This is a genomic window from Streptomyces sp. NPDC048383, from assembly GCF_040651775.1.
Lineage (GTDB): Bacteria > Actinomycetota > Actinomycetes > Streptomycetales > Streptomycetaceae > Streptomyces.
The window spans coordinates 56,962-112,320 of record NZ_JBEZKS010000024.1 but is presented as its reverse complement, the minus strand read 5'-3'; the positions used below and the strand labels follow the sequence as shown (position 1 = coordinate 112,320).

Here is a 55,359-nt window from a genome sequence, read left to right as displayed (position 1 = left end):
TCGTGGACGCGCTTGCCGTACGAGCCGGTGAGGCGGACCAGTTCCAGCAGGCGTTCGGCCTCCGGCCTGCGGTCGGCCTTGGGGACGCCGCGCAGTCGGGTCAGCATCCGACGGGCCGCCGCCCGCTTCCCCGGATCGGCCGCCGCCCGCCGGGCCGAGGCGATGGTCCGCTGCCCCTGCGGGCTACGACTGAACTCCTTGATCTTCGCGAACAGTCCGGGCATGGCTCCTCCAGAGCGTCATCGTGCGCAACGTCCCTGGGCGGATACCCCGTCGACGCGCCTTGAACCGGCGCCACCAGGCAGGATCTCCGAGCCAATTGGGCGTTCGACTGCTACTCGCCACCGCTCCGCCGGCCGACGTTTGAAACAAATTGTTGACGCGGCCCTTCCGGGACGGACCCGGGCGGGCGCACCATCCGGATACGAACCCGTGTGATTCCGCACGTGCCTGACGATCCGTGAGTCCACAGGAGCGCCCCGCGCCATTCCGTCGGGAGGTAGCACGACATGGACCCGCTCAGCGAATGTCCCGGCACCACCGCACAGGTACCGGAGACCGCACAGGCTCCCCCCGCCCCGACTCCACTCCCGGCCCCCGGGCGCCGCAGGGTGCTGGCCGGCCTGGGCATGGCGGCGACGAGTCCGTTCGTGCTCGGCGCGGGACGGACCCGCCCGCGCGAGGCGCCGGTCGCCGCAGGCGGTCCCACCGGCCGGGCCACCCTCCTGCGCAACGCCGCGCTGGTGCTCACCATGGATCCCGCCCTGGGCGACGGACCGCTGGGCACGGTGGAGGGGGCAGACGTCCTGATGCGGGACGGGGCCGTAACCGCCGTCGGTCGGCGGCTGGGCGTACCGGCCGGGACCAGGGTGATCGACGTGTCCGACCGCTTGCTGATGCCGGGATTCGTCGACGTCCACACCCACCTCTGGCAGTCCTCGATGCGCGGCGGTTGCTCGGGCCGTGACCTCTTCGGCTGGCTGGCCGCATGCAACAGGCCGACGTTCTCCCGCATCTCGCCGACCGACATGTACCGGTTCGTTCGTCTCGCGGCCCTCGACTCCGTGCAGTCCGGGGTGACCACGCTGGTGGACTGGGTGGACGCCCTCCCCTACGACACCACCACGCAGTACGTGCGGGCCCTCGCCGACACCGGGGTGCGCTTCTCGTACGCCATGTTCCAGGCGGAGTCTCAGGCCGATCTCCTGTCCCGGGTGAAGAAGGAGCTCATCGACCCGCTGCCACTGGCCTCGGCGCAGATCGCCACGCACGCGGCGCGCGCCATCGAGGGGCTCAACCGGATCCACTGGGAGATCGCCCAGGACCTCGGTCTGATGCTCAACAGCCACGTGCTGGAACGCGTCGAGCAGCGCGCGGACGATCCGCTCGCTGTGCTCACCGGCATCGGAGCCTTCGGCCCCCGCCTGCTGATGAACCACGCGATCCACCTGACGGACGACGAGATCTCGGCGATCGCCGCGCACGACGTCCGCGCCGCGCACTGCCCGCTGAGCAACATGCGGCTCGCTTCGGGCGTCATGCGGCTTCCCGACCTCGGCCGCCGGGGCGTCAAGGTCGGGCTGGGGCAGGACGGCGGCACCAACGACTCCTCCGACTTCTTCGCCCTGATGAAGAGCGCCATCGGCCTGCAAAGGGCGCACTCGCTGGACGCGTCGGTGTTCCCGCAGGTCCAGGACGTACTGCGGGCCGCGACGATGGGCGGCGCGGAGGCGATCGGGATGGCCGACCGGGTGGGCTCGCTGACTCCGGGCAAACGCGCCGACGTCCTCGTGCTCGACCCGGGCACGTTGAACTTCGCCCCTCGTTTCGACCGGATCGCTCAGATCGTGTTCAATGGCCGGCCGGAGAACGTCGAGGCGGTCTTCGTGGACGGCCGCCCGCTCAAACTCGGCGGCCGTCTCGTCGATGTCGACACCGCACGCGTCGTCCGCGAGGCGGAAGCCGCCGCGACCCGCCTGCGGGCCACCGCCCCCGCCCCCGCCGACCGGCGGGCGTAGGGCGCGGCACGCCTCCCGTCGGCAGGATGATCCGGTGATCCGGTGATCCGGTGATCCGATGGCCGGTCGCCGGATATCCTGCCTGCTCCCGCACCGGCCCCGGAGGTCCCCCCGCATGAGCAGCAGCACGCCGTCCTTCCCCGACCGGATCGAGCTGACCGGGGAGGGTCTGATCCTGCGCGACTGGACCGAAGCGGACCTGGCGGGGATGCCCGAGCTGTTCGACCACCCCGACATCGCGTACTGGACCCCGATCGTCTCCCCCTTCGACGACGGGGCCGCCCGCACCCGCCTGGACCGGGCCCGGCAGCTGCGTACGGACGGTACGGCGCTGCTGCTCGCCATCACCGTCGACGGCGGCGCCGCACTCGGCGAGGTGATGCTCAAGCGCGCACCCGAGGGCACCGAGCTCGGGTACGCCGTCGGTCCGGCACACCGGGGGCAGGGGCTGGCGGCCCGGGCGGTGCGGGTGATGGCCGCGTACGCCTTCGAGGAGTTGGGCGCGGAGCAGGTGATCCTGGAGCTGGAGGCCGAGAACGCCTCCAGCGTCGGCGTGGCAGTGCGGGCCGGTTTCCGGCTCCTCGACGTGCCGTTGATCAAGGGCGAGGAGAAGGGCCGGCCGTACGCGCTCCAGACCTGGGGGCTCGACCGCCCCTGACCCCCGACCACCCCTCCCCCCCCACCGGATCGGACCCCGTTCGGCCGGTTGCTCGACGGGCAGACCCGCGTCAGAGCCCGGCGCCGGCCACGTAGAAGACGCCCAGGCCGACGATCACGCACATGCCCTGGACGATCCAGAACCGGACCACGACGAGGACCTCCGACCAGCCCTTCAACTCGAAGTGGTGCTGGAGCGGAGCCATGCGGAAGACACGCCTGCCGGTCAGCTTGAACGAGCCGACCTGGATGACGACCGACATCGTGATGAGGACGAAGAGGCCGCCCAGCAGGACGAGCAGCAGTTGGGTCCGCGAGCAGATGGCGAGGCCCGCCAACGCGCCGCCCAGGGCGAGGGAACCGGTGTCGCCCATGAAGATCTTGGCGGGCGAGGTGTTCCACCAGAGGAAACCGAAGCAGGCGCCCATCAGGGCGGAGGCGACGACGGCCAGGTCGAGGGGGTCGCGGACCTCGAAGCAGCCCGCGGGGTCGACCAACCCCACGGCGTCGGCGCAGGACTTCTGGAACTGCCAGATGCCGATGAAGGTGTACCCGCCGAAGACCATCACCGCGGCGCCGGTGGCCAATCCGTCGAGCCCGTCGGTGAGGTTCACCCCGTTGGACATGGCCAGGATCATGAACAGGGCCCAGACCACGAAGAGTACGGGCCCGATCGTCCAGCCGAAGTCCGTGACGAACGAGATCCGCATCGAGGCGGGAGTCCGACCGCGCGCGTCGGCGAACTGGAGGGCCATGACGGCGAAGGCGGTGCCGACGACCAGCTGTCCGGACATCTTCGCCTTGGCGCGCAAACCCAGCGACCGCCGCTTGACGATCTTGATGTAGTCGTCGAGGAACCCGACCACCCCCATGCCCGCCATCAGGAACAGCACCAGCGCGCCGGGGTGGGTGGCGGGCTCCCCCGTGATCACCTTCGTGAGGCCGTACGCCACGAGCGTCGCCGTGATGAACGCGATGCCGCCCATCGTCGGGGTGCCGCGTTTGCCGTGGTGTCCGCGCGGTCCGTCGTCCCGGATGAACTGGCCGTAGCCCTTCCGAGCCAGGACCTTGATGAGTAACGGGGTGCCGGCCAGGGTGAGGACGAGGCCCAAGACCCCTGCGTAAAGTATCTGGTTCACCGCCCCATCATCCCCACCCCGGGGGCGGGCCCGGCGTCGCCCGGGGGTCGGCCGTCCGGGATGCCAAGGCTTGCTTTGCAGTCGTCCGATATGCGGGCTATGTTCGATTGATGGACGTGGTGGACGTGGTGGACCCGAGCGACCCGGTGGACCCGACCGACCCGCTGGACCCCGCAGGGACCCCGGATCCCGCGGACGCGGACGACACGGCCCGGCGGCTCCGGGACACTGCCGAGGAGCTCCAGTTGGTGGTCGGCCTGATGGTGCGGCACCTGCGCACGGCCTCCGCCGGAAGCGGCCTGACCCTGGGGCAGGTGTCGGTCCTGAAGCGCCTCGATCGGGAGGGGCCCCGTACGATCACCGAGCTGGCCCGGGCCGAGAGGATCCGCCCGCAGTCCCTCAACTCCACGGTCGCCGCCCTCCGGGCCGGCGGCCACGTCGAGCGCGCCGCGCACCCCACCGACGGGCGCCGCAAGGTGATCGCCCTGACGGACCGCGGCCGCCGGGTCGCCGCGGAACGCCAGGAGGCCGGCCGCGGCCGGCTGGCCGATCTGATGGCCCGCCGCCTCTCCCCGGCCGAACAGCAAACCGTGGCCGAGGCCGTCCCGCTCCTGCGCCGGCTGGCCGAGGCCTGAACCGGAAGCGGAACGCCACGGCACACCCCGGCCCACCGACGGAAGGACACCCCCACCCATGAGCGACGCCCTGAACCTTGAGGACGACACCGCCCTGGTCCTCATCGACCTGCAGAGCGGCATCCTGGCCCTGCCCACCACGAGGCCCGCGCACGAGGTCCTGCGCCGGGGCGTCCGCCTCGCCGAGGCCTTCCGGGCCCGCAAGCTCCCGGTGGTCCTGGTCAAGGTCGCGTGGTCGCCCGACGGAGGCGACCTGCCCACCCTCGAAGTGGACCGTCCCGGCCCCGCGGCCGCGCCGCCCGCCGCCTTCTCCGAGATCCCCGCCGAGCTGGCCGCCCTGGCCGACGTCGTCGTGACCAAACGGCACTGGGGCGCCTTCACCGGGACCGAGCTGGACCTCCAGCTGCGCCGCCGCGGCATCCACCGCATCGTCCTGGGCGGCATCTCGACCAGTATCGGCGTCGAATCCACCGCCCGCACGGCCTGGGAACACAGCTACCGGCTCGTCTTCGCCGAGGACGCCACCGCCGACACCGACCCCGAGGCACACGCCCACAGCTTCGGCCGGATCTTCCCCCGCATCGGCAAGGTCAGCACCACGGACGAGATCGTCGCGGCCCTGCGGAACTGAGGCCCGGACGCGTGGCGAACCGGCACCGGACCAGCGCCCGACGGACCACCGACCCGGGCCCGACCGGGCGCCGGCGCACCGAGCGGACGCCCCGCCCGGTGCGGCGTACGCTGAGTGGAACGCCGCACACCACACGCCTGCGGGACCCGCCCACCACGAGCACCGGGTGCCCCGTGCGGTGCGCGCACGCCGCGCACGATCCAGGGAGGCGGCGCGTGACCGATCCGTTCGGCTTCCTCAGGATTCCCCGCGAGCCCGTACCGGCCCGTCCCGTCGAAGAACGGCTGCACGACTGGCGCGAGGTCCACGCGGGACAGGCGCTGCTCCCGCTCGTCGCCCGCCAGGCCGACCGCTGCATGGACTGCGGAATCCCGTTCTGCCACGTCGGCTGCCCGCTCGGGAACCTCATACCGGAGTGGAACGCCTTCGCCGCCCGCGGTGACTGGGCCGCCGCGTACGAGCGGCTGCACGCCACGAACAACTTCCCGGAGTTCACCGGCCGGCTCTGCCCGGCGCCCTGCGAGGACGCGTGCGTCCTGACCATCAACTCGGATGCGGTGACCATCAAGAACGTCGAGCAGGAGATAGCCGACGAAGGCCGGCGCCGCGGCTGGATGGCGCCCCGCCCGCCGGAACGCCGCAGTGGCAGGGAGGTGGCCGTCATCGGTTCCGGTCCGGCCGGGCTGGCCGCCGCGCAGCAGCTGACGCGGGCCGGTCACACCGTCGTCGTTCACGAGCGGGCCGACCGGATCGGCGGGCTGCTGCGCTACGGCATCCCCGAGTTCAAGATGGAGAAACGGCACCTGGACCGGCGGATCGAGCAGATGCGGGACGAGGGCACGGTCTTCGTCACGGGGTCGGACGTCGGCGGGGCGGTGTGCGCGGCGGACCTGCGGGGGCGGTACGGGGCGCTGGTCGTCGCGGTGGGGGCCGGCGAGCGCAAGGAGCTGCCGGTGCCGGGGCGCGAGCTGGACGGGATCCATCAGGCGATGGAGTACCTGACCCTCGCCAACCGGGTCCTGGAGGGCGATCGGGCGGCGCCGCGGGTCACGGCGGAGGGCCGGCACGTGGTGGTCGTCGGCGGTGGGGACACCGCCTCGGACTGCCTGGGCACCGCGCTGCGGCAGGGAGCCCTCTCCGTGATCCAGTTGGACATCAACGCGGAACCCGGGCCGGACCGCGCGGACGGCGAGCCCTGGCCGACGTACCCGAGGGTGTACCGGATCTCCCACGCGCACGCCGAGGCGCGTGGGCTCGCCGGGTACGACCCCCGACTCTTCGCCAGCGCCACGCTGTGCTTCGAGGGTGACACCGCGGGGCGGGTACGGGCCCTGCACCTGAGTTCCGTCGAGCCGGCCGCCCGCACGCCCCTGACCGGCACCGAGCGCGTGCTGCCCGCCGGACTGGTCCTGCTGGCGCTGGGTTTCGCCGGTCCGGAGCGGACGGGGCGGCTGCGCGAGCAGTTGGGGCTGGAGTGCGACGGGAGCGGGAACTTCGCCCGCGACGCCGGTTTCGCGGCCGCCGGCGGGCGGGCACCCGGGGTGTTCGTCGCGGGCGACGCGGGCCGGGGGCAGTCCCTGGTGGTGTGGGCCATCGCGGAGGGCCGGGCGGCGGCCGCGGCGGTCGACCGGTACCTGATGGGCTCCACCTGCCTCCCGGCGCCCGTCGCGGCCCACGACCGACCGATGACCGCCCTGGGGCGCATGCGCTACGGGGCCGCATAGCGGGCGCCGGGCCGGGAACCCACGTCGTGGACGACGGCCCGGCAGGAGCTTCAGGTCCGCGGGATCCGCAGACGCGGCGGGATCCGCAGGCGCGCCGGGATCCGCAGGCGCGCCGGGAACTTCAGGCGCCGCGGGAGTGTCGGTCCGCCGGGAGCCTGAGGTCAGGCGCGGCGGGAACCGAGGGCCTCGACGGCGCCGACCATGCGGTCCCAGAACCGTTCGGTGTCCAGGGACACCGCGACCCGGGCGTTGACGGGGCGGCCCAGGTAGTGGTGCAAGTCCACGACGGTGGCTCCGCGGGTGTGGCTGCCGTGCAGTTCGATCGAGACGGTCGCGTCGACGCACTCCACGAGCGTGGGATCGATGACGCGGGCCACCGCGACCGGGTCGTGCAGCGGCGGGTGCGGCATGCCCCACAGCCGGTGGTAGGCCGAGCCGAAGTAGGCGAGCAGTTCGGCGCAGGTGCGGCCCAACTCGGTGCCGAGCGCTTCGAACCGGGCCAGTACCTCGGGGGTGGCGAGCGCCTGGTGAGTGACGTTGAGGCCGCACATCGTGACGGGTACCCCGCTGTCGAGGACGATGGCCGCGGCCTCCGGGTCCGTGTGGATGTTGAACTCGGCCGCCGGGGTGCGGTTGCCGCGCTCGGTGGAGCCGCCCATCAGCACGATCTCCCGGATCCGGGAGGCACTGTCGGGGTAGCGGGTCAGCAGCAGGGCGATGTTCGTCAGCGGGGCGGTCGGTACGAGCGTGACGGGCTCGGGGTGTTCCCGCAGGATCCGGTGGATGAGGTCCACGGCGTGCTCGGGGACCACGTCGACCGTGGGCGGCGGGAACCGCGGTCCGTCCAGCCCCGAGGCGCCGTGCACGTCGGCGGCGACGGCCAGCGGCTGGACGAGGGGCCGGTCGCAGCCGGCGGCGACGGGGACGTCGGTGATCCCGGCGAGGGTGCACACGCGACGGGCGTTGAGGGTCGTCCTGTCCAGGGTCTGGTTGCCCGCCACGGTCGTGATGGCGAGCAGGTCGACCGCGGGATCGGCGGCCGCCAGCATGAGGGCTAGGGCGTCGTCGTGGCCGGGGTCGCAGTCGATGATGATCGGTACGGGCACGGGCGGGTCCTCCGCGTCGGGAGCAGCTGACGGGCCCAGTCTGCCCCGCCCCGGACGCCGCGAGCCGTCCGCCGCCCGGGACCTGGCCGAATGTGACCGGAGCCGGAGGGGCGCGGTCGGGTCGGCGGAACCGGGCCGGCGCCGCCCGACCGGCGATGCCCCGACCCCGCCCCCGCCCCCGCCCCCGGGGACCGTTCGCGTGCGCCTTCCTTAGCGGAACGTTAGATCTGCGCGGCGGACCTTGTCCGCCGGCGAGGGCGACCGCATGCTCTGGTCACTCCCCCACCGCCGGGGCGTTCCCCCTCGCCCTTCTGGGTCTTCTCTTCCCTCCGGAGCCGCCATGTCCGCGCCCGCCGTCGTGCCCGTACCGCCCTCGTCCGCGGAGGAGCGCAAGAAGCGCCGTCTCGCCCTGATCGGCGGGTCCCTGGGCAACCTGGTCGAGTGGTACGACTGGTTCGTCTACGCCAGTTTCGCGATCTACTTCGCCGACTCCTTCTTCCCCAACGACAATCCGACCACGCAGTTGATGAACACGGCGGGGATCTTCGCCGTCGGGTTCCTGATGCGTCCCGTCGGCGGGTGGATCCTGGGCCGCGCCGCCGACCGGCACGGCCGCAAGAGCGCGCTCACGCTCACGGTCACGATGATGTCGGTGGCCGCCCTGCTGATCGCCGTGGCCCCCACCTACGGTCAGGCCGGCTACTTCGGCGCCCTGGTGCTGCTGCTCGCGCGGCTCCTGCAGGGGATGAGCATCGGCGGCGAGTACGCGGCCAGTGCCACCTACCTGACCGAGGCGTCGGCCCGCAACCGGCGCGGACTGGGTTCGTCGTTCCAGTACGTGTCGATGACGTGCGGCCAGCTCCTCGGCCTGGGCATCCTGATCATGATGCAACACACCCTCACCACGGCCCAGTTGGAGAGTTGGGGCTGGCGGATCCCGTTCCTCCTCGGAGCGCTGTTCGCCGTGGTCGTCTTCTGGCTGCGGCGCCGGCTCCAGGAGACCGACGCGTTCAAGGAGCAGTCGTCGGGTGACGAGGGCCACGACGACAGCACGCGCGGCACGCTGAAGGTCCTGTGGGAGCACCGGCGGCAGGCCGGCCTGGTCATGGCCCTCACCCTCGGCGGGACCGTGGCCTACTACACGTACACCACGTACCTCACCAAGTACCTCGTCGGCAGTGCGGGCATGCCGAAGACGACCGCGACCCTGGTCAGCTTCACCGCACTCGCCCTCTTCGCGGTGTTGCAGCCCTTCGCCGGCATGCTGTCGGACCGGATCGGCCGCCGGCCGCTGCTGATCACCTTCGCGGTGGGCTGCACCGTCGGTACGTACCCGATCATGACCGCGCTCGGGTCGGCGTCCTCGTACTGGTCCGCGCTGGGGTTGTCGCTGCTGGCGCTGGTCATCGTCACCGGCTACACCTCCATCAACGCGGCCGTCAAGGCGGAGCTGTTCCCCACCCGGGTGCGCGCCCTGGGCGTGGCCCTGCCGTACGCCATCGCCAACGCCCTGTTCGGCGGCACCGCGGAGTACGTGGCCCTGTGGTTCAAGAGCAACGGCCGCGAGAGCATGTTCTTCTGGTACGTCTCCGGCTGCGCGCTGGTCTCCCTCGTCACCTACGTGCTGATGCCGGACACCCGTGACACCGCGCTCAGCCGCGCCGAGGCGGAGGCCGACGCGGCGGTCGAAGGCAGGGCCCTACCGGTGACGTCCCCCGCGACGGCGCCGGAACGCTCCGCGCGCTGAACCGGCGACGGTGACCCGGTGCGGCGGGCTCCCGTAGTCTGCTGCCCCGGCTCACGCGGCACGAGGGATGTGTCCATGCACGCTCTGCTCGTCGAGGACGACGACCGCATGGCGCACGCCCTCGGGACGGCGCTCGCCCAGCGCGGACACACCGTCCGCCGGGTGGGCCGCGCCCTGGACGCCCTGCGGCACGTGCACGAGGCCGAGTTCGTCCTGCTGGACCTGGGGCTGCCCGACCTCGACGGGCTGGAGCTGCTGCGCCGGTTGCGGACGGTCTGCGACGCCCCGCTGATCGTGGTCACGGCGCGCTGCGAGGAGCGCGACATCGTGCAGGGGCTGCGGGCGGGCGCCGACGACTACGTCGTCAAGCCGTTCCGGATGGCCGAGTTGATGGCCCGCGTCGACAGCGTCCGCCGCCGTTCGGCCGTCCGCTCCGGCCCGACGGGACCCTCCGGGCCGACGTCGGGCGGGGACCGGATCGTGCGCAGCGGGGACGTCACGGTGGACCTGGCGCGCCGCACGGTCACCGTGGCGGATTCCGAGGTCCGGTTGACGCGCAGGGAGTTCGACGTCGTCGCCTTCCTGGCCGAGCGCCCCGACGAGGTGCACGCCCGCGAGGAGATCCTGGACCGGATCTGGGGCGACGCCTTCCTCGGGGTCTCCCGCTCGCTCGACGTCCACGTGGCGGGGGTCCGGGCCAAGACCGGCCGCCCCTGGCTGGTCCGTACGGTACGCGGCTTCGGCTACCAGCTCGGCGCCCCTCCCGCCGGGACCGGGCCGCCCGGCGCTCCCGCCGGCGGCCCGCGATGAGGCGGCGGCTCCTGGCCGTGCTGATGGTCCTCATGGGGGCCGCCGCGTTGCTGCTGTGCGTCCCGTTGGCCGACGCGTACGCCCGGGGACGGACCGAGCACCTGCTGCTGCAACGGCGGTCCGAGGCGGTGCGGTTCGCCGATCTCGCCGAGCGGATGCGGACGGACGCCGACCGTGCGGAGCTGTCCGCCGAGATCGGCCGGTACGCCCAGCTGTACGGCGCCGGGGTCGTCGTGGTCGATCCGGCCGGGGCGCCGGTGGCCCGGGCCGGAGCGCGGGCCGACGCCGCCGCCGGGGCGATCGAGGCCCGCGACCGTGCGCTCACCGGCCGGTCCACCGACCGGCTCCCCACGCTGCGCCCCTGGGGGCCGGGCGAGGTCGTGCTGGCCGAGCCGGTGGGCCGGGACGAGCGGGTCAGCGGCGCCGTCCTGCTGGCGCTGCCGACGGCCACGGCCCGGCGGGACGTGGCGGTCCGCTGGTCGCTGATCGGCGCCGGGGCGGCGGCCGCCTTCACCGCCGCCGCCCTGGTCGCGGCCGGGATCACCCGGTGGCTGCTGCGGCCGGTCCTCGATCTGGACCGGGCCGTGGAGAAGCTGGCCGCGGGGAGCCTGCGGGCCAGGGCGGTGTCCGAGACCGGCCCGCCCGAACTGCGCCGCCTGCGGCTGCACTTCAACGCGATGGCGGAGGCCGTGGCCGACTCCATCGGCCGGCAGCGCGACTTCGTCGCCGACGCCTCGCACCAGCTGCGCAACCCGTTGGCCACCCTGGTGCTCCAGTTGGAGAACGTGGAGCCGTACGTCTCTCCTGGCCCCGGTCTGGCCGAACACGCGCGGGCCTTGGACGAGGCGGAGCGCCTGGAGGAGCTCCTCGACGGGCTGCTGGCCCTGGCGCGGGTGGAGTCGGGCCCGGCGGAGCCGCGCGAGCAGGACGTGGCGGCGGCGGTACGGGAGCGGGTGCGGGCTTGGGCCCCGGTCTTCGCCGGGGCCGGGTTGGAGCTGGCGCACGCGTGTCCCGGGGAGGGACTGCGGGCCCGCGCGCTGCCCGATGCGGCGGGCCGGGTCCTGGACGCGCTCCTCGACAACGCCGTCAAGTTCGTACCGGCGGGCGGTCGCGTCGAGGTCGCCGTCACGCGGGAGCAAGACGGCGCCGTCCTGGTCCGGGTCCGCGACGACGGCCCGGGCGTACCGCCCGAGCAACGGGACCTGCTGCTGCGGCGTTTCGCCCGGTCCCCCGAGCACCAGAACGTCCGGGGCAGCGGGTTGGGGCTGGCCATCGCCGAGGAGATCGCCCGGGTCAGCGGTGGCCGGCTCGACGTGGGCGGCAACGTGCCGTGCGGGCTGCTGACCGAACTGCGGCTGCCGGCCGCCTGAACCGCCCCGGACGGGCGCTCAGCCGTACACCGAGCGGTAGTACGCCACCGCGCCCGGGTGGAGGGGGACGGCCCCGGTCGAGATGGCGAACCGGGGTTCCAGCCGGGCCCCGGCGGTCACCTCCCGCAGTAGGTCCCGCCACCGGTCGAACACCACCCGCAGCACGTCGCGCACCGCGGCGTCCGGGAGGTCGGCGCGGGCCAGGAGGTAGTTGCCGACGCCGATGGTCCCGACCGGCTCCGTCAGCCCGTACGCCCCCGCCGGGAGGGTGACCGCCGTGTAGACGGGGCCGTGGCGCCCGCGCAGCGCGCCGACGTGTCCGTCCAGCGGCAGGAACCGGACCGGGTGCTCCCGGGCCAGCTCCGACAGGGCCGCGGTGGGGACGCCGCCGGACCAGAACAGGGCGTCGACCGTGCCCTCTCGCAGCGCCGACGCCGATGCCGCGAGGCCCAGTTCCCGTTCCCGGGCGGCGGCGAGGTCCGTGCCCACGCCGGCCGCCCGGAGCACCCGGCCCGCCACGACCCGTACCCCCGACCCGGCGGCGCCGGCCGCGACCGGGCGGCCGGCGAGCTGTTCCACCGTGTGGACCGGCCCGTCCCGGGGGACGAGGAGATGGGTGTAGTTCACGTAGACCCGGGCCAGCGCGGTCACCGGGACGGGACGGGCGAACGGTTCCCGTCCCAGGACCGCGTCCTCGGCGGCGTCGGCCATGGCCAGGGCCAGGTCGACGCTGCCGTCCTGCAGTTTGCGCAGGTTGTTGACGCTGGCCGCGGTGTCGACGGGTTCGATCCGCGTCCCGGGGGCGCCCGTGGTGACGGCCTTGGCCAGGGCCTCGCCGAACGCGTTGTACGGGCCGCCCGGGGGGCCCGTCGCGAGCCGCAGTCGGCGCGCCGGGCCGGAGCCGGCCGTGCAGCCGGCCAGCGCGGCGGCGACCGCCAGGGCGCCCGCGCACACGGCCTGCCGGCGGCTGGGGTGTGCTCCGTTCACGGCGCCAGCGTAGGCGGTGCGGCCGGCGGGCCGTCGGGGCCGGGGCGGCGGGGCCCGTGGGGGAAGGAATCCCGAAGGGACTGTTTCCGGCCTCGGGGTGGCCGGGATCTGCGTTTCGCGACCGGTGGGCGGACACATACGTTCCGTCCTGGGCACGGCGCGCGCGGGGGACGGCACGACAGCGTCCCGCGCGCGGGCGCGGCCGGCACGTTCGAGACGGAGGAGCCTCCCCATGTCTGTCGAAGGCCAGGACCACACCCACGTGAACGGCCCCGCGCCGGCCGGCGCGGGTACGGGTCCGGTCACCGTCGAGGCCTTCTTCTGGTACTCCGACTCGCATGCGTACGAGCTGCAACCGGTGCTGGACGCGTGGCGCGGCGCCCACGCCGACCGCGTCGCGTTCCGGTGGATCCCCGTGGACTTCGACCGCGCGACGAGCGGCAGCCGGCAGAACTTCAAGCCGCAGCAGCGCCTGCACTTCGCGCTGGAGGCACTGGGCGCCGGCGCGTTCCACCAGCGGGCCTTCACGGCCATCCACCGGGACCGCGCGCACCTCGACACCGACGGGGCGGTCCTCGCCTGGGCCGCGGAGCAGGGCCTGGACGAGGCCGGTTTCGCCGCCGCCTTCGCCTCGGACGCGGTGGAGTCCGCGATCCGGCACGCCGACGCGCTGCTCCGGGCGTACGGCATCCAGGGGGTGCCGGCGCTGGTGGTCGACGGCCGTTTCCTGACCGGGCCCGGGGTGGTCCGGGAGACCGGGGCGGGCTTCCCCGGGACGCTGGCCGCCCTGGAGCGGCTGGTGGCCCGGGTCGAGAGCGGGCGGGGCGGTCGGGGCGCGGGGCGGGCCCACCCGGTCGGACCCCGTTCGGGGTCCTGACGCCGTCGGGCGGCGGCGCGGCCCTGTGCGCCGCCGCCTCCGGGTTCAGACGGCGGGCTTGGGCCGGGTGGTGCCGGGCAGGCAGGTGACCGCGCGGTTGAAGGTTTCGAAGGTGCCGGCGGGGTTCTTCTTCCACAGCCACATGTGCAGGGCGTAGTGCACCGGCTGGCCGGGGAAGTTCCCGCGCTGCGGGCCCTTGAACGGGATGCCGAACAGCTTCGGGCGGTCGCTGTCGGTGGTCACGTCCTGGTCGCGGTCGAAGACCGTCCACTGGACCCCGATGAGGCGCTTGCCGCCGCGCCCGTCGTCCTCGTAGAACAGGGCGGCGGGCCTCGCCGGGTCGACGGAGTTGTCGTGGCCGTGGTTGAAGTGCGGGTAGCCGAGGGCGCCGGCGCCGGCGCGTTCCACGCAGTACTTGTCCGGTACGTAGCCCGCCTTCACTGCGCTCGCGTGCCGGTGGAACGGCGCGGTGGCCCGGTAGGTGGCGGCCCGGTCGGCGGCGGCCTTGGCGGTGTCCGCGCCGGTGGCGGCGGGTGCGGCGACGGCCGCCAGGGTGGCGAGCGAGGCGGCCGTGGCGAGGGCGAAGGTGAGGGTTCGGGGCATGGGGAACTCCCTGGGGGTGCATCGTCCGAGGAGTGCCGTCCGGTCGGGGCCGCGACGGCGCGCCCCCGGCTGCGGGCGGCTGCACGAGCAGCCCTTCCCCGCTCCGGCCGGCCGCCACCCCTTCCGATCGGACGGCTGACGGCCGGTCGGCCGACGGCGCGTACGGCTCGGGCGGCGGTCGGCGGGCTCCCTTCCCACGGCCGGGCGGGACGGGCGTTGCCCTCGGTGGCACCGCGCGAAGGGGCGACGGACTCACTCGAACGAGCCACGGCCCGTTTCACGGCCGGGGGCCGCAGGGAACCCGTGAGTGGCCGAACGCCGGCTTCACGGAGGGTACTCAGACATGGCGCAGGAGAATGCGGCACCGAACGGCGGCGAAGCGCTGCGGGACATCGTGGCGTCCGTGTCCAGGGGCGCGCCGGAGTTCCGGACGTGCCCGCACGCCGTCTACGCGGCCCTGCGCGAGCAGGCCCCGGTGTGCCGTCTGACGCCCGCGCACGGCGTCGACACGTACCTGATCACGCGGTACGACGACGCCCGCGACGCGCTGTCCGATCCCCGTTTCAGCAAGGACATGCGTGGGGCCCTCGACCTCTACCACGCGGTGTACGGCAGCCTCTTCGACGACCTCGACGACAACGTCCTCAACTCGGACCCGCCCCGCCACACCCGGTTGCGCCGCGCCCTGAGGACCGCGTTCAGCCCGCGGCGGGTGGAGGGGATGCGGCCGAGGATCACCGAGATCGCGGAGGGGCTGCTCGCCGCGTGTCCGAAGACGGAGCCGGTGGACCTGATCCCCGCGTTCGCGTTCCCGTTCCCCATCACGGTGCTGTGCGAGCTGATGGGGATTCCGGAGGCGGACCGTCCGGAGATCCTCGGGCAGTTCGCGGTGGTGACGCGGGCCCGGTTCGACCCGCGGATGGAAGCGGAGCTGAGGGCTGCCGAGGAGTGGCTCCAGGCCCGGTTGAACCGTCTGATCGCGCACACCCGCGCCCACCCCTCGGACTCCTTCCTCAGCGACCTCATCCGGGCGCAGGACGGGCTGGACGACGCGGAGCTGGTCTCGTCCCTGTGGGTGCTGTTCTTCGCGGGGCACAAGACGACCGCGTTCCAGATCGGGAACTCCGTCCTGGACCTGCTGCTCCGTCCCGACCAGTTCGAGAGGCTGCGGCGCAATCCCGCGCTGATCCCCGGGGCGGTGGAGGAATTCGTCCGCTTCGAGGGTTCCGTGGAGACCTCCACCTTCCGGTACGCGGCCGAGGACGCGGAGGTGCGGGGCACGCTCATCCCCAAGGGCTCGCTCGTGCAGATCGCCATCTCCTCCGCGAACCGGGACCCGGACCAGTTCGGTGCCCCGGACGTCCTGGACGTGACCCGCGAGGGAATCCAGGGCATGCACCTGGGCTTCGGGCACGGCACGCACTACTGCCTGGGCGCGCCGCTGGCCCGGCTGGAACTCGACATCGCGCTGTCCTGCCTCCTGCGGGAGTTCCCGGAGATGGAGCTGGCCGAGTCCGAGGAGGAGGCGCGGGCGGCCCGGTTGAAGGGTCCGGTGGCGGCGTTCCGCGGGCTGGAGCGGCTGCGGCTCGTGCTGGAACCCGTACGGTCCGCCCCCGGCCGCGAGGCGGGGGCGACGCCCCGCACGGCGGGCACGCCGATCGCGCCGATCACCGCGGCCGGGCCGGCCGCCGTCGTACCCGGCAACTGACCAGACCCTTCCACGGACGGTGAATCGGCATGCCTGAATCCGCGAGCACCTTTGGTTCGGCCCTCCTGGGCACGGCACCGGACGAGCGTCCCGGCCCCGCCGGCGACGTCCTCGCGCCCGGTACCGGAGCGGTCCACGCGAACCGGTCGAAGATCGACATGCACCACCACTACTGTGCGCCCGAGTGGCTCGACTGGGCGGTGCGTCACGAGCTGGTCGACCCGAAGCGGCTGCCGCCGTGGACCGGGCTGGGCACCGACGCCGCGATCGCGTTCATGGACCGCGCGGGCATCGCCACGGCCGTCCTGAAGCCCATGCTGCCCGCCCGCTACCACTCCACGGCGCAGCAGCGTGAGGCGATCAACATCACGCTCCAGTCGATGATCGAGGTGGCGACCTCCCACCCGGGACGGTTCTCCTTCTACGTCCCGCTCTTCCTCGACGACCCGGACGCCTCCTCGTGGGCGATCCGGCGCGGACTGGGGCAGCTCGGCGCCGTCGGCGTGAACGTGACGGCCAACTACGGGGGCGTCTACCTCGGGGACCCCTCCTACGACCGGGTGTTCTCCGAGCTGAACGAGTTCGGCGCGGTGGTCGACACCCACCCTCACAACCTGCCGGACGGTCCGCCCGGACCGGCGACCGTTCCGGGGATCCCGAACTTCATGTGCGACTTCCTGCTGGACACCACCCGGGCCGCCGTGAACATGATCAGCAAGCGGACCCTGGACCGGTTCCCGGACATTTCGGTGATCCTGCCGCACGCGGGTGGTTTCCTGCCGTACATCGCGACGCGCCTGCAAGCCCTGGGCCGGTTCTGCGAGCCGCCCGTGGACCCGGGCACCGTCCGCGAGTACCTGGGGCGCTTCCACTACGACACCGCCGGGCCGATGGCGAGTGCGGCGACCCTCCTCGCCCACGTGCCCGCCGAGCGGGTCCTCTTCGGCACCGACTGGCCCGCCGCCCCCGGCGACACGGTCACCGACCTGGCGTTGCCCGCCCTCGACTCCGATCCGGCCTTCACCCCGGAGCAGCTCCAGGGCATCTACCACGACAACGCGCTGCGCCTGATCCCGCAGCTCGCCACCGTCTGACGTCCCCGCGTTTCCAGCCCTCGATCCTCCGGAGCAGGTTCATGAGCACCGCCACCTCCCTCGCGTCCCTGACGGGCGACTACGCGCTGGATCCGGTCCACAGCCGGATCGGGTTCGTCGCCCGGCACGCCATGGTCACCAAGGTCCGCGGCTCCTTCGACGAGTTCGAGGGCAAGGCCCACCTGGACGGGACGGACCCCGCGAAGTCCTCGGTGTCCGTCACCATCACCACGGCCAGCGTCGACACCCGCAACGAGCAGCGGGACGGCCACCTGCGGACCAACGACTTCCTCGACGCGCCCACCTTCCCGCACATCACCTTCGTGTCGACGGCGGTGGAACAGCTCTCCGACACCACCTTCCGCGTCTCCGGCGACCTGACCATCAAGGACGTCACCCGGTCCATCGACATCGACTTCGAGTTCCAGGGCAGCGCCACCGACCCGCAGGGCAACCTGCGCGTCGGTCTGGAGGGCTCCGTCCCGATCAGCCGCAAGGAATACGGGATCACCTGGAACGCGGCGCTCGAAGGCGGCGGCGTCCTGGTCGGCGACAAGGTGGTGCTGGAGTTCGACGTGTCCGCCGTCCGACAGTCCTGATCTTCACGCCGGCGGCCGAGGGGCGTTCCCCGGCCGTCGGCGCGACCATGGGGAGTGTGGAGGGGGCGCGGGTCGCGGCGGACCACCCGGTGGGGGGACGCCACTGATGGGGGTCGGGGCGAGACGGGGCCGAGGCTGCCCGGGAGGGCGGGTGAGGGATGCACGAGGAGCCACTGGCGGATCTGATCAGCCACGCGGCCCAGGACGCGGGCGGGTGGCTCGGCGCCCTGCCGGTGGCGTTGCTGGCCACCAGCGCCGACGGGACGATCGTCCGGTGGAACCAGGGCGCGCAGCACCTGCTGGGTTACCTCCCGCCCCAGGTCCTGGGCCGGCACATCGCCGATCTGCTGCATCCGGGGGCGGACCGCAGTCTGGGCCGGTCCCTGTGGGAGACGGCGGCCGGCGGGCACGGGGTGATGGGGACGGTCACCGCCTGGCACCGCGACGGTCACCCCTTGGAGCTGGAGATCTGGGCCTGCCCCGTGCCCGACCGGCGCGACGGCGCCTCCGCGGTGCTCGTGTTCGCGGCCGACGCGCACGCCGCGCGGCGCATCCGGGGTTCGTCGGCGGTCTGGGACGGCCTGTTCGCCCGTTCGCCCGTCGGCATCGCCGTACTCGACACCCAGCTGCGGTTCCTCCAGGTCAATCCGGCTCTGGAGACGATGAACGGGCTGGCCGAGTCCGCGCACGTGGGGCGCCGTCTGGCCGAGGTGCTGCCGGAGGTGAACGCGGGCGACATGGAGGACGCGATGCGTCGGGTCCTGGCGACGGGTGAACCCGTACTGGACCGTCGCCGTACGGGCCGTACGCCCGCCGACCCGGAGCACGACCACGTCTGGTCGTGCTCGTACGTGCGCGTGGAGGACCCCGGTGGCCGGCCGATCGGCGTCATCGCGTCCCTCCTGGACATCACCGAGCAGCAGCGCGACCACACCGAGGCGGAGGCCGGGCGGCGCAGACTGGCCCTGCTCAGCGAGGCCAGTGCCCGCATCGGCGCCAGTCTGGACCTGGAGCGCACGACGCAGGAGCTGGCCGACCTGGCCGTCCCGCACCTGGCCGACGCGGTCACCGTCGACGTACTGGACGTCCTGGCGAGGGGCGACGAGCCGGGCATGGGGCTGGCCGGGGGCGTCGAACTGCGGCGCCTGGGCAAGGCGCCGCTGACCGGTTCGGCGGTCACCCACATCCTGGCTCCGCTCGGCCGGACCCTCACCTTCCCCGCGGCGGCCCCGTACACGCAGGCCCTCGGGGCCCGCCAGCCGTTCCTGGTCGCCCGCTTCGACGAGCAGTCCTTCGCCCCGGCCGCGCGCCACTCCCCCAAGCCCGAGCAGCTGCACCGGGCGGGCGTGCACTCGTTCATGATGGTCCCGCTGACGGCCCGGGACGTGGTCCTCGGGGTGGCCACGTTCTACCGGACGCGACCGGTGGGACCGTTCGGTTCGGACGACGTCACCCTGGCGGGCGAGCTCGCCGCGCGCACCGCCATCAGCATCGACAACGCCCGGCTGTACCGGCACGAGCACGAGACGGCGGTGGTCCTGCAGCGCAGCATGCTGCCGCAGCACGTCTCGCCGCCGCCGGGGATCGAGACGGCGCACCGCTACCTCGCGGCCAGTGACATCAACGAGGTCGGCGGTGACTGGTACGACGTCCTCCCGCTGAGCGGCGGGCGGGCCGCCCTGCTCATCGGTGACGTCATGGGCCACGGCATCGCCGCCGCGGCGGTCATGGGCCGGCTGTCGGCCACGGTTCGCGCCCTGGCCCGCCTCGACATGCAGCCGACGGCCCTGCTGCACCAGATGGAGGCGACGCTCGCCGACCTCGCCGAGCCGATGCTGGCCACCTTCCTGTACCTGGTGTGCGATCCGGTCACCGGCCGGTGCACCGTCACCCGCGCGGGGCACCCGCCCCCGGCGGTGGCGGAGCCCGACGGGACCGTCTACCTGGTCGACACCCCGCCCGGGGTACCGCTGGGCGTCGGCGGGGTCGGCTTCACCACGACCGAGTTCACGGTGCCCCCGGGCAGCCTGCTCGTCCTGTACACGGACGGTCTGGTCGAGGCCCGCGACCACGACATCGACGAACGGCTGGGCGAGCTGACGCGGCTGCTGACCGAACCGGAACAGCCGCTGGACCACCTGTGCGACACGCTGATCACCCATCTGGTGCCGGCCTCCGCCGACGACGACATCGCCCTGCTCGCCGCCCGCATCGGCACCGTCCGTCGGTCCACGCCGGGCTGACGGGATCGACGGGGCCGCCGGCTTCCGGCGTTGCGGTCAGCGGGCGGGGCGCACCCCGGTGAAGACCGTACTGGCGGAGAGCAGGAAGGCGTCGGGGCGGCGCAGGATGCCGGCCTCCGCTTCGGGGTCGGTCAGGACGGCGAGGGTCCTGCCGTCCTCGGGGTCCAGGGAGTCGCCCAGCTCCCGCAGCCGGCTCAGGTGGTCCTGCAGGAAGGCACGGGCCTGCGCCGCCAGCGGGGCGGGGAGGTCGAGGAGCGCGGTGAAGGCGCCCACGGGTCCCAGGCCGGCGCGGCCGAGCATCGCGGGCCAGTCCTCGGTCACCGGGGTGCTGCCGGGCAGTTCGGCCCGCATGACGGAGAACCAGTACTCCAGGGCGGCGTCGAGGCGGGCCTGGAGGCCCGGCGTGCCCAAACCGATGTCGCGGGGCAGGAAGCGCATCGGCAGGCCCGCCTCGGCGACGGCGAGCACCCCACCGGGCCGCAGCAGGGCCGCGAGGCCGTCGAGCGCCGCCTGCTGGTCGCCGAGGTGGTGGACGGCCTTGCTGCTCCAGATCAGGTCGGCGGCGCCCATGGCGTCGAGGCCCTCGGGCAGCTCGGCGTGCACGGTGGTGACCCGGTCGCCGAGCCCGAGCCGCTCGGCGCGGGCCAGGGTGTGCTCCAGCAGGGCGGGGGTGCCGTCCACGGCGACGACCTCGGCCTCCGGGAAGGCTTCGGCGAGGACGCAGGTCATCACGCCGGGGCCGCTGCCGACGTCGAGGACGCGGCGGACCCGCGTACCCGCGCCGGCGAGCAACTCCCCGAGGCGGGCCGCGGTGCTGCGCAGGAGCGGGAGCTGGATCTCGCCGTTGGCCTCCAGTTGGCCGGCCATGGCGGCCCAGTCGATGTCGGTGCCGTGGTCATGGCCGTGGTCATGGCCGTGGGCGTGGCCCGGGGAGTGGCTCCGGGAGTGGGCCTGCGCGTGACCGGGACCGTGGGCGTGGCCGTCGGTGCGGCCGGGGCCCTGGTCGGGGGCGTGGGCGTTGCCGTGGCCGTGCTGGTGGGTGGGTCCGGAGGCGCTGTGGGTGCTCATGGGCCGGAGCCTGCACCCCTTTCCGTCCCGGCGGCAAATGTTGTTGCCGTTTCCGGGACGGCGGAGTGAAATGCACTCATGGACACGGACCACCCCGCCCCCTACCGAGCCGTCCTCGACGAGGTCGCCCCCCGCCTGCGCCGCCTGCGCACCCAGCGCGGCCTCACACTGGCCGCCCTTTCGGAGGAGACCGGCATCTCCAAGAGCACGCTGTCCCGGCTGGAGTCCGGGCAACGCCGCCCGAGTCTGGAGTTGCTGCTCCCGCTGGCCGCCGCCTACCACGTGCCGCTGGACGACCTGGTGGGCGCCCCGGAGGTCGGTGACCCCCGGGTGCGCCTGACGCCCCGCCCGCTGGTGCACGGCGGGACGGTCGTTCCGCTGACCCGGACCCCGGGCCCGCTCCAGGCGTACAAGATGCTCATCCCCCACCGGGGCACCGAGCCGGACCTGCGGACGCACGAGGGCTACGAATGGCTGTACGTGCTGGACGGCCGCCTGCGGCTCGTCCTCGCCGAGCACGACCTGATCCTCGGGCCCGGCGAGGCAGCCGAGTTCGACACCCGGCTCCCCCACTGGTTCAGCAGCGCGGACGAGCGGTCCGTGGAAGTGCTCAGCCTGTTCGGCCGGCAGGGCGAACGCATGCACGTCCGCGCGAAGCCGAGCGGCTGACGCCACGGCCCGACGCCGACCGGCGGGCCGGCTCGGGAGCGCGGTTCACCAGCGGACGGGCAGTTTCCGGACGCCCCTGATCAACATGCCGGGCAGCCAGTCCAGCGTCGTCGCCCCGGTGTCCCCGGTGAGCCCCGGGAAGCGCCCCAGCAGGGAGCGCAGCGCGATGCGGCCCTCCATCCGGGCCAGCGGGGCGCCCAGGCAGTGGTGCAGTCCGTGCCCGAAGGCGATGTGGCCGCGGGCGTCGCGGCGGATGTCGAACCGGTCGGGTTCCCGGAAGCGGCTGGGGTCGCGGTCGGCGTCGGCCAGGGCGATCAGGACGGCGGATCCGGCGGGGATCACGACCCCGCCCATCTCCACGTCCTCCAGGGCGAGCCGTTCGGTACAGGTCTCGACGGGACCGTCGTAGCGGAGCATCTCCTCGATCGCGCCGTCCAGCAGACCGAGGTCGGCTCGGAGGTCGGCGAGTTGGTCCGGGTGGGCGAACAGGGCCCGCATGCCGTTGCCGATCATGTGGACCGTGGTCTCGTGTCCGGCGATCAGGAGGAGCAGGCTCATGCCGATGAGTTCGTCCGGCGAAAGCCTGTCGCCGCCTTCGTCGACGGCGTGGATGAGCCCGCTGAGCAGGTCGTCCCCGGGCGCGGCGCGTTTGGCCTCGATGAGGGCGACCAGGTAGCGGGGCATCTCCTCGTAGGCGGCGGCCTCGGCCTCGGGGCTGGTGCGGGCGACCATCTCGTTGGACCACGCGCCGAACGCGTCGCGGTCCAGTTCGGGCACGCCGAGCAGTTCGCACATGACGGTCATCGGCAGCGGGAAGGCGAAGGCGTCCACCAGGTCGGCCCTGCGGTCCTCGTGCGCCGCCATGGCGTCGAGGAGTTCGTCGGTCACCTGTTGGATGCGCGGGGCGAGGGCTTCGATGCGGCGGGTCGTGAACTCCCGTGCCACCAGGCGGCGCAGCCGGGTGTGGTCCGGCGGGTCGGACATCAGCATGTGGGCGAGCCCCGGCTGGTCCTGGCCGGTGTTGATGATCTGGCGGAGGTCCCCGGAGCCGCGCCAGTCACGGCTCAGACGCGGGTCGGTGAAGGCGGTGCGACAGGAGTCGTGTCCGACGACCAGCCACATGTCCCTTCCGTCGGGTGTCCGGACGTGGTGGACCGGCCCGCGGCGGCGCAGGCGCGCGTAGACCGGGTAGGGGTCGCGGACGAAGTCCGGACTGAGATCCAGCAGGTCGATGACCGCGGGCTGGGATGACATTCCATTCCCCCTGAACGAATGCGTGCCTTCACCCGCGCGACTGCGCGGCATTCCCACAGTAGTCACGGCGTCGTAGCGCCTGTTTGTCACCCCGTTGCCCCCTCTTCGCCCGGGTCGGGGCGGACTTCGGCCGCTCGGGGGTCAACCGCCCGTCCCTGGGGGCCGGGTGACCGGTTCAGCAGCTCCGTGCGCCGGTGCACGAGGCGCAGATGACGGGGGTCCGGGGTCGGCAAGGATGCGAGGAGGTCGAGGAGTTCGAGCCCGGCTCCGGTGATCGTGCCCGGATCCTTGAGACGGGTCCAGCAGTAGAGGGCGCCGGTCGCGACTGCCCGGACCTCGGGCGCGTCGGCGGGCTGGCCAGGGCGTGGATGTGGCCGCGCGGATCCCGGGCGGGTACGGGCAACCCCACGCCCGGCGACGGCTCGCGGGCCGGTACGGGGAACCCGGCGGCGGCGACGGCCGGTCCGGCGACGGGGATCACCCCCAGCGCCGCCAGGTTGGCGCCGGGGCCACCTGGACGGCCCCCGGCGCGCGGCGGCGTCGCCCGCCACGAGAAGCACGTGTCCGCGCCGGCGCGGACCCTCGATCTGCAGGCACGCAAGGTACTCACCCCGCGAACCGCGCGACGCCAGCGGTGCGTCCTCGCGGGGGCGGATCAGTCGGTGTCGAGGCCGTCGACCAGCCGGTTCAGGAACCGTTCGAACGTGGCTCCGGGGGTGACGGGGCGGGCCGGCGCCTTCAGGACCTCGGCCAGTTCCGGGTGCTCGCCGTCCGCGGCGACGGTGGCCAGGTAGCGGACTTCCGCCGCCGTCCGCTCGGGGGAGGCCGTCGCGGCCTGCTGGGCGAGTTCGTGGGCGACGTGTCCGGCGACGAACCCGGTGAGCTGGGCGAAGACCTCCAGGCGGGCCGCGCCGTCGAGGCCGGTGGGGCGCAGCGCGGCGAGGGCGTGTTCCAGGAAGGCGAGGGCGTGGGGGCCGAGGGAGCGGCGGCCGTGCAGGGCGGCGGGCAGCCAGGGGTGGCGGAGCATCAGGGCGCGCTGGAGGTGGGCGATGGCCTTCAGGTCGGCGCGCCAGTCGCCGGTCGGCGCCCGCGGGACGGGCAGTTCGGCGTTGACCCGGTCGGCCATCAGGTCGAGCAGGGTCTCCTTGTCCGGGGCGTAGCTGTACAACGACATGACGCCGGCGCCAACCTCGGCCGCGAGTCGACGCATGGTGACGGCCTCGATGCCTTCGGCGTCGGCCAGGGCGACGGCAGCCGCCGTGATGGCCTCGCGGGTGAAGGCGGGCTTGCGTCCCCTGCGGGGCTGTTCGGGGCTCAGCCAGAGCTGCCCGGGGTCGACTCGGCCGGCGCCGCCGGGTGCGCCTTCTGCGGTCACGGTACGGGTGTTCCTTTCTTACTCGACGGTCGGCTCCTGTCCTTGCGACGGTCGGCTCCTGTCGGTTCCCATCCAAGCATCCCCTATTCTCGTACCATGTACGAGAATGATGGAGGGGAAACGATGACGCCTGCCCAAGATGCTCCGCCGAGGACGACCTGGACACCGCCCGCCGGCAAGCCGCCGCTGTCCGCCCGCCTGATGAGGGCCGGTTGGCGCCGGCTCCCGGCCCGCCTCCACGAGGTGGGTCTGGAGCGCGGCCTCACCGTCCCCGCCGCCGACGGCAGCCCGCTCGTCACGGACCACTGGTTCCCCCGCTCGCCGGGTGACTTCCCGACCCTCCTCGTCCGCTCGCCCTACGGCCGGGGCCTGCCGTGGGGGCCCCAGTACGGCACCCTCTTCGCCGAACAGGGCTTCCACGTGATCCTGCAGAGCTGCCGGGGAACGGGCGGCTCCGGCGGCCGCTTCGACCTCTGGCGCAACGAGGCCGCCGACGGCCGGGCCACCGTCGCCTGGCTGCGCGAACAGCCCTGGTTCGACGGTTCCCTGGGCACGATCGGCCCCAGCTACCTCGGGTACACCCAGTGGGCCCTGGCCCTGGACCCGCCGCCGGAGTTGAAGGCGATGGTCGTACAACTCGGCCTGCACGACCCCTGGGCCCTGTTCCACGCGGACGGCGCCCTCCACCTGGAGCACGCCCTCCTGGTCGGCGCCGCCATGAGCCACCAGCACCGGGGCACGGTCCCGTTCCTCAAGGCCTCCCTGCGGCTGCGGCGCCTGCTGCGCGGCCTCGCCCCCTCGGCCCCGCGACCGGACTCGTACGCGGCCGCGCTCGGCGGCGTACCCGCCTGGTTGGACGAGGTGATCGCCCACCCCGACCGGGACGACCCGTACTGGAGCGACGCGTCCACCGCGGCCGCCGCCGAGCTGCCGGGCGTGCCGACCGCGCTGATCACCGGCTGGTACGACGCCCTCGCCGGCCAGACCTTCGAGCAGTACGCCCGCCTGAGCCGGGCCGGCGGACCCGACAGCGCCCTGCTCGTCGGACCGTGGACCCACACCTCCGCCCTGAGCCGGGGCTGGCCCGAGGTGTTCGCGGAGAGCCTCGGCTGGCTGCGTGCCCACCTGTGCTCCGATCCCTCGGGCCTGCGCCCGACCGGCGTACGGGTCCACGTCGGGGGTGAGGACGCCTGGCGCGACCTCGACGCGTGGCCGCCGCCCCGGGCCGCCCGCTCCTGGTTCCCCGCGCCGGACGGGCACCTGATCCGGCTGGCCCCCGACGGCTCCGCACCGCTGGCGTCCTTCACGCACGACCCCGCCGACCCCACCCCGTCCGTGGGCGGCCCGCTGCTGTCGCTCGGCGCCGGACCGCGCGACAACAGCGCCCTGGAGGCCCGCGCCGACGTCCTGATCTTCACCGGGCCGCCGCTCGCGGAACCCGTCGACGTCCTGGGTCCCGTCCTCGCCCGATTGAGCCTGTCCGCCGACGGCGGGCGCGCGGACGTCTTCACCCGCCTGTGCGACGTCGACCCCCGGGGCCGTTCCACCAACGTCTGTGACGCACCGGCCGTGCTGCGTGCCGACGGCCCGGCGCCCGTACCGGTCACCGCCGCGATGGGGCACACGGCGTACCGCTTCGCCGCCGGCCACCGCATCCGCTGGCAGATCAGCGCGGCCCCGCACCCCCGCTTCGCCCCCGCACCCGACCCGGCGTGCGACGCTCCAGCCGGGCCGGTGCGCATCACCGTCCACTGCGACTCGGCGTTGCTGCTCCCCGAGGGCGCTCCGGGTGACGTGGTCATGGGCACCCCCCGAGGTGCCGTAGGGTTGGGTTCACCGACGCGGGGTGGAGCAGCTCGGTAGCTCGCTGGGCTCATAACCCAGAGGTCGCAGGTTCAAATCCTGTCCCCGCTACTGCCCGGGAGGGGCTCGGATCCGTTCGGATCCGGGCCCCTCCCGTTTTTTGCGTGCCCGGCGCTTTTCACCTGCCCGGTGCTCGTCATTTGCCGGTGCTTGTCATTTGCCCGGTGCGGGGCTCCTGGCGGCGATCAGCGTGGCGCCGGCGAGCAGGAGGGCGGCCCACACCGCGGGCACCCACGCCGACGTACCGCCCGCCGGCTCCGGCGCCACCCGCCGCCGTGCGTCGTAGGCCACCTCGATCTCCTCGCCCCGCGCCGCCAAGGGCCGGTCGTCCTTCAGTTCGTCGGGGTAGCCCCCGGGGCAGTCGAGTACGAGGCGGTGGACGGTCTTGGCAGGCGGACCGCCCTCGCCGTAGGACCCCTGCACCTGGCTGTGCGCCTCGCGCACGACGCAGACGGCGACCTCGGCCCGCCCGGCGGCCCGGTCGGCCGCCGTCACGGTCAGCAGCAGGCCCACCGCCAGGAACAGCACCCCGAACAGGGCGCCGCTGCCGTGGGTGCGTACGAAGTACAGTGCGCAGGCCGCGGTGCCCAGCACCGCCCCCACCCCGACGGCGACCGCGGCCGACGGCGGGTTCGGGCCCGCGAAGTAGAAGTGGGCCCAGCCGTACAGCGCCGCCGCGACGACGACGGGCAACGCCGCCGTCGGCCGCCCCCCGCGCCCCTCCCCTGCCCGCACCCGCACCACCCCCGGCAAGGGGGACGCCGTCCGGCGCCCGGTGGTTGCCGGGCGCCGGCGCGGCGGGGCGTGGGCCGCCGGGCGGGCCTATTCGCCCTTCGCGTTCACTTCCTCGGCCGGGCAGACGGTGTTCCCGGCGGCGTCGCCGGACCCGCCCTGCCCCTCCGGGAGTTCCCCCGTCAGCAGGAACCGGTCGACGTACCGCTTCACGCAAGTCGAGTGGGGGTAACCGGTGTGGCCGTGGCCCTCGTAGTCGACGACGACCGCCGAGCCGAGTCGGCGGGCCGTCTCCTCGGTCCACGCGTACGGGGTCGCGGGGTCGTTGCGGACTCCGACCAGGAGCATCGGCGGGGCTCCGGGGTGATCGATGTCGGCGACGAACCGGTCCGCCCGGCCTTGGCCGTGGCAGAGCTCGGTCTCCGACAGCTCGCCGCGTCCGAAGATCGGGGAGGCCTTCTCGAACTCCGGCAGCAGGGTGTCGAGTTTGCGCTGGACCGCCGCCGCGTCCCCGGCGCCGCGATCGGTGTAGTCGGCGCAGTTCACGACGGTCAGGGCCGCGCCCTCGTTGTCCGACTCCGGCTCGGCGAGGTCCGCCAGGACCGTGAGGTCCCCGCTCCGCTCCAGTAGGCCCAAACCGCGGGCCAGTTCCGGCCAACTCTTGGTTCCGTACAGTGAGTTCTCGATGGCGAAGGCCAGCGACTGGCCGGTGAACTCCTTGCCGGCCGCGGTGCGCAGCGGCTGCTCGTCCAGCCGGGTGACCAGCCGTTCGGTCTGCCGTACGGCTTCCTTCGGCTCCATCCCGGCGAAGACGCAGCCGGGTTGCGCGGTGCACCAGGCGACGAACCCCTCGAAGGCGAGCTGCTGGCCCTTCACGACGTCCAGGGCCTGTTCGGTCAGGGGTTTGGCGAGGGTGTCGACCCCGTCAAGCACCATCCGGCCGACGCGTCGCGGGAACTCGGCCGCGTAGACGGCGCCGATCCGGGTGCCGTAGGAGGCGCCCACGTAGTGGAGTTTCGACTCGCCGAGCGCCGCGCGCAGGACGTCCATGTCGCGGGCGACGTCGACCGTGCCCACGTGGTGCAGAATCGGTCCGGTACGGCTCTCGCAGGCGCGGTTCGCCGCCTCGGTGGCGTTCAGCAGCTCGGTGGCGTCCATGTACTCGGTGCCCACGAGCGGCAGGGCGCCGTCGCAACTGATCGGGGAGCTCTCGGCGATGCCCCGGGGGTCGAAGCCCACCATGTCGTAGGACCGGGCGAGGTCCTGCCAGCGGGCGAAGCGCTGGGCCGTGCCCGCGGCGCCGCTCTGGCCGGGTCCCCCGTAGTTGAGCACGAGCGAGCCCAGCCGGTGCGGCCCGGTGGCCGGGATGCGGGACAGGGCGAGCTCGACGGTGCCCCGGTCGGGGTGTGCGTAGTCGAGGGGGACCGCGAGTGTCCCGCACCGCATGACGGCGGGGTGGGACGTGGGGCACGAGCCCCAGGTGATCTTCTGCTGGTAGAACGCGGTCAGCCGCGGATCGTCCGGGACCGGTGGCGACGTGCTGCCGCCCAAGGTGGTCGCGGCGGTCAGGGCTGCGGCGCACAGGAGGGTCGCGCATCGCATGGCACGCTCCGAGGGATGTGCCCCTCTTCCACCATAGGCGGCGCCGGCGGAGGTGGCGCGTCCGGAGGGGGCGGGATCGGCTCCCCACCCGTACGCGCGCCGCCGTCGGGGTAGCGGCCGGTCGGCGGTGGTCTCCCGAGCGGGGGGCCGTACCGTCGGCGGTGCTGTCCGCGACGACGAGGGCGGACAGCACCGCGGCGGCCCCGCTCGGCCGGATCCTTGACGGGTGCCGACCTGGTCGGTGCGCTGGAGGGGGCGGGCCCGGGTCCGTGCCTCAGAGGGTGGCGGGTCGTCCGGCGAGGGTGAACGAGTGGCCGGCGGGGTCGCTGAACAGCCGTGAGTCGTGGGGGCCTTCCTCGACGTCGGTGGCGATCGGTCGGGCTCCGAGGGAGACCGCCTCGCGCTCGGCCTCGTCGAGATCGGCGGGGTCGACCAGGATCCGCAGGTGCGCCTGCTGCGAGTCCTCGGGGCGCGGCCAGCTGGGCGGGGCGTAGCCGTGGTCCCGGCGCACGGCGAGCTGCACTCCGGCGGTGCCGACCACTTCGACGATGTCGGGGTTGTCCCCCATCCGCACGTCGGCGTCCAGGAGTTGGGCGTAGAAGAGGGCCAGGGCCTGGGGCTCGGCGCAGTCCAGTACGAGAACACTCGTCTTCTTGACCGTCATGGCCCGCGCTTACCCGCCGTACCCGGCGCCATGCGGTGCGGCGGCGAGTGTCCGCGCCGGCGGCGGTGCCGCAGGCTATTATTGACGTTCCGTCAATTCAGTTCCACGGCGAGGCTGTCGGTGGATTCCGGCTCCTCGGCGGGTTGGGGGACGTCGGCGGAGGCGCCCCGCGCCAGGCTCTCGCGCAGCCCGGTGAGCCGTGCGATCTCGGCGACGCGGGCGCCCTGCCGGGCCGCGGTGAGCTGCTCACCGCCGACGGTGTCCAGGACGGCGTCGATGCCTTCGGGCGCCGCCTCTGCGAGTTGCTCCCCGAAGGGCGGGTGCCCCGGAGCAGGACCGTGTCGCCCGTTCGTCGACGAGGCGGGCGGCCTTGGCGGGCGATCCGGTGGCGGCGATCACCCGGGCGGCGCCCAGCAGTCGGGCGGTCCGGCCCGCCAGGGAGCCGACCGCTCCGGCGGCCCCCGTCACGAGGACGACGTCGCGGGGGCGGATCCGGACGAGGCGGGTGAGGGCCCCGTAGGCGACCGCCCGCCCGGGAGTGCCCGCCGCGGGTCAGCGGGCGGACAGTTCCGAGGGGGCTTCCTGGACCACCCAGCCGTTGCCGTCGGGGTCCTCGAACGTCAGGAAGGAGTTCCAGGTCCCGCCCTTGCCGTCCTCCCAGCCGTTCGCCCCGACGTGCCGGACCGGGGAGACGACGACGCCGCGGGCGACGAGTTCCTCGCGGGCCGCCTCGATGTCCGTGACGCAGAGCTGCAAGCCTTGCAGGCTTCCGGGGGTCGCCTCGCGCGTGCCGGGCGCCGTGGGCATTCCGTGCAGCATCGCGATCGAACAGCGCGAGCCGGGCGGGGTCAGCTGGATGATGCGCATGCCGGGGGCGACCTCGTCGTCGAGGTCGACCTTGAATCCGATTCTGTCGGCGTAGAACTCCTTCGCGCGGTCCATGTCGGTGACGGGGACGGGTACGACTTCGAGTGTCCAGTTCATGGAGGGGCTCCTCGTGTCACGCCGGCGGGTCGGTCCGGGCCGGTGGCCCGGGTGAGGGGGGCGGGTCCACGGTGTCCCACGAACGCCTCGCGCGCACGCCGCAACGCCGCCGCCGCTGTCCCCGAGTTCTGTTGACGGGGAGGCGGGCCAGGGTGAACGCCTGCCGGAGGAGAGGGGGTTGTACCCTTCTCAGTCCGTCCGGACCGGTCGGCGCAGGAGGTAGACGCCGGCGCCCGTGGCCAGGACGGCCATGCAGCCGATGAACACCAGCCCCGCGCCCTCCAGGCCCATCGGGCCCGTCAGGAGGCCCACGCCGATCACCGGCACGGAGATGCCCGTGTACGCCACCACGAACAGGGTCGAGATCACCGCCGCGCGGCGGTCGGCCGGGGACGCCGCGGCCACCGCGGACAGCGCCCCGCGGAAGGCCAGGCCCTGCCCGGCCCCGCCGACGAGCGCACTGGCCACCACCAGGGACAGCTGGTCCCACCACAGGGCGCCCGCCAGCAGGGCCAGGCCGGCGAGCAGCCCGGCACAGCCCAACGGCAGGGAACGCCCCACGCCGAACCGGCCGACCGCGAGCTGTCCGGCGGTCGAGGCGAAGAAGGCCAGGGCGACGACGAGCCCGCTGACGGCGCGGTTGTGCACGTCCAGGGACTCCGCGAGGAACGCCGGACTGACCGAGGTGAACACCCCGAACAGGGCGAACCCCACGAACGCGGCGATGGCGGAGGGCCCGAAAACCGTCCGGACGCCAGGCGGCAGCGCGGGCCGCTGGGGGCGTACGGTGCTCAGCGGGCGACGCTCCGCCACGGTCTCCGGGAGCCGCAGCAGGACCGCCGCCGACGCCGCCACCAGGGCGAGGTGCACGACGAACGTCAGGTGGAGGGGCCAGGCCGCGTACTGGGCGAGGATGCCGGCGAGCAGCGGACCGCACCCCAGGCCGCCCATGTTGGCGGCGGTCGCCACGAGGGTGGCCCGGGAGGAGCCGTCCCGGGGGGCCAGTTCCATGACGTAGGCGGTGGCGGCCCCGGTGAACAGGCCGGCGGACAGGCCGGACAGCAGCCGTCCGGCGTACAGCCAGCCCATCGCGTCGGCGCTCAGGAAGCAGCCGGCGCTCGCGGCGGCGAAGGCGAGGCCCGCGAGGAGGACCGGCCGTCGGCCGACCGCGTCGGAGGCGTTGCCCGCGAGCAGCAGGACGCCGATGACGCCGAAGGCGTACACGGCGTAGATGACGGTCACCATCAGTTCGGAGAATCCGAACTTCTCCTGGTAGAGGCCGTAGAGGGGGGTCGGCAGAGTGGTGCCGGCCATGCACACGGCGAACACCGCCCCGCCGAGCACGCACTGACGCCACCTTCGACGGTCACCGTCCATGCGGCCGACGGTAACCCCCGCCCGCCGTCCCGGCCGGGCACGGCGTGCCCGGCGCGCCGGGAGGGGGCCGGAGGGCTGCCGGACGGGGCGCGGCGGAAAATGCCGTGCCGGTCGGGGGTCCCGCTGCCTACACTCGCGGTGCGCGCCGCCGATCGGGCCGGGCGCGTCCGACGCCGAACGATGAGAAGGGGAACCGGGCCATGCGCACCCACCGCACCGTCGCCTTGGTTCCCCCGTCCCGTTACGACGTGATCCCGGTGTCTCGCGCCGTGCGGTGCCGGCCGCGCGGCCGGCGCCGTATGCCCGTGACACACGTCTAGGCCCCGACCTCCGCTCCTCCCGTTCCCCCCTTCCGCCCTGCCGGGTTCCGTCCCGGCACGGGCCGGTACGCCGGGGCGGGGGCGTGCGGGTGGGTGCGTACGTGGTCCGGGAATCGCGCCGATCCCTGTTCCATTTCGTTCGAAAGGCCTCGGGCCATGCGCACCAACCGGCGTTCCACCGTCCCCTTCTCCCCCACCCTGACGACCCTGCGCAACCTCGGGATCCTCGCCCACGTCGACGCGGGCAAAACCACCGTCACCGAGCGGATCCTGTTCGCCACGGGCGCCGTCCACAAGCGGGGCGAGGTCCATCACGGCACCACGGTCACCGACTTCGACGCCCAGGAACGCGACCGCGGCATCACCATCTTCGCCGCGGCCGTCAGCTGTACCTGGCAGGGGCACCGCGTCAACCTGATCGACACGCCCGGGCACGTGGACTTCGCCGACGAGGTCGAGAGGTCCCTGCGGGTCCTGGACGGGGCGGTCGCCGTGTTCGACGCCGTCGCGGGCGTCGAACCGCAGAGCGAGTCGGTGTGGCGCCAGGCCGACCGGCACGGTGTGCCGCGGATCGCGTTCGTCAACAAGCTGGACCGGGCGGGCGCCGATCTCGACGCGGCGGTCGCTTCGATCCGTGACCGGCTCGGCGCGGTCCCGCTGGTGGTCCAGCTGCCCGTCGGGCGGGAGGACGACTTCCGCGGCGTGGTGGACCTGGTTCGGATGCGGGCGCTGATCTGGCACGACGGCGACGACACCCACCGTACGGAGCCGGTGCCCGAGCCGCTGCGCGAGGAGGCGCTGCGGCGCCGCCGGCTGCTGGAGGAGGCGGTCGCGGAGCTGGATCCGCAGGCGTTGGAGGAGTTCTGCGCGGAGTCCGCGCTGAGCGGGCCGACCCTGGTCCACGCCCTGCGGCGGCTGACGCTGCGGCGGGAGGCCGTGGTGGTGCTGTGCGGTTCGGCGTACCGCAACCGCGGGATCGAGCCGCTGCTGGACGCGGTCGTGGCGTACCTGCCGTCGCCCGCGGACATGCCGCCGGTGCGCGGGACGGCCGCCGGCGCCGAGCAGGAGCGGGCTCCCGACCCGGCGGCGCCGTTCACGGCGCTCGCGTTCAAGGTGTCGGCCACGGCGACGGGCCGGCTCACCTACCTGCGGATCTACGCGGGCACCCTGCGCAAGGGGGCGACCGTACTGGATCCCGGTACGGGCCGTACGGAACGCGTCGGGCGGATCCTGCGGGTGCAGGCCGACCGGCACGAGGAGAGGGAGGAGGCCGTGGCCGGTGACATCGTCGCCGTGATCGGGCCGAAGACGGCCCGCGCGGGTACGACGCTGTGCGCTCCGGACGCGCCCGTCCTGCTGGAACCGCCGAAGGTGGCCGATCCGGTGGTGTCGGTCGCGGTGGAGGCGCGGCGCGGCACCGACACGGGGCGGCTCGCCGTGGCGCTGGCACGGCTGGCGGAGGAGGATCCTTCGCTGGTGGTGCGCTCGGACGCGGAGACCGGTCAGACCGTGCTGTCGGGGTTGGGCGAGCTGCACCTGGAGGTCGCGGTGGAGAAGATCCGCAGCGGGCACGGGGTGGAGGTGGCCGTCGGTCAGCCGCAGGTCTCCTACCGGGAGACCGTCGTGCGCGGGGTGACCGGGCTGGTGTACCGGCACGTCAAACAGGACGGTGGCGCGGGCCAGTTCGCGCACGTCGTCATCGACGTGGAGCCGCTGGCGGAGCCCGGGTTCGCGTTCCGGTCGGCGGTCGTCGGCGGCCGGGTGCCGCAGGAGTACGCGCGCGCCGTGGAGGCGGGTTGTCGCGACGCCCTCGCCGAGGGTCCGTTGGGCGGTTTCCCGGTGACGGGGCTGCGGGTGACCCTCACCGACGGGGCGACCCACTCCAAGGACTCCTCGGAGATGGCGTTCCGGGCCGCGGGCCGCTTCGCCCTGCGCGAGGCGCTGCGGGTGAGCGCCGTCGAACTGCTGGAGCCGGTCGTGGAGGTGACGGTGACCGTGCCGCAGGACGCTGTCGGCGGCGTCCTCGGTGATCTCGCGGCCCGCCGGGGTCGGGTCGGCGGCTCCACGTCCGTCGCCGGGACCGCGGTGATCACGGCGACGGTGCCGCTGGCGGAGCTGTTCGGGTACGCGTCCCGGTTGCGGGGCCGGACCCAGGGGCGGGGCACCTTCACCACCCGGCCCGCGGGTCTCGCCCCGGTCCCGTCGTCGGTCGCTGGTGCGCTGCCGGCCCGTTAGGGGCAGGTGCCGGATCCCCGTCCTCCCACTCGCGGGGGACGGGGATACGGCGCGGGGCGGGCGGACCGGCGGCTCGCCGGGGGCCGGTCGGCAGGGCGAGGGCCGCCGCCGGCACCGAACCCGCCGGGGCCGTACCGGTCATGGGTGGGCCGACTGCCCCAACGCCTGCCAGCCCGCGCCTCGTTGGCGCCCGGGGTGCCCTCACCGCGAAGCGGGGGTCGGGCCCGACGTTCCGGTGCCGGGACCGGTTCGCGCCCGCGCCATCGGCCCACGGTGGTACGCCCGTACGCCCCGGCGTCCGCGGGGTGACATCCATCGGCGCACCGCGTGGCCCCGGTTCGTCCAGACGGGGCGGGTTACGGCGCGGCCGGGCGATGGTCCGATGGTCCGATGGTCGTGCGGGGCACTCTCTGAAAGGAGCGCGCCACCACCCATGCCCGTCTCTCGTTTGACGTCCGGATCACCCGAAGGGAGAAGCATGGTGCGTACGAGGTCCACCGCGTTGGCCACTGCCCTGCTGTCGACACTGTTGTGCGCCGCCGGGGGGCCGGCGAGCGCACGGGACGGAGTTCCACCGGACGGACAGTCCCTGCACGAGGCCGCGCTGCTCGGCATCGCGACGGCCGGTGGCGCGGCCGCGCAGGAGTTCAGGACGTCCGAGGCCCGCCTGTCGCGGGTGAGCCTGTACTTGAGCAGCGCCGCCGCCACGGGTCGGGTACGGATCGAGGTGCGCGGCGCGCGCGAGGACGCCGGTTCCACGATCGCCGCGCGGACGGTCGATGTGGCGAAGCTGGGCGGCGCGGGCGCGGGCTGGGTGGAGGTGCCCCTGGACGCCCCCGTGACGCCCGGCACCCCGTACTACCTGTTCGCGCAGGCGACCACCCCGGACGGCAAGCCGGTCGTCTGGCACGGTACCCGCCGGGCGGAGGCCGGCGCCCCCGTCAGCTGGCGGCACGACGGGGCGGCGGACCAGTGGGAGGCCGTCGAGGACCGGCTGGCGTTCCACGTGAACCCGACCGGCGAGGAGCGGTGCGGCGAGACGGACCCCTGTTACGTGCCCGCCTCCGACCGGATCGCGCGGACCTCCGGCCTGCTCTCCAACGGGACCGCGGTGGAGGCGGTCACTCCGGAGTTCGCCGTCGGCGCCGACTACGTGCGGGGCAGCAACGTGCTGCGGCTGCCGTCCGGCCGGTGGCGGTACCTGCCCGCGGGCGCCACCGCGTCCGTCGTCGTCGAGGCGGACGACCCCGGCGCCCTGGAGCAGATCGCCGAGTCCCGGGCCTGGCTGGCGTCGGGCCGGATCCCGGGCGCGGCGGGGCCGCGGCGGGAGGGCGCGGAGCGGGCCCTGCTGTCGATGCGGGCGTTGCTGCGACCGAACGGTGCCTTCGCGGCGGCCTGGTCGTCGTTCTGGGACTTCTCGTGGCCGCGCGATTCCGCTTTCGCCTCCGCGGCGTTCGCGCACACCGGGTACGACGAGGAGGCGTACCGGATCCTGCGCTTCAACGCGCAGACCCAGCGGGCGGACGGCACCTGGGACGCCCGTACCCGGTTGGACGGTTCGGGTCCGCCGGACGACCGGCCGTGGCAGTTGGACGGGAACGGTTGGGTGCCGTGGGCCACCTGGCAGTGGTACCGGGCGGCGCCGCAGGACGGTCGGGCCGCGCGGCTGGAGGCGCTGTACCCGATGATCCGCAAGGCGGCCGACCACACGGCGGGCACCCTCGACGCCGACGGCCTGCCACCGGCCTCCCCCGACTACTGGGAGCTGGAGACCGAGAGCGCGAACATCGGTACCGCAGCGCCGCTGCTGGCCGGGCTGAACGCCGCCGCCGACCTGGCACGCGGCCTCGGTCGGACGCAGGACGCCGCCCGGTGGGCGGACGCGGCGCAGCGGTTGTCCGCGGGCATCGCGGCCACGTTCGCGCCGCTGGGGTACCCGCGGACCGCCGACGGTTCGAACGGTCGGGACAGCGCCGTCGGCTTCATGGCGCCGCCGTTCAACAACGCCCCCGCGGACCTGCCCCGGGCCCTGGACGACACGTACGCCGCGCTGCTGCGGCCCAACGGGGGCGTGGTCCCGGGTGACGACCCGGACGCGCCCTGGGGCAACATCACCTGGACGGCCAGTACGTCCTTCTTCGCGCTCGCCTGGGCGGGTACGGGGCAGCGGGAGAAGGCCGACGCGGTCGTGGACTGGGTGCTGTCGAAGCGCAACGCGCTCGGGGAGCTGCCCGAGACCGTCAGCGTCGACGGCCGGCCGAAGGCGGTCGTACCGCTCGGGTGGACGGACGCGATCGTCCTCCTCGCGCTGCTCGGCACCGAGGGCACCCCGCTGCCGACGCCGCCCGCGGCCCGCCCCTGATCGGAGCGTCGACACCCCCCTCTTCGGACGGCTCAGCGCCCGGATCCGACGGCGCCGGATCGCGCGGGACCCTTCCCGCGCGGGCCGGCCGCCGTCGGATCCGGGCGTTTGACACGGCCGACACCTGAGTCCATTATTCCACTACTCATCTAGTGGATTTACGGAAAGGGGGGGACGCCGTGCGCAGTACGACCGATTTCGACGCGGCCGACAACCGGTGGGCCATCGAGGCACACGGGCTGGGCAAGAGGTACCGCCGGGGATGGGCCCTGCGGGACTGCACCTTCCGGATCCCCGCCGGTCGCATCGCCGCCCTCGTCGGACCCAACGGCGCCGGCAAGAGCACCCTGCTCGGTCTCGCGACCCGGCTCGTCGAGCCGACCGCCGGCGAGCTGAAGATCTTCGGCCTGCCCGTCGGCTCCGATGGGACGAGGACCCGCTGGGCCCACCTCGGACAGGACAAGCCGCTCTTCAAGCGGTTCACGGTGGCCCGGACCCTGCGCATGGGGCAGGAACTCAACCCCGGCTGGGACCAGGAGGTGGCCGAACGGATCGTGCGCTCCGGCAACGTGCCGATGGACGCGCGGATCGCGGACCTGTCGGGCGGCCAGCACACCCGGGTGGCCCTCGCGCTCGCCTTCGGCAAGCGACCCGAACTGCTCCTCCTGGACGAGCCGATGGCCGACCTCGACCCGGTGGCCCGCGACGAGATCGGCTCGCTGCTCCTCGCCGAGGCGGCCGAGAACGGAACCACGGTCCTGCTCTCCTCCCACTTGCTGAGCGAGATCGAGGACATGTGTGACCACCTGTTGGTCCTCGCCGACGGACAGGTCCGCATGGCGGGCGACACCGACGAGTTGGTCCCCATGCACACGGTGGTGACGGGCGTGACCGACGGGTCCGGCGCCCTGCCCGCCGCCCTCGGCGCCCACACCCTGATCGAGGCCCGGACCTCGGGACGCCACTTCAGCGCTCTGGTGCGCCGCCAGGGGTGGATCGGCAGCGAATGGCAGCCGACCGAGCCGAGCCTGGAGGAAGTGCTGCTGGCCTACCTCCGCTCGCCGCAGGCGCCCGCCCTGCTGTCCCCCACCTCCGTCCCCGGCCACCGAGAGGACCACGCCGCATGAGCACGCTCACCCAGGACCCCACGATCCGCGGCCGCGAGCCCTCCGGTCCCCGCGCGCTGCGCGGACTGGCCTGGCTCATGGTCCACCAGCACCGCGCGGCCCTGCTGTGCTGCCTCGCGCTCACCCTCATCGGCGCGGCCTGGATCGTCTACCAGCGCGGCGCGATGCTGAACGACCTGCACGCCGCCGGTTGGCCGGGCAAGCGGGGGGACTCCCTCCCGCAGGACCTGACCAACCGGATATCCAACGATCTCAACTCCGGTGGAGTGACCCTGGGCTTCGTCCCGGTCCTGCTGGGCGCGTTCCTGGGCGCACCGCTGATCGCTGCGGACTACGAGAACGGGACGGGACGGCTCGTCGCCACCCAGTCCGTGTCGCGGCTCCAGTGGCTGCTGGCCAAGGTGTCCTTCGCCCTGCTCGTGGTGACCGTACCGACGACGATCCTGAGCCTGCTGTACGGCTGGTGGTGGCGGTCGTTGGGACCGCTCGCCCCCAACGACTGGCTGACCGGCGCCCTCTTCGACACCACGGGTCCGGTCCTGGTCGCCACCGCCCTGTGCACCACCTCCCTCGGCATCGCGGTGGGCGCGCTCGTGCGGCGGGTGACGCCCGCCATGGTCGCGACCTTCCTGGTCTCGGCCATCGGCCTGACCGTGGCCGGCGGCCTCCGCGACGAACTCGCCACGCCGCGCCGGGTCGCCTGGCCGCTCGACGGCGAGACGCCGGCCGCCCTGGGCGGCGGGGTCGAGGTGGACCAGTGGGTCGGTACCGCGTCGGGCAAGCTCTACGGCTGGTCCACCTGCGCCCATGACGCCGCGGCCGAGAAGTGCCGCAGCGACCTCGGCATCGTCAACACGGTCCGGGACTACTTCGACCGCGACCAGATGGTGGGCATGCAGTGGACCGCGGCGGGCGTGCTCCTGGCGCTGACCGTGCTGTTCCTGACGGTGTGCGTGCTCCGGACCCGCAGGGGCCGGCTGTAGTCCGGCGAGCACCTGGTGCTGTGACCGGAAAGGTCCGCCGGGTCGCGGCGCCCGGCACGGCACCTCGCCGCGTTGTCGGACCGCGGAAGTACGTCCAGTACGAGCCGCGGCCCTCCGCCTCGCGACGCACCGCACCGAACACCGCGACCCGGCAAACCCTTCCGGCCACAGCACTAGGCTGAGCGAAAACGACGAGGACCAAGGAGGCGGGCACCGTGGTCGTGTTCCGCATCGAACGACGCAGCGGCCTGCCCGCCTACCTCCAGATCGTCCACCAGGTGGAGCAGGCGCTCCACATGGGGGCACTGGCCGAGGGCGACAAGCTGCCCACCGCGGCGCAGGTCGCCGCCACCACGAAGGTGAACCCCAACACCACCCTCAAGGCGTACCGCGAACTGGAGCGGTCCGGACTGGTCGAAGTGCGGCAGGGCTCGGGCACCTTCATCACGCGGACGCTGGCGACGCCCCGGACGGCGCCGGAGTCCCCCGTGCGGGCCCGGCTGGGCGAGTGGATGCGCGAGGCGCGCGCGCAGGGACTGACCTCGCAGGAGGTCACCAGCCTGTTCGACACCGTGCTGGGCGAGGAGTATCCGGCGGGCGAACCAAGACCGGCGCACACGCCGTCCGTCCCGGTGGCGCCCGGCCCCTGAGGCCCGTCGCCGGATCGCGCCCGCGACCGCTCCCACCGGGCCCCCACCCGTCGGTGGTGGCCGCGGCCATGTCCGGGGCCCGGACTGTGGTGGCGGCGCACATCGGCAGCCCCCGGTACGCGTCCCTACCGTTCGGGTCATGACGAGCGGATTCGGTGGAACGGCGCCCGGACTCCCGACGGGCGCACTGGTCGGACGTACGGCCCTGGTGACCGGCGGCGGCAGCGGCATCGGGCGGGCCTGTGTCGAGGCCCTGGCGGGCGCCGGGGCCTTCGTCCACGTGGTGGACCTCGACGCGCGGGCCGCCGCGGAAGTGGCGCGGCGGGTGGACGGGCGCGCGCATCCGGTGGACCTGGCCGATCCCGCCGCCCTGGCGTCCCTGCCCGAGGATCCCGACATCCTGGTCAACAACGCGGGACTGCAACACGTCGCGGCCATCGAGGACTTCCCGCCCCGGATGTTCGACCGGCTGCAGCAGGTGATGGTCACCGCACCGTTCCTGCTGCTGCGCCGCGCCCTGCCGCACATGTACCGGCGCGGTTGGGGCCGGGTGGTCAACATCTCCAGCGTGCACGGCCTGCGGGCCAGCCCCTACAAGTGCGGTTACGTCACGGCCAAGCACGCCCTGGAGGGCCTCAGCAAGGTCACCGCGCTGGAGGGCGCGCCGCACGGCGTGACGAGCAACTGCGTGAACCCCGGCTACGTGCGCACCCCGCTCGTGGAACGCCAGATCGCCGCGCAGGCCGAGGCCCACGGGATCCCGCCCGAACAGGTCGTCGGCGAGGTGCTGTTGCGCGGTTCGGCGATCAAGCGACTCATCGAACCGGAGGAGGTGGCGGCCGTCGCCCTGTGGCTCTGCGGGCCGCACACCGGCCACGTCACGGGGGCCTCCCTCCCCATGGACGGCGGTTGGACCGCCGCCTGACGTACGGCGCCCCGGTCCTATCGGGCCACTTGAAACCCCCTGGGCAAGCTGGTCCGGACCAACTACGTTGGGGCGTCGCCAGTTCGCCGTTTCCCCGAGGGTGGATGATGATCACGCGTCGCTCCGTTCTGCTGCTCGCCGGCTCGGCCACCGGCGGCCTGTTGCTCTCGCCCACCACCGCCCAGGCCACCGCCGCGCTCCCCCTGCCCGCCCCCACCGCGTCCCGGACCGTCGGCACCCGCACCCTCCACCTGGTCGACACCGCGCGCGAGGACCCGTTCGCCCCGGACCGCCGCCCGCGCGAGCTGATGGTGCAGCTCTGGTATCCGGCCCTCGCCAGGGCGGGACGTCCCCGCGCCGCGTACACCACCGCCGCGGTCGCCGCCGAGCTGGAGTCCGGCCTGCCGCTGACCGCCGGGACGTTGGCCGCCGTCCGCCCGCACGCCCGGGACGCGGCCCCCGCGGCGCAGGGCCCGCTGCCGTTGCTGCTGCTCGGCCACGGGCGCAAGGGTGGCCGCGCCAACTGCACCGCCCTGGCCGAGGACCTCGCCGCGCACGGGTACCTCGTCGCCGCCGTCGACCACACCTTCGACGCCGCGGTGGTCGAGTTCCCCGGCGGCCGGATCGTACGTGGCGTGTTGCCGGAGGAGCCGGCCGATTGGGGCGCCCAGGAGCGCCTGGAGATCGCAGCGCGGGTCGATGACCTGCGTTTCCTGGCCGGCGAACTCCTCCGGCCGCGCGGCGGCGCGGGCGGGTGGGGGTGGCCGCGGGCCGACCCGGCGCGGATCGGGGTGCTCGGCCACTCCATGGGCGGTTCGGCCGCGGCCGAGGTACTGCGCGTGGACGGCCGCTTCCGGGCCGGACTCGGTCTGGACGGCGCCCTCTTCGGCTCGCCCGTGGCCGAGCAGGGCCTGGACCGGCCGTACATGCTGCTCACCGCGGCGGAGGACCACGACACCTGGCGGCAGTGGCGGGACCACCAGCGCGGCTGGGCCCGCCAGGTGCGGATCACCGGTACCGGACACCTCACCTTCACCGACCTGCCGCACTTCGCCGCGGCGGGCGGACTCCCGCGGTCCTGGCCGGCCGACCTGTACGCGGAACTCCTCGGCACCCTGGCCCCGGCCAGGTCGACGCGGCTGGTCCGGGCCTACGCGCGGGCCTTCTTCGACCGCTTCCTGCGCGACCTTCCCGCCCCGCTGCTGGACGGCCCCTCGACGCGGTTCCCGGAGGCGCGGTTCCGCTGGAGCCACCCGGGCACCGGCCCGCGCTGACGCGCGCCGACCGCCCCCGTCACGAATACCGCGTCACCAGACCCCGCCTGCGGAAGGAGCGCATCATCCGGCTCAGCGCGAACAGGCTGAGCAGCATCAGGACGAGCGTCCCGGCGGTGGCCGTGCCCAGCTCCCGCCAGGGCATCCCCCCTCCGCCGGTCAGGGCCCGACCGGCGGCGAAGACGTGCGTGGTGGGCAGGATCTCGGCCAGCGGGCGCAACGCGGCCGGCAGCGTGGAGACGGGGTAGAAGACCCCCGACAGCGGCATCACCACGGACAGGGCGCCCCAGACCAGGGCCTCGGCCCCGCTGCCGTACCGCAACACCAGGCCCACCACCAGCAGCGCCACCGACCAGCCGCAGGCCAGCAGCAGGGCCGCCACCGGAACCAGCCCGAAGCCGAGCGCCGTGACGTCGAAGGCGTAGGCGGCGAAGGCCAGTCCGGCGACGGCGATCGTACTCACGGCGGTGCGCAGCAGGGCGAAGAGGCCGACGCCCGCGAGGTACTCCCACTCCCTCATGGGGGTGGCGAGGAGGCCGAGCAGGTTCCGCGACCAGGTCTCCTCCAGGAAGCCGGTGGCGAGCGAGATCTGGGTCTGGTGGACCAGGTGCCACAGGACCGTGCCGCTGAGCAGGTACACGGCGACGGCGGTGGCGGCTCCCGGGTCGGTGCCCGCCGCCTGGGCGGCGAACAGGCCGATGGACCCGTAGAGCAGGGTGTCGACCAGCGGCCAGACCAGTACGTCGAAGAAGCGGTGCGGGCTGCGCTTGAGCACCAGCCAGTGGCGGCGGGCGACGGCGCGCACCCGGTACGCGGACGCGACGGCCGGGGACCGCAGGGCGGGAGGGTCTCCGCCCCCGGGGGCGGCGTCCGGTGCGGCGGGGGACGTGGGGGAAGTCGTCATCGGGCGGGAGGTCTTCATCGGGCGGTGGCCCTTTCGCGGTCGCGTTCTTCGGCCAGGTGCAGGAAGACGCCCTCCAGGTCGGCCCGGCCGAAGCGGTGCGCCACCTCGGCGGGCGTGCCGTCGGCGGCTATCCGGCCGCCGTGCAGGAACATCACCCGCTCGCAGAGCCGCTCCACCTCCACCATGTCGTGGCTGGTGACCAGCAGGGCGGTGCCCTGTTCCGCCGAGAGGGCGAGCAGCGCCGTGCGGACGCGCAGCGCGATGTCGGGGTCGAGGGAGGCGGTGGGTTCGTCCAGGATCATCAGTCGGGGTTCGTGCAGGGCGGCCTTGGCGATGCCGACCAAGGTGCGCTGGCCGCTGGAGAGTTCGGTGCCGATGGCGATGCCCAGGTGCTCGATGCCGAACCGGGTCAGGACGCGGTCCACGGCGGCGCCGGGGGCGCGCAGCCCGTACAGGTCGGCGTAGAGCCGCAGGTACTCGCGCACCCGGACCCGGTCGGGCAGCGGCAGGTAGCCGGCGACGAAGCCGACGCCCTGCATGGCCCGGGCCCGGTTGCCGTGCAGGTTCGTGCCGAGGATCTCGACCCGGCCCGCGTCCGGTTCAACGGCTCCGAGGCACATCAGGAGCGTCGTGGTCTTGCCCGCGCCGTTCGGCCCGAGCAGGCCGAGCCGCTCCCCCGCGCGGATGGTGAAGCCGACGCCGTCCACGGCCCGGCCGCGCCGGTACTCCTTGACCAGGCCGGTCGCCGCCATGACGACGGGCCGCGGGTCCTCGGCGGGTCCGTCCTGGCCGGCGCCGTCCTGCGGGGCGGTCTCGGCGGGGCGGCCCGGGGTCAGCACGGCGGGTCCAGGGGCGACAGTTCCCAGATCACTTCGGCGCGCAGCGGTCCGGTGCGGGCGAGGAAGGTGCCGTGGTCGGGGACGAGCGCGGCAAGTTGGGAGGCGTAGCAGAGCACCGCCTCGTGCTTGGCCTGCCACTGCTCGTCGGTCAGGAGCAACTCGTGGCGGACGGTGGTGCGATGGCTCCGCAGCAGCTGCTGGTAGGCGAGCCCGCACATCGGGCTGCGGGCCAGGGCTCCACTCGCGCCGTCGGTGCCCCATTCGGGCAGGTGCCCGGTGTAGGGGAGGTCGGCGTAGACCCACGGCGCGGGGGCGCCGGCGGCGGCGAGGACCTTCGTGGCGCGCAGCCGTACGCTCTCGTGGTCGGGCTGGTTGCTGCCGAGCGGGGCGAGGACGCGGGTGCCGGGGGCGAGTCCCTCCAGGAAGGCGTCGAGGAGGTGCGGTTCGCCACCGTCGCCGTACGGGCCGTCGGGGTGGTCGAGGACGACCTGTGCGACTCCGAGCCGGGCGCAGGCCCGGGCGTCCTCGGCGCGGCGGGTCCGGTACGCCTGCGCGGCGGAGACGAACCCGCAGGTGCTGTCCCACCAGGAGGTGGCGGCGTCGGGCGCCGGGGCGCCGCCGAAGACGGTGACGAAGGCGACCGGTCCGGGCAGTGCGGGCAACAGGCCGGCGAGCGACAGGGCGGCGTCGTCGAAGTGCGGGGACAGGACGACGGTGCGCCAGGGGGGCGGAGCGGGAGCGGGCATGGGTTCCTCCGGATCAGGTGCGGGTGGCGGGGCGGGAGAGCGGGCCGGCCTGCGGGCCCGGCTCCGGACGGGTCCGCCCGGGGCCCGGGGCCGGGGCGTCGGGCGCGGCGGTGGCGTTCGGGTCGGTGGCGTTCGGGTCGGAGTCGGGCGCGGCGGAGTCGGGCGGGGCGGAGTCGGGCGGGTCGGCCAGGGCGGCGAAGGCGGCGTCCCACTGGGCGTCGTCGCCCTGCCAGCGGCCGGGGCGCTCGGCGACCGTGTCCCACCGGACGCCCGGCGGCAGGGCGGCCGTATCGCCGGGGGGCGTGCGGCGCAGCCACAGCAGGGAGAAGCGGTGGCCGGGGTGGCGTTGGCGGAGCAGGGTGTGCAGGCGGGCCAGGTCAGCGGCTTCGAGTTCGTCGAAGGCGTCGTGGTGGACGTACAGCACGTGCGCCCGGGAGGCGGTCAGCTCTCGCCAACGGGCCGCGAGGTGCTGGAACTTGGCCCGTACGCCGGCGACCTGGTCGGCGATGTCCTCGGCCGTCAGGGGTGCGTCGGGCCGGGCGTGGAAGTCGTGGAAGAAGCGGATCCGGGAGCCCGTGTCGAGCGCGCAGGTCCCGTTGCTGAACGGTTCGGTGAGGCCGGGGCCCAGGACCTCGCGGAAGTCGGTGGCGAGGGTGCGGAGCACGGATTCGAAGTCGAGGTCGAGCCAGTCGAAGAAGTGGGCCCGGTCGTCGCCGGTGATCCGCCGGATCTGGTAGGTCGATTCGCAGTGGTAGCCGAGGCCGACGCAGACGTCGTACACCTGGTCCTCCGGGGTGGCGGGGGGAAGGGTGGTCCGGGTGGTCGAAGGGGGCACGGTGGTGCTCCGGGTGGTCAGGTGCGCAAGGGGCCGGTCCAGGTGCGTCCGGTGAGGAGTTCGGCGGCGGCGACCGCGTTGACCAGGCCGGCGCCACGGGTGAGGACCACCCGGCTGCCCGGTTCGGGGGTGCGCGGGCCGAGGCCCATGTCGACGGTGACCAGGTCCGGCCTGCGGGCGCGCAGGGCGCGCAGGGTCGCGTCCTGCCAGGGGTCGAGGGCGGCGTCGCGCACGACGACGGCGACGGGGCCGGTGTCGGGCAGGTCGATGTCCCGGGGGTCGGTGTCCGGCTCCACGTCGGTGGCGCAGGCCAGGGCGTCGAGCAGTTTCAACGCGGGCGCCAGGCCCCAGGGCGCCGTTCCGACGGCCATGTTGCCGCCGGTGAGGAGCCGTACGGTGTGCACCGGCTCCCCGGGGCCGACGGCCGGCAGGCCGGCGGTGGAGAGGGCGCGGCGGGCCGCGACGAGCCCGATGCCGTATGCGCTCGCGGCGGACGCGGGGGCCGGGTGCGCAGTGGTGGGCGCCGCCCAGGCGCGGAGTGCGGCGACCCGGGCGGCCGCCTCCTCCATCCGTTCGACGGTGAGGGCTCCCGTGCGCAGGGCGTCCTGCGCCGCCCGGTGGACCTCGGGGAGGATCGACTCGCCGTCGGTGGCGCCGAGCAGGACGAGGTCGACGCCCGCCGCCCAGGCGAGGACGGCCGCGCCGCCGAAGCCCCAGCGGTCGCGTACGGGGGCCATCTCCAGGGCGTCGCTGATCACCACGCCGTCGTAGCCGAGGTCCTCGCGGAGCAGCCCGGTCACGATGCGCCGGCTCAGGGTGGCGGGCAGGTCGCAGAGGTGCGGGAGCCGGATGTGGCCGGTCATGACGGCTTTGGCGCCGGCCGCGATGCCGCCGGCGAACGGGGGCAGGTCCAGGGCGCGCAGTGCGTCGAGACCGCGGTGGATGTCGGGCAGCGCCGTGTGCGAGTCGGTTCCGGTGTCCCCGTGTCCGGGGAAGTGCTTCAGGGTGGCGGCCACGCCGCGTTCCTGGAGGCCCCGGACGAAGGCACGGGTGTGGCGGTCGACGGGGCCGGGCCGGGAGCCGAAGGACCGTACGCCGATGATCGGGTTGGTGGCGCGGGAGTTGACGTCGGCGCAGGGGCCCAGGCAGAGGTTGATCCCGGCCTCGCGCAGGTCGGATCCGACGGCCAGGGCGACCTGCCGGGTCAGTTCGGGGTCGTCGACGCTGCCGAGGGCGTGGTTGCCGGGGTAGACGCTGCCGCGGTGGTAGTCGAGCCGGGTGACGTCACCCCCTTCCTCGTCCAGGGCGATCAGGGCGTCGGGCCGTACCGCGCGGATCGGGTCGACGATGTCCTCGCGCAGCGAGCGCCCGGTGGAGTGGAGGTTGGTGCCGAACAGGCCGACCCCGGCGATCCCCGCGTCCAGCGCGCGCAGGATCCAGTCGGGCGGCACGCGTCCGTCGTAGGCGGGCAGGAGGCAGGCGTTGACGAGGGTCGTGGCAGTGCTCACGGGCGTTCAACCTTCGGGAACGGGACGGAGGGAGGGAAGGGCGGAGGTCCCTCCCGGTGGGGCGGCGTGACCGGACCGGGCCGGTCCGACGGGTCGGCCGCGGGGCGGCGGGGCTGCGGGGCGGCGGGCCTCGACGGAAGGCCGTGGGCGCGGGCACGGGCGCGGCGGCGACGGCGGCGTCTGCGGGGTACGGGGCTGGGTGGTGACGGTCGGACGGGCCCGGCCTCCGGGGTGTCGGCGGGAGGGGCGTCGGGGGCGGCGGGGCCCCGGGCGCGGGGCCCCCGCGCGTGCTGGGACAGGTCAGCCGGTGGGACGGGTCAACGGCCGGTCGGGCTCAGCCGGTGGGACGGGTCAACGGACGGCGGGGCTCAGCCGGTGGTGCGGCGGTGCAGCAGGACGCCGGTGCTCCCGCGCTTGCTGAGGTAGGCCCGGCCGCCGCAGACGGCTTCGAGCGCGGGGCGTACGAGGACCCGCTCCTCGACGGCCTCCCAGTGCGCGGCGGTCTCCAGCCAGGGGGTGAGCCGGGTGGCGAGCGCCTCGGGTTCCAGGGCGACGAAGACCCGGTCGGTCGGCAGGGTGTCGAGCAGGTCGAGGTCCTGGCCGTAGTAGAGCATCTCGATCAGGAGGTACGCCGGTCCGGGCAGCCGGGGCCGGGCGGCCAACTGCTCCAGCCCGTCGGGGTGGACCCGGGCCGTGTCGCCGACGCGGGCGGACAGCCGGTCGCGGAACAGGGTGTTGGGCTCGGTGGCCTCCACCGTGAACCCCTTGGCGGCGAGCCGTGCGGTGAGCGCGCCCTCGCAGGCGCCGACCTCGATCAGCGGTCCGTCCGCCGGGGCCAGCCGGCCGGCGATCCAGGAGGTCGTCGCGTCCAGCCGCTCGTCCTCGTAGGGGGAACTCTCGAACTCCCACGGGTCCTCCACGGAGGCGGCCCCGTCGTCGAGGCTGGACAGCAGGGCGAACAGCCGTTCGCGTTCGGCGGGTTGGGCCTCGAAGAACCGCTCGGTGGCGGGCACGCGGGCGGTGTAGAGCATCTGGTCCGGCGAGGTGGACCCCAGGAGGTGGCCGCAGTGCCGGTTGACGAAGTCGAGTTTGGCGGCGGTCTGGGAGCCGTCGAGGGGCCGGTCCAAGTCGCTGATGAACTGGAGGAACGGCGAGTAGCCGACGGCGTGCCGGACCGCCATGCCCTCGCCGGCGACGGCGGCGTCGCGGCCCAGCACGCCGCGGCTGCGGCGGTTGTCGGCGGGCGAGTGGGTCCACAGCCGGGCCGGCAGGCCGGCGGCGGCCCGGTGCAGGAGGACGGCGAGCGGCTCCGGGCCCGGCGAGGCGGCCGTGTCGTCGACCGGGCGCACGTGGCGGCCCAGTACGGCGAGTCGTTCGCGCAGTTCCGTGCCCGGGGGCAGGACCAGGTGGGCGCGGGTGTCGCCGCACAACACGTGGACCTCGGTGCGGCGGGGATCGGCGAGGACGGAGAGGAAGTCGAGAACCGCGTCCTCGGCTCTGAGCACAGCCACGATGTCGATCACGGACGGGTCCTCCATCAGAGGGTCGGCGGCGTGCGGAACGGGCCCGCAGCCGGCCGGAGCGAGTTCTGTTAAGAACCCTAACCATCACGACGCCAGGTGGTCCAGACCAATTTCACGCCGATCGGGGCCCTACCGGTACCCCCTCCACGCCCGCTCCGAGCGGACTCGAATCCATGCCCCGGGACGCCCCCGCCGCCGCACTCCCCACGCCCCCACACGCCCGCCCGACGCGGTCGGCGCACCCGGTACGGGCATGGGGCCACGGGGTTCCGGGCCCTTCCGGCATCGACCGCGGCGACCCGCGCGGCACGAGGACGGCCGGCCCGCGGGCGGAGGGGAAACGGCCCGGGGGCCGAGGGACACGTGGGCGGGCGGGACCGGCCGGCCCGCGACCGGAACCGTACGATTTCGGCCAACCGTCGACGCACGGGCGGTCCGTGACGGCGGCCGCGCGGACCGGTCAGCCCTTCCTGACCACGCCGGACTTCAGCTGCACGGGGCCGCTCCCCTCGACCTTGCAGTCGATGTCGTGGCCGTCCACACCGTCGACGAGACGGATGGTGCGCACCTTGATGCCGGTCGGGCTGCCCTTGACCTTTCAGGACCTGTTTCCGGCGGCGGGGGCGACCGTGGCCGTGGCCGCGTGCGGGCCCGTGGACGCGTCCGGCCCCAGCGCGCGGGCGTCCGGGTGGCGGCCGAGGGGGAGGAGGTACTGGAGGGGTTGGGCCAGGTCGTCCAAGCCGAACAGTTCGTGCGCGAGGTCGTCGTGGAAGCCGCCGAGGGTCGTACCGCCGAGCCCGAGGGCGGCGGCGACCAGGAGGAGGTTCTGCGCCAGGTGGCCGGTCTCCAGGAGGGCGAGGCGCAGGGCGCGCAGGCCGTAGCGGCTGCGGAGCAGGCCGAGGTCCGCGTACAGGCCGAGGAAGACCGGGGCGGCGTCGATGCCGATCGCGGCCGGGTCCGTCGCCGGTCGGGACAGGTACGTCGACAGCGCCTTGAGTTCCGCGACCTCCGGGGCCGGACCGACGGACCGCAGCGTCCGGCGTTCCGGTACGCAGTCGTAGGTGCCCGGGGCCACCCCGGCGACGTCGAGCACGATCAGCCGTACCCGGGCCGTGTACAGGGCGCCCGCGCTGGGGTGCGGGCGGTGCACCGCGGTCAGGACGGAGCCGTCGGGGCGGTGGTGTTCGGTGCGGCCGCTCTCGGCCAGGGAGTGCCACAGCAGCGCGCCGAGGGCGCCCGCGTCGAGCGGTCCCCCGAGGGGTCCGCGCACCGAGGCCCGGGCGGCGAGGGCGTCGCGCAGGGTCGTCGCGGGCAACGGGTCGGCGGGCAGGGCGGTTTCCGGTCGGCCGGCGCCCGGCGCCCACTGCGGATCGGCCGCCGATGACCTCAGCGCCGAGTCCTCGCCCCGGCCGATCTGGAACTTGCTGCGCTCCAGGTACCGCAGGTCGGGCGCGGTGTGCGCCTGCGGGAACCAGCCCGCCTCCTCGGGCGCCGAACCGGTCGTCTCCCCCGGCTCCAGCAGGGTGCGCGCGGCCAACCGGCACACGGCCCGCTCCTCGTCGGGGCTCACCCCGAGCCGGTTGAAGAGCATGTGGAGCTGCGAGGCCCACACCCAGTGCGCCGCCTCCTGCGGCAGGCCCCGCGCACCCGCCCCGCCGCGCATCAGGGCGTCGGCCTCGCGGACCCGGGCGGCCCACCGTACGAGCCCCGGTTGCGCGGTGCCCGCCGCGAGCCGCTCCCGCAGGTCCGCCGCGCGGCGTACGAGTCCCTCGCGCTGGGTCGCGTACACGGAGTTGACCCGGCCGTGCACGGCCGCACCCGGCAGCAGCGGCACCTCCTCGACCCAACGCCAGCCCGCGGCGTGCCGGCGCAGCCAGCGGGCCGCGGTGAGCGGGTCCATGCCGAGCCCGTGGGCGGTGGCGTGCGCGAGGTCCGCCGCGCGGGTCAGCCGGTCCGCGGCGCCACGCAGTCCCGGCAGGGCGTCCAGCGCGGCCCGCGTCGAGTCGGTGAAGACCTCCTCGGCGACCGGCAGGGCCCCGGGGCCTCCGTAGCGGCCGGTCTCGGGTACGTAGGGCACGGTGCGGACCTCGCCGTGGCGTGACGGCCACGGCCCGGGCACGGACGGCACCTCCTTCGCCGCCAGGGCCAGTTCGGCGGGCAGCCGGTCGAGGGCGGCCGAGTGCGGTCCGTGCGCCCGGATCCGCAGGTGGGGGCCGTCCTCGCCGTAACGGATGAAGAACCACCGGTCGGCGTGTCCGGACTCCACCAGGCCGTCGAGGAGCGGGGCCGCGGTCCGCAGCAGGAAGGCGTCGGTCTCCTCGGCATCGCAGTGCAGGAAGAGGTGGTGGCTGTGCCAGGTGCCGGTCGTCGTCGTCACGAGGTTCCTCGGGGTGGGCGGGCGCGGGCGGGGGCGGGCGTACGGGTCGAGCGGCCGGGCCGGTCAGGGGAAGGGGTGCGGGTGGAGGGCCAGGTCCGCGTGACGCAGGGGGCGGGCCTTGCGGCCGAGCCGGTACGGCACCTCCAGCAGCCGGGGCAGGCCCCGGGTGCGGTGGTTGACGTGTCCGAAGGTCATCGGCAGCGATCCGGGAACCAGCGTCTTCACGCAGCGCAGGCCGAGGCGTTCGCGGGTACCCGGCTCGCTCTGGTCGACGGTGATGACCTCCAGGCCCGCCCCGGCGAGCCGCTCCACGGTGGCGCCGAGCAGGGCGCCGAGGTCGCGCACCGGTGTGGGGGCGCCCGGCCAGGCCTCCTCGACCGTCAGGGGCGGCGCGTCGGCGAACAGGCACTCCCAGCGCGGCGCCGCCTCGGGGAGGGTGCCCAGCCCGACGTGGTCGTCCAGGCTCACCACCAGTTCGGGGCGGTCCAGCATCGGTCGCAGCCGGGCGGGATCGCGCGGGCCGCCCGCGTCGGTCGAACGGTGCGTCGATTCCAGGACGTTGGTGACCACTTCGGCCACGGCGGACCGGATCGCCGCGCGGGGGTCGTGGTGGGCGCCCGCCGCGAGGAACATCCGGGGCGCCGCCGGGTGGGTGCCCTCGTAGCGGCAGACGGCGAGGACGGCGGGGATGCCGAAGTCGTTCGTCGCGTCGAGCAGGACGAGCCGGTAGCCGACCCCGGCCGCCCGGTCCGTGAGGAGGGCCGTGTCGAGGTCCCCGGCGGGCGCCTCGACGCGGCGCAGGGGGGTCGACGCGTACCAGGCCATCAGGAAGGCGTCGCGTTCGGCGACCTCGAACAGGCCGTAGAGCGCCGCCTCTTCGAGGCTGTTGCCCAGTCCGCAACCGTTGGAGGACTCGTACACCACGCGGGGGCGGTCGGGACCCGGCACGTCCCAGTAGGCCACGTGCTCGGGCACCGCCGTCACCCGCTGCCGGGTCAGCGACCAGCCGTGCACCCAGTCCAGTTCGAGGTCCGGGGCGTACGGGACGGTCCGCGACGCCGGGTGGCCCTGGTGGGCCGGGTCCGGCAGGCCGAGGCGCTCCGGGTCGACGGCCAGGTCGGGGCCCAGTGCGGCGAAGGGGGCGCGCAGCGCGGTGCGCCGGCCGGTGGGGCGCATGCCCGCGTGCCGCTCGACCGCCTCGAACAGGGCGATCCGCTCGCTGCCCGCGAAGTCGCCGGCGCGGCCGTACCCGGCGCCATCGGCGAGTCGGCCGTCCGTGACGAAGGCGCTGGTCAGGGAGAAGGCCGAGTCCTCCGCCCGGATCAACCGGCGGACCGGCCCGAACCGGGTGTCGTGCAGCGCGGCGCGCAACCCCTCGGGCGTGGTGCGGGGGTTGGGGGCGCGCAGGACGTACGGGTCGGGCAGCGGGCGGGACGCCGAGGGCAGCGGCACGACCGCGGCCGGGTCGTCCGCCGGCAGGGGCCGGCACACGGCGCAGCCGCCGACCGGGCGGACCCGGTGGGTCGACCAGGTGCCGCGCCCCTGGTGCAGGACGTGAACGACGGCGGATGCCGCGTCGCCGTCCCGGTGCTCGTGATCGTCGCCGTCGCCGTCGCCGTCGCCGTCGCCGTGATCGGCGTCGTCGAGGAGGTCCAGCGCGAGGGCGGCCGCCGAGCCGCCGAGCGCCGGTGACGGTACGCCGGCCAGCACCATGCCGGGGCTGCGCCACGGCACCCGGCCGCCGTCCGTCGCCAACCGCTGGTACTCGGCGCAGCACAGGCAGGCCGCCGCGCCGGGCCGCAACACCGGGCCGATCACGGCCAGCGGTCCGTCGAGGCGTACGGGCACCAGGGCCACCGGGTGCCCGAGCCCGTACCGACTCAGCCCCTCGGCCTCGCCGAGCGTCCACCGCGCGAGCAGCACCACGGCGGGCCCTGCCTCGTGCCGTAGCGCTGCCGCGCCGTCGAGCAGGGGGACGGGCAGGGAGCCGAAGGGGGAAGGGGTGGAGGGGTGGCTGGTCATCGGGGGTTCCTCGGGGTGGGTAGGACGGTGAACCCGTGGGCGTGCAGGAGTTCGGCGAGGGCGGGGGCCCGTTCGGGGGTGGACGACCGGGTCGGGCCCGTCAGTCGGACGAGGGCTTCCTGCAGGGCGGGCTCGCGGCCGGCCGTTTCCGCGAGCCAGCCGCCGGTCCACCCCGCGTCCTCCCAGTCGGCGGTACCCGCTCCGGCCACGGCCAGCGGAGCCACGGCGCCGCCCGAGGGGCGGGGCCTCCCGGTGGCCGGCCCGGCGACGCGGCCGGCCACGGCTGCCAGCGCGGCGTACGCCGCCGCGTCGCCCGGGGTCGCCTCGACGGCCTCGCCGAGCAGCTGCGGCGGGCCCTCGGCCGCCCGGTGCACGACGGCCCGGTACGCCTCCTCGCTTGGAACGAGCCGGAACATCTCCAGGCGGGCGGGCACCGCGAGGCGGGCCGTCAGGGTCGTCCACCAGTGGCGGACCTGGGGGTGCCCGGACCAGTCGGACTCCGCAAGGGGTGACGGCCCGTCGGCGTCGGTGAAGAGCCGGGACGCCGCCTCGCGCAGGGCCCGGCCCCGGGCGTGCCCGGGGTTGGCCCCGACGGTGAACCCCGCCCCCGGTTCCGCCGCTCCCAGGAGGTGTTCGGCCGTGCGGCAGAACAGCTCCAGCCGGGCCAGGTCCAGTCGCGGCGCTCCCCCGGCCAGCCGTCCCTCGTGGGGCGGGAGCCCGGGCAGGAGACAGGCGGCGAGCGGGACGGGGAGCTGTCGCAACTCTCCCGGGAGGGGTTCGGGCAGCGCCCCGCAGCGCTCGTCGGTGAGGACGGCCACCCGGCGCAGCGCCTCGCCGAGGGTGGTGGCGGGTGGGGCGGCGGTGCGACGGTCGCCGTCGATCCGGTCGGGGCCGAGCCAGGTCCGGTACTCGGCCCGTGGCGGGCGGGAGTCCGCGAGCAGCACGGCGGGCAGGCCGGGCTGCAGCCCGCCGTCGTCGCCCTCGGTCGACGGATCCGGCAGGCCGGCCGCCGCGCACAGGAGTCGGTGCGCGGCGGCGCCGGCGAGCAACGGGACGAGCGTGTCGGACCGTACGGGCGCCCCTTGGCCGAGCCGGGCCGCCAGGGCTGCCGCGTCGGAACGGGCCTGGGCGGCGCTGCCGGGTGCGGTGACCCAGCCGGCGCCGCCGGAGCGCCCGACGGCGAGTACGTGCTCCGGGCCGTCGCCGAGGATCCGCAGCAGGACCCGGCCCTCGGGCAGGTGCGGATCGGCGGTGTACGTGACGGGCAACCCCCCGCGCGCCAACGCCTCGCCCGCGGCCCGGCCGAGGGGCCCGGCGGGGACCCCGGCGAGCACCTCGGCACGTGCTGCGGCGAGCGCGGCGGCGGCTTCGCCGGGCCGATCGGCACACTCCCCGAGCCACTGCGCGAGCGGGCCGGGGATCCCGAGGGCGGGGCCGGCAGGACCGGCGGCCCGGGGCTCGGGAACGGCGGGGCCGGAAACCGCGAGGTCGTAAGCGGTGGGTCCGGGACCGGGCAGCACGGGCTGGGAAACGGCGGGGCCGGAAACCGTGGGGTCAGAACCTCCGGGGTCGGAAGCGCCCACTACGGACCCGGCAGATCCGGGGCCGAACCGCGCGGGCTCGGAAGCGGCGGGCTCGGAAGCGGCGGGGGCTGAGGCCGCGGGGGCTGAGGCCGCGGGGTCGGAACCGGCGGATCCGGGGTCCATGAGGTCCGGGGCGCCGGCCGTGGGGACGTCTGGCGCGGGGGGCCGGGCGGGCTCCGTCACGAGCAGGTCGTGGGCGTCGAGTTGCGCGAGCAGTGTCTCCACAGCCGTGTGCAGGGCCGAGCCGGGTTCCGTTCCGCCGAGGAGGTCCTCCACGCCCCCGGCCAGCAGCACGGGCTCCAGCTGTCGCCACAGCCGGGGCAGGGCGGCGCTTCCCTCCAGGGTGAGGTTCCCCCGCCGCCCCCGCAGATGCAGCCCGTCGCGCAAGGGCGTCACGGCAACCCCGGACCGCAACCTCCGCACACCGCCCCGGGCCGCAACGCCCGCAGCGGGAACCGACGAAGCGGAAGGTGGCGGCCCGGCAGCGACCGACACGGAAGCAGCAGGCGCGGGAACAGCCGGCACGGAAACAGCCGGCGCCGAAGCACCAGGCACGGAAGCGGCCGCCGCAGAAGCAGCCGGCACGGAAACAGCCGGCGCCGAAGCACCAGGCACGGAAGCGGCCGCCGCAGAAGCAGCCGGCACGGAAACAACCGCGGACACGATCGGCACCTCAGCGCCCGCCGCCGCACCCCCCGCCGCGGACACGGTCGGCGGTGCAGCACCCCCCGCCACACCCCCCGCCGCAGGGCGGACCGGCTCCGTAGCCGGCTCCGCGGCCTCCGCGCCCGCAGGCGCGACGGGCGTCAGGTGGGTCGGTGCACCCGCGTCCGGCGCCGAAGGCGCCGGGCCCGCCGACCCCGCCGGGCCCCCCGCCCCGGAACCGGCCCGGCCCAGCGCGGTGTCCGGCGGCGCGGTGGTGCGCGCGGCTCGCGTCGTCGGGGTCATGCGCCCGGCTCCGGAGTCGTCGCGGCCGCGGCTGCGGCGAGGTCCGTCCGCCAGTCACAGCCGGTCAGCGCGGGGACCGTGCGGATGACCAGGTGGGCCGCCAAGTAGCGCTCCACCGGGCGGACGTCGCAGAGGGCGAGGAGCCGGTACAGGGCGTTGGTGCACGCCCGGTACACCAGGTAGTCGGGGCGGCTCCACATCCGGCCGTCGGGGTCGGAGCGGGCCAGCAGGCGGTGGAACTCGCTGTAGCGGGTGCGGGTTTCGTGGTCCCAGCGGCGCGCGGCCGCCGCGTCGCCGGTGGCGGCGGCACGGGCCCGGTACTCCTGCGGGACGCCGTGCAGGTCGGCGCCGGCGTCGTACCGGCCCCGGGTCAGTCGCCAGGCGTCGCGCGCGTACTGCGCCCAAGCGCGTTCCCAGCCCTGCGCGTCGCCGTCGGCGATCCGTCCGACGAGGGCGGTGACGGCGCCGCCCGCGCTCTCCCAGTGGCCGTCGAAGCGTTCCCGCAGGCGGCCGTCCGGGTCCTCGTGGAGGAGGTGGTCCTCCAGGTGGGAGACGTACGACCAGTGCCCGCCGGCCAGTCCCCCGGGGTGGGCGCCGGCGTGCGCGGCGAGCGCGGTCACGGCGAGCCGCAGCCGGGCGCCCGCGGTGTCGCCCTGCTCCCC

At 74.5% G+C, this 55,359-nt stretch carries 44 protein-coding genes, 1 tRNA gene and 3 pseudogenes (1 of these 48 only partly in view); 23 read left to right on the top strand and 25 right to left on the bottom strand.

Annotated features, from left to right (window positions below; translation table 11 throughout):
• Positions 1 to 224, bottom strand: a 224-nt coding sequence (locus AB0D46_RS18730; protein ID WP_362878668.1) for a hypothetical protein, incomplete at its 3' end; no start/stop codon positions are given.
• Positions 225 to 509: 285 nt separating this feature from the next.
• Between AB0D46_RS18730 and AB0D46_RS18725 the strand changes: the two genes are divergently transcribed.
• A complete protein-coding gene (locus AB0D46_RS18725; protein WP_362878667.1) occupies positions 510 to 2,018 on the top strand; it encodes an amidohydrolase family protein in 1,509 nt (502 codons plus the stop codon).
• A gap of 115 nt (positions 2,019 to 2,133) precedes the next feature.
• The gene (locus tag AB0D46_RS18720; protein WP_362878665.1) at positions 2,134 to 2,676 is read left to right on the top strand and encodes a GNAT family N-acetyltransferase; all 543 of its coding nucleotides are present in this window, start codon (positions 2,134 to 2,136) and stop codon (positions 2,674 to 2,676) included.
• 70 nt (positions 2,677 to 2,746) lie between these two features.
• On the opposite strand, the gene mraY is transcribed toward AB0D46_RS18720, so the two are convergent.
• Positions 2,747 to 3,814: a phospho-N-acetylmuramoyl-pentapeptide-transferase gene (gene mraY, locus AB0D46_RS18715; RefSeq protein WP_362878663.1), complete on the bottom strand. Its 1,068-nt coding sequence runs from the start codon at positions 3,812 to 3,814 to the stop codon at positions 2,747 to 2,749.
• A 110-nt stretch (positions 3,815 to 3,924) separates the two neighbouring features.
• Here mraY and AB0D46_RS18710 point away from each other — a divergent pair, with 110 nt between their 5' ends.
• From AB0D46_RS18710 to AB0D46_RS18700, 3 genes are all read left to right on the top strand, one after another.
• On the top strand, positions 3,925 to 4,449 hold the full coding sequence (locus AB0D46_RS18710) for a MarR family transcriptional regulator (RefSeq protein ID WP_362878661.1): 525 nt from the start codon (positions 3,925 to 3,927) through the stop codon (positions 4,447 to 4,449).
• A 58-nt stretch (positions 4,450 to 4,507) separates the two neighbouring features.
• Positions 4,508 to 5,080: a hydrolase gene (locus tag AB0D46_RS18705; protein ID WP_362878659.1), complete on the top strand. Its 573-nt coding sequence runs from the start codon at positions 4,508 to 4,510 to the stop codon at positions 5,078 to 5,080.
• A 215-nt stretch (positions 5,081 to 5,295) separates the two neighbouring features.
• Positions 5,296 to 6,804 carry a glutamate synthase subunit beta gene (locus AB0D46_RS18700; RefSeq protein WP_362878657.1) on the top strand — a complete coding sequence of 503 codons (1,509 nt, stop codon included), beginning with the start codon at positions 5,296 to 5,298 and terminating at the stop codon, positions 6,802 to 6,804.
• A 161-nt stretch (positions 6,805 to 6,965) separates the two neighbouring features.
• On the opposite strand, the gene AB0D46_RS18695 is transcribed toward AB0D46_RS18700, so the two are convergent.
• On the bottom strand, positions 6,966 to 7,910 hold the full coding sequence (locus AB0D46_RS18695) for a nucleoside hydrolase (RefSeq protein ID WP_362878655.1): 945 nt from the start codon (positions 7,908 to 7,910) through the stop codon (positions 6,966 to 6,968).
• Positions 7,911 to 8,250: 340 nt separating this feature from the next.
• Between AB0D46_RS18695 and AB0D46_RS18690 the strand changes: the two genes are divergently transcribed.
• From AB0D46_RS18690 to AB0D46_RS18680, 3 genes are all read left to right on the top strand, one after another.
• Positions 8,251 to 9,657 (top strand): MFS transporter, encoded by a 1,407-nt coding sequence (locus AB0D46_RS18690; RefSeq protein ID WP_362878653.1) that lies wholly within the window; start codon positions 8,251 to 8,253, stop codon positions 9,655 to 9,657.
• Between the two features lie 75 nt (positions 9,658 to 9,732).
• Positions 9,733 to 10,467 carry a response regulator transcription factor gene (locus tag AB0D46_RS18685; protein WP_362878651.1) on the top strand — a complete coding sequence of 245 codons (735 nt, stop codon included), beginning with the start codon at positions 9,733 to 9,735 and terminating at the stop codon, positions 10,465 to 10,467.
• On the top strand, positions 10,464 to 11,837 hold the full coding sequence (locus AB0D46_RS18680; protein WP_362878649.1) for a HAMP domain-containing sensor histidine kinase: 1,374 nt from the start codon (positions 10,464 to 10,466) through the stop codon (positions 11,835 to 11,837). The genes AB0D46_RS18685 and AB0D46_RS18680 overlap by 4 nt, the downstream gene beginning before the upstream one ends.
• Before the next feature lie 18 nt (positions 11,838 to 11,855).
• Here the strand turns inward: AB0D46_RS18680 and AB0D46_RS18675 are convergent, their stop codons facing one another.
• Complete coding sequence (locus tag AB0D46_RS18675) at positions 11,856 to 12,824, bottom strand: TAXI family TRAP transporter solute-binding subunit (RefSeq protein WP_362878647.1); 969 nt, start codon at positions 12,822 to 12,824, stop codon at positions 11,856 to 11,858.
• A gap of 232 nt (positions 12,825 to 13,056) precedes the next feature.
• Between AB0D46_RS18675 and AB0D46_RS18670 the strand changes: the two genes are divergently transcribed.
• Entirely contained in the window at positions 13,057 to 13,701 is a 645-nt protein-coding gene (locus tag AB0D46_RS18670) for a thiol:disulfide interchange protein DsbA/DsbL (protein ID WP_362878645.1), read from the top strand.
• A 45-nt stretch (positions 13,702 to 13,746) separates the two neighbouring features.
• On the opposite strand, the gene AB0D46_RS18665 is transcribed toward AB0D46_RS18670, so the two are convergent.
• Positions 13,747 to 14,304: a hypothetical protein gene (locus tag AB0D46_RS18665; protein WP_362878643.1), complete on the bottom strand. Its 558-nt coding sequence runs from the start codon at positions 14,302 to 14,304 to the stop codon at positions 13,747 to 13,749.
• A 343-nt stretch (positions 14,305 to 14,647) separates the two neighbouring features.
• Between AB0D46_RS18665 and AB0D46_RS18660 the strand changes: the two genes are divergently transcribed.
• The 4 genes from AB0D46_RS18660 to AB0D46_RS18645 all read left to right on the top strand — a co-directional run bounded on the left by AB0D46_RS18660 (position 14,648) and on the right by AB0D46_RS18645 (position 19,948).
• Entirely contained in the window at positions 14,648 to 16,012 is a 1,365-nt protein-coding gene (locus tag AB0D46_RS18660) for a cytochrome P450 (RefSeq protein ID WP_362878641.1), read from the top strand.
• Between the two features lie 29 nt (positions 16,013 to 16,041).
• Positions 16,042 to 17,106 carry an amidohydrolase family protein gene (locus tag AB0D46_RS18655; protein ID WP_362878639.1) on the top strand — a complete coding sequence of 355 codons (1,065 nt, stop codon included), beginning with the start codon at positions 16,042 to 16,044 and terminating at the stop codon, positions 17,104 to 17,106.
• A gap of 41 nt (positions 17,107 to 17,147) precedes the next feature.
• Positions 17,148 to 17,705, top strand: coding sequence for a YceI family protein (locus AB0D46_RS18650; RefSeq protein ID WP_362878637.1), 558 nt, complete (start codon positions 17,148 to 17,150; stop codon positions 17,703 to 17,705).
• A 158-nt stretch (positions 17,706 to 17,863) separates the two neighbouring features.
• Positions 17,864 to 19,948, top strand: coding sequence for a SpoIIE family protein phosphatase (locus AB0D46_RS18645; protein WP_362878635.1), 2,085 nt, complete (start codon positions 17,864 to 17,866; stop codon positions 19,946 to 19,948).
• A gap of 36 nt (positions 19,949 to 19,984) precedes the next feature.
• Here AB0D46_RS18645 and AB0D46_RS18640 read toward each other — a convergent pair whose 3' ends face one another.
• Positions 19,985 to 21,016, bottom strand: a complete 1,032-nt coding sequence (locus AB0D46_RS18640) for a methyltransferase (protein ID WP_362878633.1) — start codon at positions 21,014 to 21,016, stop codon at positions 19,985 to 19,987.
• A 78-nt stretch (positions 21,017 to 21,094) separates the two neighbouring features.
• On the opposite strand from AB0D46_RS18640, the gene AB0D46_RS18635 reads away from it, so the two are divergent.
• On the top strand, positions 21,095 to 21,685 hold the full coding sequence (locus AB0D46_RS18635) for an XRE family transcriptional regulator (RefSeq protein ID WP_362878631.1): 591 nt from the start codon (positions 21,095 to 21,097) through the stop codon (positions 21,683 to 21,685).
• 45 nt (positions 21,686 to 21,730) lie between these two features.
• Here the strand turns inward: AB0D46_RS18635 and AB0D46_RS18630 are convergent, their stop codons facing one another.
• Complete coding sequence (locus AB0D46_RS18630) at positions 21,731 to 22,939, bottom strand: cytochrome P450 (RefSeq protein ID WP_362878629.1); 1,209 nt, start codon at positions 22,937 to 22,939, stop codon at positions 21,731 to 21,733.
• 655 nt (positions 22,940 to 23,594) lie between these two features.
• Positions 23,595 to 24,314 carry a TetR/AcrR family transcriptional regulator C-terminal domain-containing protein gene (locus AB0D46_RS18625; RefSeq protein ID WP_362878627.1) on the bottom strand — a complete coding sequence of 240 codons (720 nt, stop codon included), beginning with the start codon at positions 24,312 to 24,314 and terminating at the stop codon, positions 23,595 to 23,597.
• Positions 24,315 to 24,437: 123 nt separating this feature from the next.
• Here AB0D46_RS18625 and AB0D46_RS18620 point away from each other — a divergent pair, with 123 nt between their 5' ends.
• Together AB0D46_RS18620 and AB0D46_RS18615 are read left to right on the top strand one after the other, a co-directional pair.
• Entirely contained in the window at positions 24,438 to 26,177 is a 1,740-nt protein-coding gene (locus tag AB0D46_RS18620) for a CocE/NonD family hydrolase (RefSeq protein ID WP_362878625.1), read from the top strand.
• Positions 26,155 to 26,228, top strand: a tRNA-Met gene (locus tag AB0D46_RS18615). The genes AB0D46_RS18620 and AB0D46_RS18615 overlap by 23 nt, the downstream gene beginning before the upstream one ends.
• Positions 26,229 to 26,330: 102 nt before the next feature.
• Here AB0D46_RS18615 and AB0D46_RS18610 read toward each other — a convergent pair.
• The 6 genes and pseudogenes from AB0D46_RS18610 to AB0D46_RS18585 all read right to left on the bottom strand — a co-directional run bounded on the left by AB0D46_RS18610 (position 26,331) and on the right by AB0D46_RS18585 (position 31,536).
• A complete protein-coding gene (locus AB0D46_RS18610; RefSeq protein WP_362878623.1) occupies positions 26,331 to 26,912 on the bottom strand; it encodes a hypothetical protein in 582 nt (193 codons plus the stop codon).
• 87 nt (positions 26,913 to 26,999) lie between these two features.
• A complete protein-coding gene (locus tag AB0D46_RS18605) occupies positions 27,000 to 28,511 on the bottom strand; it encodes an alpha/beta hydrolase (protein WP_362878621.1) in 1,512 nt (503 codons plus the stop codon).
• Between the two features lie 274 nt (positions 28,512 to 28,785).
• Positions 28,786 to 29,175 carry a VOC family protein gene (locus AB0D46_RS18600; RefSeq protein ID WP_362878619.1) on the bottom strand — a complete coding sequence of 130 codons (390 nt, stop codon included), beginning with the start codon at positions 29,173 to 29,175 and terminating at the stop codon, positions 28,786 to 28,788.
• Positions 29,176 to 29,363: 188 nt separating this feature from the next.
• Positions 29,364 to 29,703 (bottom strand): annotated as a pseudogene (locus tag AB0D46_RS18595) (NADP-dependent oxidoreductase); the annotation flags it as partial.
• 24 nt (positions 29,704 to 29,727) lie between these two features.
• Positions 29,728 to 30,159: a VOC family protein gene (locus AB0D46_RS18590; RefSeq protein WP_362878617.1), complete on the bottom strand. Its 432-nt coding sequence runs from the start codon at positions 30,157 to 30,159 to the stop codon at positions 29,728 to 29,730.
• 189 nt (positions 30,160 to 30,348) lie between these two features.
• Positions 30,349 to 31,536, bottom strand: a complete 1,188-nt coding sequence (locus AB0D46_RS18585; protein WP_362878615.1) for an MFS transporter — start codon at positions 31,534 to 31,536, stop codon at positions 30,349 to 30,351.
• Between the two features lie 476 nt (positions 31,537 to 32,012).
• Between AB0D46_RS18585 and fusA the strand changes: the two genes are divergently transcribed.
• The 7 genes from fusA (at position 32,013) to AB0D46_RS18550 (ending at position 41,412) form a co-directional block, all read left to right on the top strand.
• Positions 32,013 to 34,091: an elongation factor G gene (fusA, locus tag AB0D46_RS18580; protein WP_362878614.1), complete on the top strand. Its 2,079-nt coding sequence runs from the start codon at positions 32,013 to 32,015 to the stop codon at positions 34,089 to 34,091.
• A gap of 478 nt (positions 34,092 to 34,569) precedes the next feature.
• Complete coding sequence (locus AB0D46_RS18575) at positions 34,570 to 36,453, top strand: hypothetical protein (protein ID WP_362878612.1); 1,884 nt, start codon at positions 34,570 to 34,572, stop codon at positions 36,451 to 36,453.
• A 179-nt stretch (positions 36,454 to 36,632) separates the two neighbouring features.
• On the top strand, positions 36,633 to 37,580 hold the full coding sequence (locus AB0D46_RS18570) for an ABC transporter ATP-binding protein (RefSeq protein WP_362878610.1): 948 nt from the start codon (positions 36,633 to 36,635) through the stop codon (positions 37,578 to 37,580).
• The gene (locus AB0D46_RS18565; protein ID WP_362878608.1) at positions 37,577 to 38,563 is read left to right on the top strand and encodes an ABC transporter permease; all 987 of its coding nucleotides are present in this window, start codon (positions 37,577 to 37,579) and stop codon (positions 38,561 to 38,563) included. Before AB0D46_RS18570 ends, AB0D46_RS18565 begins: the two co-directional genes overlap by 4 nt.
• Before the next feature lie 215 nt (positions 38,564 to 38,778).
• Positions 38,779 to 39,213, top strand: coding sequence for a GntR family transcriptional regulator (locus AB0D46_RS18560; protein ID WP_362878606.1), 435 nt, complete (start codon positions 38,779 to 38,781; stop codon positions 39,211 to 39,213).
• A 139-nt stretch (positions 39,214 to 39,352) separates the two neighbouring features.
• A complete protein-coding gene (locus AB0D46_RS18555) occupies positions 39,353 to 40,138 on the top strand; it encodes a 3-hydroxybutyrate dehydrogenase (protein WP_362878605.1) in 786 nt (261 codons plus the stop codon).
• 104 nt (positions 40,139 to 40,242) lie between these two features.
• On the top strand, positions 40,243 to 41,412 hold the full coding sequence (locus tag AB0D46_RS18550) for an alpha/beta hydrolase (RefSeq protein ID WP_362878603.1): 1,170 nt from the start codon (positions 40,243 to 40,245) through the stop codon (positions 41,410 to 41,412).
• A gap of 19 nt (positions 41,413 to 41,431) precedes the next feature.
• On the opposite strand, the gene AB0D46_RS18545 is transcribed toward AB0D46_RS18550, so the two are convergent.
• The 11 genes and pseudogenes from AB0D46_RS18545 to AB0D46_RS18495 form a co-directional block, all read right to left on the bottom strand.
• Complete coding sequence (locus AB0D46_RS18545; protein ID WP_362878601.1) at positions 41,432 to 42,316, bottom strand: ABC transporter permease; 885 nt, start codon at positions 42,314 to 42,316, stop codon at positions 41,432 to 41,434.
• A 14-nt stretch (positions 42,317 to 42,330) separates the two neighbouring features.
• Complete coding sequence (locus AB0D46_RS18540; RefSeq protein WP_362878600.1) at positions 42,331 to 43,155, bottom strand: ABC transporter ATP-binding protein; 825 nt, start codon at positions 43,153 to 43,155, stop codon at positions 42,331 to 42,333.
• Complete coding sequence (locus AB0D46_RS18535; RefSeq protein ID WP_362878598.1) at positions 43,149 to 43,901, bottom strand: PIG-L family deacetylase; 753 nt, start codon at positions 43,899 to 43,901, stop codon at positions 43,149 to 43,151. The genes AB0D46_RS18540 and AB0D46_RS18535 overlap by 7 nt, the downstream gene beginning before the upstream one ends.
• A gap of 13 nt (positions 43,902 to 43,914) precedes the next feature.
• Complete coding sequence (locus tag AB0D46_RS18530; protein ID WP_362878597.1) at positions 43,915 to 44,736, bottom strand: papain-like cysteine peptidase; 822 nt, start codon at positions 44,734 to 44,736, stop codon at positions 43,915 to 43,917.
• 17 nt (positions 44,737 to 44,753) lie between these two features.
• The gene (locus AB0D46_RS18525; RefSeq protein ID WP_362878595.1) at positions 44,754 to 46,244 is read right to left on the bottom strand and encodes a glycoside hydrolase family 3 N-terminal domain-containing protein; all 1,491 of its coding nucleotides are present in this window, start codon (positions 46,242 to 46,244) and stop codon (positions 44,754 to 44,756) included.
• A gap of 368 nt (positions 46,245 to 46,612) precedes the next feature.
• Positions 46,613 to 47,767, bottom strand: coding sequence for a hypothetical protein (locus AB0D46_RS18520; RefSeq protein WP_362878593.1), 1,155 nt, complete (start codon positions 47,765 to 47,767; stop codon positions 46,613 to 46,615).
• 460 nt (positions 47,768 to 48,227) lie between these two features.
• Positions 48,228 to 48,374, bottom strand: a pseudogene (locus AB0D46_RS18515) (PhnA domain-containing protein); the annotation flags it as partial.
• A gap of 96 nt (positions 48,375 to 48,470) precedes the next feature.
• A pseudogene (locus AB0D46_RS18510) lies at positions 48,471 to 50,144 on the bottom strand (thiopeptide-type bacteriocin biosynthesis protein); the annotation flags it as partial.
• A gap of 63 nt (positions 50,145 to 50,207) precedes the next feature.
• The gene (locus tag AB0D46_RS18505) at positions 50,208 to 52,166 is read right to left on the bottom strand and encodes a TOMM precursor leader peptide-binding protein (RefSeq protein ID WP_362878591.1); all 1,959 of its coding nucleotides are present in this window, start codon (positions 52,164 to 52,166) and stop codon (positions 50,208 to 50,210) included.
• Entirely contained in the window at positions 52,163 to 54,136 is a 1,974-nt protein-coding gene (locus AB0D46_RS18500) for a hypothetical protein (RefSeq protein ID WP_362878589.1), read from the bottom strand. The genes AB0D46_RS18505 and AB0D46_RS18500 overlap by 4 nt, the downstream gene beginning before the upstream one ends.
• Positions 54,137 to 54,693: 557 nt before the next feature.
• On the bottom strand, positions 54,694 to 55,359 hold the 3' portion of the coding sequence (locus AB0D46_RS18495; protein WP_362878588.1) for a lantibiotic dehydratase C-terminal domain-containing protein. It continues 489 nt past the right edge of the window; only the last 666 of its 1,155 coding nucleotides appear in the window; its start codon lies off the right edge, out of view — the gene reads right to left on this strand; its stop codon occupies positions 54,694 to 54,696.

What these genes read in the sequence shown, in the direction of transcription:
- AB0D46_RS18725 (WP_362878667.1), top strand. Translation starts at nt 510, where the DNA reads ATGGACCCGCTCAGCGAATGTCCCGGCACCACCGCACAGGTACCGGAG.
- AB0D46_RS18720 (WP_362878665.1), top strand. Translation starts at nt 2,134, where the DNA reads ATGAGCAGCAGCACGCCGTCCTTCCCCGACCGGATCGAGCTGACCGGG.
- AB0D46_RS18710 (WP_362878661.1), top strand. Translation starts at nt 3,925, where the DNA reads ATGGACGTGGTGGACGTGGTGGACCCGAGCGACCCGGTGGACCCGACC.
- AB0D46_RS18705 (WP_362878659.1), top strand. Translation starts at nt 4,508, where the DNA reads ATGAGCGACGCCCTGAACCTTGAGGACGACACCGCCCTGGTCCTCATC.
- AB0D46_RS18690 (WP_362878653.1), top strand. Translation starts at nt 8,251, where the DNA reads ATGTCCGCGCCCGCCGTCGTGCCCGTACCGCCCTCGTCCGCGGAGGAG.
- AB0D46_RS18685 (WP_362878651.1), top strand. Translation starts at nt 9,733, where the DNA reads ATGCACGCTCTGCTCGTCGAGGACGACGACCGCATGGCGCACGCCCTC.
- AB0D46_RS18680 (WP_362878649.1), top strand. Translation starts at nt 10,464, where the DNA reads ATGAGGCGGCGGCTCCTGGCCGTGCTGATGGTCCTCATGGGGGCCGCC.
- AB0D46_RS18670 (WP_362878645.1), top strand. Translation starts at nt 13,057, where the DNA reads ATGTCTGTCGAAGGCCAGGACCACACCCACGTGAACGGCCCCGCGCCG.
- AB0D46_RS18665 (WP_362878643.1), bottom strand. Translation starts at nt 14,304, where the DNA reads ATGCCCCGAACCCTCACCTTCGCCCTCGCCACGGCCGCCTCGCTCGCC.
- AB0D46_RS18660 (WP_362878641.1), top strand. Translation starts at nt 14,648, where the DNA reads ATGGCGCAGGAGAATGCGGCACCGAACGGCGGCGAAGCGCTGCGGGAC.
- AB0D46_RS18655 (WP_362878639.1), top strand. Translation starts at nt 16,042, where the DNA reads ATGCCTGAATCCGCGAGCACCTTTGGTTCGGCCCTCCTGGGCACGGCA.
- AB0D46_RS18650 (WP_362878637.1), top strand. Translation starts at nt 17,148, where the DNA reads ATGAGCACCGCCACCTCCCTCGCGTCCCTGACGGGCGACTACGCGCTG.
- AB0D46_RS18645 (WP_362878635.1), top strand. Translation starts at nt 17,864, where the DNA reads ATGCACGAGGAGCCACTGGCGGATCTGATCAGCCACGCGGCCCAGGAC.
- AB0D46_RS18640 (WP_362878633.1), bottom strand. Translation starts at nt 21,016, where the DNA reads ATGAGCACCCACAGCGCCTCCGGACCCACCCACCAGCACGGCCACGGC.
- AB0D46_RS18635 (WP_362878631.1), top strand. Translation starts at nt 21,095, where the DNA reads ATGGACACGGACCACCCCGCCCCCTACCGAGCCGTCCTCGACGAGGTC.
- AB0D46_RS18630 (WP_362878629.1), bottom strand. Translation starts at nt 22,939, where the DNA reads ATGTCATCCCAGCCCGCGGTCATCGACCTGCTGGATCTCAGTCCGGAC.
- AB0D46_RS18620 (WP_362878625.1), top strand. Translation starts at nt 24,438, where the DNA reads ATGACGCCTGCCCAAGATGCTCCGCCGAGGACGACCTGGACACCGCCC.
- AB0D46_RS18605 (WP_362878621.1), bottom strand. Translation starts at nt 28,511, where the DNA reads ATGCGATGCGCGACCCTCCTGTGCGCCGCAGCCCTGACCGCCGCGACC.
- AB0D46_RS18600 (WP_362878619.1), bottom strand. Translation starts at nt 29,175, where the DNA reads ATGACGGTCAAGAAGACGAGTGTTCTCGTACTGGACTGCGCCGAGCCC.
- AB0D46_RS18590 (WP_362878617.1), bottom strand. Translation starts at nt 30,159, where the DNA reads ATGAACTGGACACTCGAAGTCGTACCCGTCCCCGTCACCGACATGGAC.
- AB0D46_RS18585 (WP_362878615.1), bottom strand. Translation starts at nt 31,536, where the DNA reads ATGGACGGTGACCGTCGAAGGTGGCGTCAGTGCGTGCTCGGCGGGGCG.
- fusA (WP_362878614.1), top strand. Translation starts at nt 32,013, where the DNA reads ATGCGCACCAACCGGCGTTCCACCGTCCCCTTCTCCCCCACCCTGACG.
- AB0D46_RS18575 (WP_362878612.1), top strand. Translation starts at nt 34,570, where the DNA reads ATGGTGCGTACGAGGTCCACCGCGTTGGCCACTGCCCTGCTGTCGACA.
- AB0D46_RS18565 (WP_362878608.1), top strand. Translation starts at nt 37,577, where the DNA reads ATGAGCACGCTCACCCAGGACCCCACGATCCGCGGCCGCGAGCCCTCC.
- AB0D46_RS18555 (WP_362878605.1), top strand. Translation starts at nt 39,353, where the DNA reads ATGACGAGCGGATTCGGTGGAACGGCGCCCGGACTCCCGACGGGCGCA.
- AB0D46_RS18550 (WP_362878603.1), top strand. Translation starts at nt 40,243, where the DNA reads ATGATGATCACGCGTCGCTCCGTTCTGCTGCTCGCCGGCTCGGCCACC.
- AB0D46_RS18545 (WP_362878601.1), bottom strand. Translation starts at nt 42,316, where the DNA reads ATGACGACTTCCCCCACGTCCCCCGCCGCACCGGACGCCGCCCCCGGG.
- AB0D46_RS18535 (WP_362878598.1), bottom strand. Translation starts at nt 43,901, where the DNA reads ATGCCCGCTCCCGCTCCGCCCCCCTGGCGCACCGTCGTCCTGTCCCCG.
- AB0D46_RS18505 (WP_362878591.1), bottom strand. Translation starts at nt 52,166, where the DNA reads ATGACCAGCCACCCCTCCACCCCTTCCCCCTTCGGCTCCCTGCCCGTC.